The following is a 46104-nucleotide window of genomic DNA, read 5'->3' as shown; positions in this document are numbered from 1 at the left end:
TACCCGACTGGTGCGTTGCGGGCTGTGGCGGGGACGGCTGGAGCGATCGTCCATAGCCTGCTCGCCGCCGTGGCGGTACCGGCCGGCCCAGCGGGCCGCGGTCGTGTGGGCGACCTGGAACCGTTCGGCAGCGCGGCGCACGTTCCAACCGTCCTCGACGACGCACCGGGCCAGTCGCAGCCGTCCGGTCGGAGTCAGCGGAGCGTTACGGTGGACCACCAGAGGGCCTCCTCGGATCGGCGTGTTGTTCGTGGTGATCCACACCGAACCCGGAGGCCCTCACCCATATCAAGATCATCCACCGCGTGCCGAACCGTCACCAACGTGCCCGAACAGCACAGCTAGGCGGTCTCCTGCTCCTGCTTCTCCACGTCGGCGGCGTGCGGGTCGGGGCCGCTGTGGCGCAGCGACAGCAGCCCGCCGACGATCAGCGTGACGACGATGCCCAGCGGCACGTACCAGGGGAAGGCGAGGCCCACCTCTTCGCCGTCCACGGTGAACGTGATGCCGAGGACGAACACCGCGGCCACGACCACGGCACACACGAACGCGATGATCGCGTCGGTCTGCCGCGCCTTCTTGACGAGCATGCCGAGGAAGAACGCGCCGAGCAGCGCGCCGTAGGTGTAGCTGGCGATGCTCAGGCCGAGTTCGACGACCGGGGTGTCGGTGCTGGTGAACATCGAGGCGAACACGACGAACACCACGGCCCAGATGATCGTCCAGATCCGCGCCTGCTTGAGCATCACGGCGTCGGACATCTTCTTCTTCGTGAACCGCTCGTACAGGTCGGCGATCGTCGACGTCGACAGCGAGTTCAGCGACGAGGAGATCGTCGACATGGCGGCGGCGAGGATGCCCGCGATGAGGATGCCGGACAGGCCGACGGGCAGCTCTTCGAGGATGAACCGCGGGAACAGGTCGTCGGGGTTGGTCAGCCCCAGCGCGTCGATGCTCTGTCCGCCGTAGAACGAGAACAGCATCGCGCCGACCACGAGGAACACCGCGAACTGGAAGAACACGACGACACCGCTGGCGATCACGGCCTTCTGGCTGTCGCGCACGTTCTTGCAGGCCAGGAGTCGCTGCACCATCAGCTGGTCCGCGCCGTGCGAGGCCATCGCGAACAGCGCACCGCCGACGACGGCGGTGATGAACGCGTACTGGTCGGTGACGACGTTCGAACCGAACTCGAAGAGCTGGAACTTGCCCGCGTCGGCGAGGTCGCCGAACCAGCCGCTGGGCAGCCGGCCCGCCAGCACGAAGATCGCCGCGATGGCGCCGAGCACGTAGATGGCCATCTGAATGACGTCGACCCAGATGACGGCGCGGATCCCGCCGAAGTAGGTGTAGATGACGGCCACGAGCGCGATCGCGGAGATCACGACCCAGTACGACACGTCGAGGCCCAGCCCGTCGAGCACGAGCTTGACGGGGATGGCCGTGGCGAACAGGCGCACGCCGTCGGCGAGCAGGCGCGTGACGAGGAACGTCACCGAGGCGGTGCCCTGCAGTCCGCCGCCGAAGCGTTTGCCGAGGAAGCCGTACGCGCTGACGAACCCGCCCGCGTAGTACTTCGGCAGCAGCACGAACGCGACGACGATCCGGCCGATGAGATAGCCGATCGCCAGCTGCAGGTACGTGATGTTGCCGAGGTAGGCCACGGTCGGCACGCTCAGCACGGTCAGCGTCGAGGTCTCCGTGGCGACGACCGAGAAGGTGACGGCCCACCAGGGCACCTTCCGGCTGCCGACGAAGTAGTCGTTCGACGATCGCTGCTTCCCGCTGAGCAGGATGCCCACGATGGGCGTTCCCACCAGGAAGATCGCGATGATCGCGAGGTCCAGTGCGCGCATTGGTCTCTCCTACCGTGTCTCGCGCGAGTTGGCCACCCTCAGCCGCGAAATCGGCGACGTTGGTGGGGTCGGGAGGGCGAGCGGTCGCTCACCAGGGGTGATGCTGCCGAGGACGCGTGGTCCGCGGGCACCGGTGGCGCTGGGGACGTTGCCCGCGACGCCGTGCCACGAGAGCCAGCCGAGCACGGCCGTCAGATACGCCTCCTTCGCGTCGGCGGGAAGGCCCAGCTCGTCGCTCGTGCGCACGGTGAGACGTTCGCCGAGCGCGCGCATCAGGGCCGGGTTGTGCACCCCGCCGCCCGATGCGTACACGGCCGTGGCGCCGTGGCGGGTGCAGGCGTCGGCGATGGTGACGGCCGTGAGTTCCGTCAGCGTCGCCAGCAGGTCGGTGTCGCCGACCGGTGGCAGGCCGCCGAGCGCGGCGGCGAGGTACGTGCTGTGGAAGTGTTCCTTGCCCGTGGACTTCGGCGGCTCGGCCGCGTAGTACGGGTCGGCCAGCAACCGTTCGAGCAGGTCGGTGCGGACGGTGCCCGCTTCGGCGAGCGCACCGTCGACGTCGCTGCGGAGCCTGCCGCCGGTGACCTGTGCGGCAGCGAGGTCGAGCAGCGCGTTCCCGGGGCCGGTGTCGTAGGCGAGCACGTCGCCTGTGCCACCGCCTGTGTCGCCGCCGGTCCGGTCGTCCCCGCGGCCGGGCGGCACGACGGTGATGTTGCCGATCCCGCCGATGTTCAGTGCGACGGCGGGCGTGCCCTCCCGGTCGGCGACGGCGCGCAGCAACAGTGCGTCGAGCGTGCTGGCGAGCGGTGCACCGTGGCCGCCCGCGGCGACGTCACGCACCCGCAGGTCGGAGACGACGGGACGGCCGGTGTGCTCGGCGATCCAGGCGGGCCTGCCGATCTGCAACGTGCCGAGGGCCGCGCCGTCGGAGACCCAGTGGAAGACCGTCTGCCCCAGGCATGCGACCAGATCGACGTCGCCCGCCTGCCGTTCGGCATGACGCACGGCCTCGGCGAACGCCTGGCCGACCTGCGTGTCGAGTTTCGTGAGCTCCTCGGCACTGCACGGCGCCGGAGGCAGCGCGGCGAGCAGGCGCGTCCGCAGCTCGTCGGGGTAGGGCAGCTCCCACTGCCCGCGCGGGGTGAGGACGAGCTCACCGTCGGATTCCGCCAGTTCGGCGATGGCGACGTCGATGCCGTCCACGGAAGTGCCGGACAACAACCCGGCGATACGGAGCGAAGGGGACACGAGGGTGGTCTAGTCCAATCAGCCGGTGTGCGCAACACGTTCGGTGGGCTTCTGTCCGAGATCTATGCCGTACCGTTAACTTCCCACGCCGCGGGCAGGGGTGAACCCGCAGGGGAACGGGCAGGTGGGAGGATGGCGGCGTGTCGAGCACAGCCGTGATCTGGATCGTTGTCATTGTGGCCGCCCTGCTGGCGGTCGCCGTCGTGGTGGGACTGACCCTGTCCCGCAGGCGCAGGATCAGCCTGGAGCGGGACCGGGAGAAGCAGGTTCCGAAGGGCGGCGGCTACCAGGCCGGAGGCGGCATCTCGCTCGCGCCCGGAGGCGACACCGCGACGTCGGGAACGGCCGCGCCGGACACGCCCGCGCACCCGGTGGAGGAGCGCACCGAGGTCGACGGCCAGCCGGGCGTCGGCGACGACGCCTCGGTACCGCGCGACGCACCGCGCCGCGACATCGTCGACGTCTCCCTCCCCGACACGGACGCCGAGCCGGAGGCCGCCGGGAAGGCGCCGGACACGACGGGACCGGACACCCCGGCCCCGAGTGCTGAGTCCACCGGCGCCGCGGCACCGGATGGCGCGGCCCCGGAAGCAACGGCCCCGGACACAGCAACGGCCCCGGACACAGCGACGGCTCCGGACACCGCGCCCGCGGGCGCCGAGGAGACCGAAAGGCCGACGCCGGCCGCCGGTGCCGAGGCTCCCGAGGCCGTTCCCGAGGCCGAGCCCCCGAAGACCGAGACTCCGAAGAGCGAAGCGCCTGCGCCCGCGGCCCCGGCGACGGCTCGGCCGGAGCCCGAGACCGAGGTCGAGGAGCCCGAGCCCGCGTCCGGCCGGATCGAACGGCTGCGGGGGCGGCTGTCGAAGTCGCGGTCGGCGCTGGGACAGGGCCTGCTGGGCCTGCTCGGCGCGGGTGACCTCGACGAGGACTCGTGGGAGGAGATCGAGGACACGCTGCTGGTCGCCGACCTCGGCGCGTCGACCACGACGGAGATCGTCGAGCGACTGCGCGAGGAGCTGTCGGTCCGCGGGGTGCGCACGCCGGAGGACGCGCGAACGGCGTTGCGGGACGTGCTCATCCAGACGCTGACGCCGGACGCGGACCGTTCGGTGCGGGCGCTGCCGCACGACGTCGACGGTGCGAAGCAGCCCGCCGTCGTGCTGGTGGCGGGTGTCAACGGCACGGGTAAGACGACCACCACCGGCAAGCTCGCGAGGGTGCTCGTCGCGCAGGGCAGGCAGGTGCTGCTCGGTGCCGCGGACACGTTCCGTGCGGCCGCGGCCGACCAGTTGGAGACCTGGTCCCAGCGCGTGGGTGCCGAGGTCGTGCGCGGCAAGGAGGGTGCCGACCCGGCGTCGGTCGCGTTCGACGCCGTCAAGCGCGGTGTCGACGCCGGTGTCGACGCGGTGCTGATCGACACGGCAGGCAGGCTGCACACCAAGACCGGCCTGATGGACGAGCTCGGCAAGGTCAAGCGCGTCGTCGAGAAGCAGGCGAAGGTCGACGAGGTGCTGCTCGTGCTCGACGCCACGACGGGGCAGAACGGCCTCGCGCAGGCGCGGGTGTTCTCCGAGGTCGTCGACGTCACCGGTGTGGTGCTGACGAAGCTCGACGGCACAGCCAAGGGCGGCATCGTGTTCCAGGTGCAGCGCGAGCTGGGCGTTCCCGTCAAGCTCGTCGGCCTCGGTGAGGGTCCCGACGACCTGGCGCCGTTCGAACCGTCGGCGTTCGTCGACGCGCTGCTGAGCTGACCGTGGCTCGTCGAGGAGTGCGCGCGGTGCCGCGCGTCGCCCGCGCGGCCCTCGTTCCCGTGGCCTGCGCGATGTTGGCCGTGACGGGGTGTTCGTTCGAGTTCTCCGTCGGGTCGACGGTCGACAAGGCCGAGCTCGAGAAACAGGTCATGGGCGCGTTGTCCGAACAGGACCGGCGGCCCGAGGACGTGACGTGTCCCGACGACCTCGACTCGGAGGTCGGCGCGACGACGACGTGCACCGTGACCACCCGCGGCGGCGAACGCGATGCGAAGGTCACCGTCACCGAGGTCGGCGAGAACGACCGGGTGCAGTTCGACGTGGTGCTCTCCGGGGACGGTGACGGCTCCGGCGGCTCCGGCGACGACTCCGGCGAGAGCGGGTCGTCGGCGGCATCCGACAGCGCCGACGGCAGCGGGGGTGACGGCGCCGGGAGTGACGGCGACGGCGGTGACGGTGGCCGGGCGTCGGATCCGCCCGCCGACGACGAGATCGACAGGGCGGCGCTCGCCCGGCAGGCGGCGCAGTCGCTGAGCCGGGAGGTCGGGCAGCACCTGGGAGACGTCCACTGTCCCGAGCACGTCAAGGCCGAGGTCGGTGCGACCACCCGCTGCGTGCTCACCAATCCTGAAGGGACGCGGTTCGGCGTCACGGTCGAGGTGACCGGCCTCGACGCCGACTCGCAGAACGCGAACTTCCGTGTCCAGGTGGACGAGCAGCCGCTGCAGGGCGGCCGCTGACCGTTCGCGCGGCGTCCCGCCGGTGCGGGACGAGACGTGTGGGACGGGACGTGTGGGACGCGACACCGACGGAACCGGCCGGGCGATCGCGGGGTCGGAGTGGGGTATGCGGATTCCGGCATCGCGACCGGAATCCGGAAATACGGCCCTTCCCGTCGTTTCCCCAGGAGATGCTCATGTCCCGCGTGTCCCGTTTCGTCGCCCTGTCGGTCCTCGGTGTCGCCGCCGTCGGACTCGCGGGATGTTCGCAGTACGTCGAGCACGAGGAGCTCGAGAAGCAGGTGTCGTCGTCGATCTCGCAGCAGGGTATGCCCGTCGACAGCGTGGACTGCCCCGACGATCTGGACGCCGAGGTCGACGCCACCACGACGTGCACGGTCACGATCCAGGGTGGTGCCGAGATCAAGGCCGACATCACCGCGACCAGCGTCGACGGTGACCAGGTGCGCTTCAACATCGAGCCGCAGCAGTCGTCGGGGGAGTGAGGGCGACAGCCGTTCATGGTCGGGGACGGCGGGCACCCGGGGTTCCGGCGCCCGCCGTCGCCGTAGGTGCACCGGGGCGCCGGTCCCGGATTCGTCAGTCGGGCAGCTGTTTCGCCAGTTCCTCGGCGGTGCGCCGGACCATCGGGGCGATGCGGCCGACGGCCTCCTTCGTGAGCCTGCCCTCCGGGCCGGACACCGACACGGCCGTCGGCGTCGGCGTGCCCGGAACCGGTACCGCGATGCAGCGCACGCCCAGTTCCTGCTCGCTCTCGTCGAGCGCGTAGCCCTGCTCGGCGATCTCGGCCAGGTGCGCCAGGAACGTCTCGACGTCGGTGTGGGTGTGTTCGGTGTAGGCGGGCATGCCGGTGCGGCCGAGCAGGTCCCGCACCTCGTCGGCGGGCAGCTGCGCCAGGATCGCTTTGCCGACGCCCGTGCCGTGCGGCAGCAGTCGCCTGCCCACCTCGGTGAACATGCGCATCGAGTGTTTCGACGGCGCCTGTGAGACGTAGACGACCTCGTCGCGTTCGAGGACCGCCAGGTTGGCCGTCTCGCCGACCTCGTCGACCAGTTCCGCCAACAGTGGGCGTGCCCACGTGCCGAACTGCAGGCTCGCCTGTTCGCCCAGTCGGATCAACCGTGCCCCCAGGGCGTAGCGCCGGTTCGCGTTCTGCCGCACGTAGCCGGACGCTACGAGGGTGCGAATCAACCGGTGGATCGTCGGCATGGGCAGCCCCGACGACGTCGACAGCTCCGACAGGCTCGCTTCGCCGCCCGCGTCCGCGAGCCGTTCCAGCAGCTCGAAAGCCCGATCGAGGGACTGCACTCCACCGCTCGCCGCCACCACGGCTCCTTCCGCCGTCACTGCAGGGTCGCCCACGTTGAGCTTCCGTAATGTAGAAACTATAGTCCGACATGTAAAAGATCGATGCTCAACGACGACGTTTCCCGAGGTGTTCCATGTCTGATGTTCGTGTGCTCGGCGACACGATCGAGCGCGGCGACGAAGTGCTGACGCAGGAGGCGCTCGACTTCGTGGCCGGCTTGCACGAGAACTTCGCGGCCACCCGTGACCAGCTGCTCGAAGCCCGCAAGCAGCGCCGCGAGGAGGCCAAGCGCACCGGACGGCTGGACTTCCTGGCCGAGACCAAGGAGGTTCGCGAGTCGGACTGGCAGGTCGCCGAGGCCCCGCCCGCGCTGCGCGACCGCCGCGTGGAGATCACCGGGCCGACCGAGCGCAAGATGACGATCAACGCGCTCAACTCCGGCGCCAAGGTGTGGCTCGCCGACCTCGAGGACGCCAACACGCCGCACTGGAGCAACGTGGTGAACGGGCAGATCAACCTGTCCGACGCCATCCGCGGCACCATCGAGCTCGAGTCGAACGGCAAGCACTACGCGCTGCGCGACGACGTCGAGCACGCCACGATCGTCGTCCGCCCGCGCGGCTGGCACCTCGACGAGCACAATCTCGAGTTCAACGGCCGCAAGGCCGTCGGCGCGCTCGTCGACTTCGGCCTGCACTTCTTCCACAACGCGAAGGAACTGCTCTCCCGCGGCAAGGGCCCGTACTACTACCTGCCGAAGATGGAGAGCCACCTCGAAGCTCGGCTGTGGAACGACGTGTTCACCTACGCCGAGAAGACCCTCGGCGTGCAGCACGGCACCGTCCGCGCCACCGTGCTGATCGAGACCATCCCGGCGGCGTTCGAGATGGAGGAGATCCTCTACGAACTGCGCGAGCACGCCTCGGGCCTGAACGCGGGCCGCTGGGACTACCTGTTCAGCGTCATCAAGTACTTCCGCGACGCGGGCTCGGCGTTCGTCCTGCCGGACCGCAACGCCGTGACCATGACCGCGCCGTTCATGCGCGCCTACACCGAGCTGCTGGTGCGCACCTGTCACAAGCGCGGCGCCTTCGCCATCGGCGGCATGGCCGCGCAGATCCCGAGCAAGGACCCCGAGGTCGCCGAGAACGCCACCAAGAAGGTGCACGCCGACAAGTCGCGTGAGGCCGGCGACGGCTTCGACGGCTCCTGGGTCGCCCACCCGGGCATGGTCGGGCTGTGCCAGGAGGAATTCGACAAGGTCCTCGGCGACAAGCCGAACCAGCTCGACCGTCTCCGCGAGGACGTGTCCGTCACGGCCGACCAGCTCCTCGACGTCGCCGCGACCGACGCGCAGTGCACCTCGGCCGGCCTGCGGGGCGCCGTGGACGTCGGCGTCCGCTACATCGCCTCCTGGCTGGGCGGCAACGGCGCGGCCGGTATCCACAACCTCATGGAGGACGCCGCGACCGCCGAGATCTCCCGGTCGCAGGTGTGGCAGTGGGTGCAGAACGGCGTCGTGCTCGACGACTCCGGTCAGACCGTGACCCGCGAGCTCGTGCGCTCCGTGCTCGACGAGATCAAGGGCGAGCTGGACGGTGAGATCCCGGCCGACCTGCTACAGCCCGCGGTCGAGCTGTTCGAGGAGGTCGCGCTCGCCGAGGAGTTCGCCGACTTCCTGACCCTGCCCGCCTACGAGCGGATCAAGTAGATGACCGCCGGCCGGCTCACCGAGGGCGTCTACGCGCGCATCGACGCCTCACTCGCCGCGTCCGACGCGCGCGTGGCAGCCGCCTATCCCGGTGAGCCGGCCGGGCGGCAACCCGTCCACACGGTGTACGTCCCCGCCGGCCGCTTCCACGCCGGCCTCGCCGAGGACTGGGGCGCCCGCGCCCTCGCCGTGCTGGACGAGCACGACCTCGACACCTCCGACGACGTGCTCTCGCGGGTGCGCGCCAAGCTCGCGGCCGAACCGATCGAGGACCTGCGCGTCGATTTCGAGGACGGCTACGGCAACCCCGGCGACGACGTCGAGGACGCCGAGGTGCTGCGGTGCGCCGCGGAACTCGCGTCGCAGCTGTCCTCCGGCGGGGCCGCCCCGCCGTTCTGCGGTATCCGGTTCAAGAGCTTCGAGGTGGGCACCCGGCGCCGAGGGATACGCACGCTGGACCTGTTCCTCGACGCGCTCGGCGGACCACCGCCCGGATTCGTCGTCACGCTGCCGAAGGTCACCGACGTCGAGCAGGTCGCCGCCGCCGCGGACGTGATGGGCGAGTTGGAGAAGGCCCACGGGCTGGCCGTCGGCACGCTGCGCTTCGAGGTGCAGGTCGAAACCACGCAGTCCGTGCTGCGGCCCGACGGAACCGTCGCGCTGCCCGCCGTCGTGCAGGCCGCCGACGGCCGGTGCAGCGGGCTGCACTTCGGCACCTACGACTACAGCGCGGGCCTCGGCATCGCGGGCGCGTACCAGAGCATGGACCATCCGGCCGCGGACTTCGCCAAGCAGTTCATGCAGGTCGCCGCCGCCGGTCGGGGCGTGAGGCTCTCCGACGGCTCGACCAACCGGCTGCCCGTCGGCGACGCGGTCGCCGACGGGTGGGCCGAGCACCTGCGGCTGGTGCGCCGGTCCCTCGAGCGCGGCTTCTACCAGGGCTGGGACCTGCACCCGCACCAGTTGCCCAGTCGCTTCGCCGCGACGTACGCGTTCTTCCGCGAGAACCTCGCGTCGGCCGTCGACCGGCTCGACGCCTACGTGGGCGCCGTCGACGGTGCGATCCTCGACGAACCCGCCACCGCCCAGGCGCTCGCGACCTACGTGCTGCGTGGCCTCGACTGCGGCGCCGTCGACGAGGCGGAACTCGCCGGCGAGCTGGCCGGTGGTCTGGACCGCCGAGCCCTGTCCCGCCTGGCAGCCCGCGCAGGCTGACTGTGTTGCGCATTCGGGAGCCCGTGTTGCGTTCTCGGGGGTCCGTGTTGCGGATTCCAGGGGTCGTGTTGCGTTCTCGGGAGTTCGTGTTGCGCATTCCGGAGTGAGGGTGCCTGCGGTATGCGCCCTCTCGCCGGGCGGCAGGTCTCCGGATGGGCGGGGGCGGCGCCCGGCGTAGCGGTGCCCGAGGCCGCTGCGCAGGTGTACGTCCACCTGCCCGTCGACGCCGCGTTGTCGATCAGCGACACCGGCTGCGAACTCGACGACCACCCGCTACGACCCCGGCCACGGCATCACCACGATCACCACCTCGACTCGCCGTGGGCGTACTCGCCGTTCCCCGGCGAACCACCGGTCGTCCCGCCACCGTGACCCACGAACCGCCGTTCTGACGGTTCTGCGGCCCACCCACGCATCCGCCCGCGTGGGTGGGCTCCGTCTACCCTGACGGCATGGTGCTCGACCTCAACAGCGACCTCGGCGAAGGTTTCGGGATCTGGCCGCTGACCGACGACGACGCGCTGCTCGACATCGTGACCAGCGCCAATGTCGCATGTGGATTCCACGCCGGGGATCCCACGGTGCTGCGCCGGGTCACCGAGCGGGCCGCGCAGCGTGGCGTTGCCGTCGGTGCCCAGGTCGGGTACCGCGACCTCGCCGGGTTCGGCCGCCGGTTCATCGATGTCGACCCCGCAGAACTCGGCAACGACGTCATCTACCAGATCGGCGCCCTCGACGGCTTCGCGCGTGTCGCGGGTACGCGGGTGCGCTACGTCAAACCGCACGGCGCGCTGTACAACGCCGTCGCCCACCACACGGCGCAGGCCGAAGCCGTCGTGGAGGCGGTGCGCACCTACGACCCGGACCTGCCGATCCTCGGCCTGCCCGGATCCGAACTGCTGCGGCTGGCCGACGAGGCCGGGCTGCCGACCGTCGCCGAGGCGTTCGCCGACCGTGCCTACACCCCGGAAGGCCGGCTGGTGTCCCGCCGCGAACCGGGCGCCGTCGTCCACGACGCGGACGCGGTCGTCGCGCGCAGCGTGCGCATGGCGACCGAAGGCACGGTCACCGCGATCGACGGCACCGAGGTCGAGACACGACCGCGGTCACTGTGCCTGCACGGCGACACCGCAGGAGCGGTCGACCTCGCGCGGCGGATCCGGGCAGGGCTGCTCGACGCGGGCGTCGAACTCGCCCCCTTCGCATAACGCGACGTCGCCCGTCGGTGGCGGCGCTGTGGGCGTCACCGGTGCGTTCGGGGCCGACGCCGGTGCCGCACCACGGCCACCACCGCCATCGCGGCTCCCACGACGACCTGTGCCACGGAAAGCCAGATCGGATTGTCCGAACCGATCGCCAGGTACAGCCCGACCACGGCGACGAGGACGCCGCAGGCGAACCGCAGCACGGTGCGTCCCGTGGACGGGCCTGCCGTCACCGGGCGTTCCTCGTCCCGCCGAGCCTTCTCCGATGCTTCCCGCGGATCGATCATCGTCACCGACGCTATCCCGCCGGTTCCGCGGCCGCGAAGGGCTCGCCACCGGAACCGGCCGCCCGCCTACCCCGTCGACCGTCAGGCGTCGCGGAGGCGGGACACGCGCAGGGAACGCAGCCTCGACAGTGCGGCGGCGACCTCGAACCGGCGCGGCACGACGTAGTCGCCGAGAAAGCCGTGGCGGATCGCGTCGGCCCCGTCGGCGAGGTCGTCGCCGAGGAGGTCGAGGAACTCGGCGACGGTGCGACGACCGTCGATCAGCCCGGACTCGACGCCGTGGGACAGCGCCAGGCCGATGCCCATCACCTGGCCCGGGTCGACGATCTGTTCCACGGCGCGCAGGTCGATGTCGGTGTCGCCGTAGGTGAGTGTGTCGATGCCGCGCTGTTTGACCTTGCGCTTGCCCTTGTGTTCGGGCGAGAGCGACGACGGGTCGCACACGCGGTGCGCGGCGGCGGGGAAGCCGCTGGCCTCGACGGTCCGGTCGGTGCCGCTGCGCAGTTGCCGGGCCCGTTCGGTCGCGTCCTCGGCGTGGTACGAGGACATCATGATCACGCGGTCGGCGGTGTCGAGGTAGTCGCCGGAACCGCCCATGACCAGCACCGTCGACACGCCGTGCTCGGTGTAGAGCGGCCGCACGAGGTCGACGAACGGGGTGAGCGGCTCGTTGCCCTTGGCGACGAGCTCCTGCATCCGGGCGTCGCGGATCATCAGGTTGGTGGCGGCGGTGTCCTCGTCGATCAGCAGCACCTCGGCGCCCGCTTCGAGGGCCTCCACGGTGGTCGCGGCCTGCGAGGTCGATCCGGAGGCGTTGGACGTCGAGAAGTCGCGGGTGTCGGCGCCGGTGGGCAGCTGCCCGACGAACGCGCTGACGTCCACCCGTTCGACGCTGCGGCCGTCCTCGGCGCGGATCTTCGCGGTGGCGGAGCGGCTGACGACGAGTTCCCTGCCGTCGCCGGGAACGTGGTCGTACACGCCGCGTTCGAGCGCGCGCAGCAACGTCGACTTGCCGTGGAACCCGCCGCCGACGACCAGCGTGATGCCCTCGGGGATGCCCATGCCGGTGACCGTGCCCCGGTTCGGCAGTTCCACCGTGGTGCGCAGCGATTCGGGGGATTCGAACGGGACGCCGTCGGTCAGCGGCCGGTCGTCGGTGCCGCTGCGGCGCGCGAGCATCGACCCGTCGGCGACGAACGCCACGAGCCCGCGCTCCGGCAGTGTCTTCCGCAGCGCGTCGGTGTCCTCGACGGAGTCGACGAACGCCGCGAGGTCGTCGGCGTCGAGCGCGTCGTAACGCAGCGCTTCGACGGCGTGGGGGAGCTGGTCGCACAGTGCCTTCCGCGCGCCGCGGCCGTCGATCCGGCGGCGCGGCCCCGGCAGGTCGATGCCCAGCCGCACGGTCAGCGCGCCCCCGGAGACGCGCAGTGCGCTGCGGTCCAGCACCTGCTGCCCGCCGACGTCGGCCCGTAGCAGCGAACCGCGCAGCTGCTGGCCCAGGACCCGCAACAACCGGTCGGCGAGCGCGCGGGCGCGCACCGGCGTGTGCCACAGCTCCTTCGGGAATCCGGCGTAGTCGGCGGAGATCCGCACCTCGACCCGGCTCGCCGGCGCGAACGGGTCCGTCTGCGCCTTGCGGATGCCGACGGTGTAGCCACCCGCGTCCCAGTCGCCCTGGAGGCTCTTGTACCTGCCGTAGCTCTGACCGTCGAGCCGGGACAGTGTCGAGCCCAGCTCGGTGAGCGTTCGTTCGTCACTCCTGTCGCGTGCCATCGCTCCACACGGTACGGCCCGCGGCGGCCCGCCGGCGGCCGTGGTTCACCCGGTCAGGACTCCGCGGACCAGGATTCGACGGACAGTGCCAGGTAGACCTCGACCTGGGTGCGGAAGTCGGTGAGGTCGGCGCCGAGGATCTCGCCCGCCCGCGTGATGCGGTACCGCAACGTGTTCACGTGGACGTGCAGCCGCTTGGCCGCCTTCGCCGGGGACGCCGAGCACTCCAGGTAGACGCGGACCGTGCGCAGCAGTTCGGGATGGTGCGGCAACGACCCGAGCACCCGGCCTGCCAGGGCGCGGCGCAGGTCGTCGGGCGCCCCGGCGAGGAGCAGCCGGTGCATGCCCAGTTCGTCGCCCGAGGCGACGGCGACGCGTTCGGAGTGCCGCTCCGCCGCCTGCGCGGCGTGGCGGGCCTCGTCGCCCGCACCCCGCAGGCCCGGCACCTGAGCCGGACCGCCCGCGCCGACGAGGATCCGCCCGCGCCCGAGTGCCGCCAGCGCCTCCGTTCCCCGTGCCGCCCAGTCCTCGGGCCAGTTCTCGTCGGCGGGCACGATCGCCCAGGCCTCCTCGGCGTCGCCCGGTGCGCCGGGGCCGGTGAAGGCCGTGGCGTCGACCGACAGGGTTGCGAGCAGTTCGTCGAGGATCTCCGTGGCGGCACCGGAACCGGGAGTGCGTGCGAGCAGCACGCGCACCGGCGTCTCGGCGGGTAGCCCGGTGGCGGTGTAGGCGCGGGTGAGTTCCTCGGCGGTGCTCGCCGGGTCGGCCAGCGCCTGCAGCAGGGGAGCGGCCACGTGCATGCGGGTGCGGCGCACCTCGTCCTCGCGGCCGCGGGCGAGGCCGATGAGACTCGCCAGTTCCTCGGCGACCTCCGACGCGCTCGGCCCCGGGTCGGTGTCCAGGACCAGTGACCACGGCACGGCGTGCCTGCCCGCCACGGTGAGCACGCTGCGGCGCCGCGGTGGTCCGGGTGCGCTGGCGGCCACGACGCGGCCCGTCGGCGTGACGACCCAGCAGTCGGCGCCGAGTTCGGTGGCGCCGTAGGTCAGCAGCGCGGGTAGCGACGCGTCCTCCGCGGCCGCCGACAGCAGGCGTTTGCGCGCTCCGCCGGTCTCCGCGGCCAGTGCCAGCACGACCCGTTCCGTCACCACGGCGAACGACAGGTCGGCCGGTACTTCCAGCAGCGGGATCCGATGCCGCACGCATGCCTCGACGAGGTCCTCGGGGATGCCGCCGGTGTCGGCCCCCGACGCGGCGAGTCCCGCGCACCGCGCGTGGGCGAGCGCGCGCACGAACGGGTCGGCGTCGCCGGGTTCGCGCCACCACAGCAGGCCGGACAGCACGAACTCGCCCTCGGACAGGTAGCGGCTCGGGTCGGGCAGTTCGGTCACGTAGATCCGGCTGACCTCACGGTCGAGCAGGTGCTCACCCGTGTGCAGCCGCATGCGCAGACTCGGAATCTCGAGCAGAGTTTTCACCAGCGTCATCAGATTTGTAGGAAAACACAAAATCGGCCGCTCGTGGGCGTCGCCGTTTCATGCATCCGCGCCGTTGCCGGGGCGCGGGCCGGGCTGTCTACTGACAGGGACAGCCCGAGACGTGCACCAACGCAGGGGAGCGACGCCGTGGAATTCGTCCGACCGGACACCCTGGAGGAGGCGCTCGCCGCGAAGGCGGAGCGCCCCGGGGCCGTGCCCCTCGCAGGCGGCACCGACGTGATGGTCGAACTCAACTACGACCACCGCCGCCCCGAGGCGCTGCTGGATCTGACGCGGATCGCCGAACTCGCCACCTGGTCCGCGTCCGGGGGGCACGTCCGCCTGGGGGCGGGCGTGCCCTACACCCGGCTGATCGACGAGCTCGGCGACACGCTTCCCGGCCTGGCGATGGCTTCCCGCACGGTCGGCTCGCCGCAGATCCGCAACCGCGGCACGGTGGGCGGCAACCTCGGCGCAGCCTCGCCCGCGGGTGACACACATCCGGTGCTGCTCGCCGCCGGCGCGGAGATCGAGGTCGCGTCCGTACGCGGCGTGCGGCGGATCCCCGCCGAGGAGTTCTACACGGGCGTGAAGCGCAACGCCCTCGCGGCCGACGAGCTGATCACCGCGGTCCATCTGCCCACCGAGGCGGCTCCCGCGGAGCAGTTCAGCAAGGTGGGCACGCGCAACGCCATGGTGATCGCGGTGTGCTCGTTCGCCCTGGTCCTCCGCGACGGCCACGTCGGTGCGGCCATCGGTTCGGCCGCACCCACTCCCCGTCGCGTGCCGGACGCCGAGGCGTTCCTGGCCGCCGAACTGCCGTGGGGCACCGACGCGCCGCTGCTGGACTCGCTCAAGCGGCGGTTCGGCGAGCTCGTCGCCGCGGCCACCGAACCGATCGACGACGTCCGCGGCACAGCCGAGTACCGCACCCACGCCCTCGGCGTCCTCGCACGGCGGACGCTGACCTGGGCCTGGGACGACCACCGAGGGAGTGTGCGCGCATGCGCCTGAACCTGACCGTCAACGGCGAGCGGCGCAGGGCCGACGACGTGTGGGAAGGCGAGAGCCTGCTGTACGTCCTGCGGGAACGACTCGGCCTGCCCGGTTCGAAGAACGCCTGCGAGCAGGGCGAATGCGGCTCGTGCACGGTGTACCTGGACGAGGTCCCCGCGTGTGCGTGTCTCGTCGCCGCGGGGCAGGCCGAGGACCGGGAGGTGCGGACCGTCGAAGGGCTCGCCGACGGCGACACGCTCGACCCGGTGCAACAGTCCTTTGTGGATTCCGGCGCCGTCCAGTGCGGATTCTGCACCCCGGGACTGGTCGTCGCCGCGCACGACCTGCTGCGCCGTGAACCCGATCCCAGCGACGAGGAGATCCGCGAAGCGCTGGCGGGAAACCTGTGCCGCTGCACGGGGTACGAGAAGATCCTCGACGCGGTACATGCGGCGGCGGATGCGCGATGAGGATCATCGAGAACGCGGCGATCGCCACGGTCGACGCCCAGGGCACCGAGTACCGCAACGGTCACGTCGTCGTCGACGGCGACGTCCTGGTCGCCGTCGGGGAGGGGCCCGCGCCCGACCACTACACCGGCACGCGGATCGACGCCTCCGGCTGCCTCGTCACGCCAGGGCTGGTCAACACGCACCACCACCTGTACCAGTGGGCCACCCGCGGCTACGCGGCCGATTCGACGCTGTTCCAGTGGCTCGTCGAGCTCTACCCCGTGTGGGGGCGGCTCGACGCCGACATCACCCACGCCGCCGCGTCGGCGGGCCTGGCTCGGCTGGCGCTCACCGGGTGCACGACCGTCGCCGACCACCACTACGTCTTCCCGCGCGACGGCGGTGACCAGCTGGACGCACTGGTCTCCGCGGTCGGCCGTATCGGTGTGCGCGGCCACCTGGTGCGCGGGTCGATGGACCGGGGCGAGTCGCAGGGTGGCCTGCCGCCGGACCACCTCGTCGAAGACCTCGACGCCGCCCTCGCGGGCACCGAGGCGGCCGTCGACGCCCACCACGACCCGTCGCCCGGCGCGCGCGTGCGCATCGCCGTCGGCCCGTGCTCACCGTTCACCGTCACCGAGCGGCTCATGACCGAGGCCGCCGATCTCGCGCGCCGCAAGGGCGTCCGGCTGCACACCCACCTGGCCGAGACGCTCGACGAGGAGCGGCAGTGCCTCGCCGAGTTCGGGTGCACGCCCGCGGAGTACGCCGAGAAGCTCGGCTGGCTCGGCGACGACGTGTGGCTGGCCCACACCGTGCACCTCGCCGACGACGCGGTCCGCCGCATGGGGGCGACCGGCACCGGCTCGGCGCACTGCCCGACGTCCAACGGCAGGCTCGGCACGGGGATCGCCCCGGCGCGGGCGTTGCTCGACGCGGGCGCGCCGGTGGGCCTCGGCGTCGACGGGGCCGCGTCGAACGAGTCGGGCGGGCTCGGCGAGGAACTGCACCAGGCCCTGTTGCAGGCCCGGCAACAGGGCGGGCCCGAGGCGTTGACCACCCGGCAGGCGCTGTGGATGGCCACGATGGGTGGCGCGCGCTGCCTCGGCCGCGAGGGTGAGCTCGGCTCGCTCGAGCCCGGCAAGCTGGCCGACCTCGCCGTGTGGGACCTCGGAGGGCTCCGCTACGCCGGGATCGACGATCCGGTCGCCGCCCTCGTGCTGGGCGCCACCCCCGACGTGAAGCTGCTGCTGGTCGGCGGCGAGACCGTCGTCGCCGACGGCAGGCTGCACACCACCGACGAGGCCGTCGTGGCCGCCGAACTCGGTGCCGCGAGCAGGAGGATGCGATGACGTCGACAGTGGAAGGCCGCACCACGGCCGCGACCGCGAACGGGGTCGGCGCCAGCCCGGCCCGCCCGGACGGCACCAGGAAGGTGCGGGGCGAGTTCGCCTACTCGTCCGACCTGTGGCACGAGGACATGCTGTGGGGCGCCACGCTGCGCAGCCCGCACCCGCACGCGCGGATCACCGGCGTCGATGTGTCGGCGGCCGTGGTCGTGCCCGGGGTGCACGCCGTGCTCACCCACGACGACGTGCCCGGGCTCAACCGCTACGGCCTGGAACACCCCGACCAGCCCGTGCTCGCCGACGACGTCGTGCGCTACCGCGGGGAACCGGTGGCCGTCGTGGCGGCCGACCATCCGGAGACCGCGCAGCGGGCGATGAAGCTCATCGACGTCACCTACGACGAGCTCGACCCGGTGACCGACGCCGAGGACGCCGTCCACGGCGAGGTGGCGGAGCTGCACCCCGGCGGGAACGTGGTGCGGCACGCGCCGATCCGGCGCGGCGAGCAGACCCCGCAGGCCGACGTCATCGTCACCGGGCGCTACGAGGTCGGCATGCAGGACCAGGCGTTCCTCGGGCCCGAATCCGGTCTCGCCGTGCCCGACGGCCACGGTGGTGTGGACCTGTACGTGGCGACGCAGTGGCTGCACGTCGACCAGCAGCAGATCGTCGCCGCGCTCGGCCTCACGCCGGAGCAGGTGCGCCTGACACTGGCCGGGGTCGGCGGCGCGTTCGGTGGCCGCGAGGACCTGTCGATGCAGATCCACGCGAGCCTGCTCGCGTTGTACACCGGCAAACCGGTGAAGATGGTCTACAACCGCGAGGAGTCGTTCTACGGCCACGTGCACCGGCATCCCGCGACGATGTACTACGAACACGGCGCCACGCGCGACGGCAGGCTCGTCCACGTCACCGCGCGCATCTACCTCGACGGCGGCGCCTACGCCTCGTCGACCGGGGCCGTGGTGGGTAACGCGGCGACCCTCGGCGTCGGGCCGTACGACGTGCCGAACGTGAGCATCGACTGCTGGGGCACCTACACGAACAACCCGCCGTGCGGCGCGATGCGGGGGTTCGGCGCGGTGCAGGCGGCGTTCGGTTACGAGTCGCAGATGGACAAACTCGCCGACGCGTGCGGGCTCTCGCCCACCGAGGTCCGGCGCCGCAACGCGATGAGCGAGGGCACCGTCATGCCCACCGGGCAGACCGTCGACTCGGCAGCCCCGGTGGCCGAGCTGCTGGATCGGCTCGAGGCCATGCCGCTGCCCGCCGACCCTGCGCCGGCCGGCGGCACCGCGGATCTGCGCACGCTGCCCGGCGGCGTGTCCAACACGACCCACGGCGAAGGCGTCGTGCGCGGCGTCGGGTACGCCGTGGGCATCAAGAACATCTGTTTCTCCGAGGGGTTCGACGACTACTCGACCGCCCGGGTGCGGCTGGCCGCGGTCGGGGGCGAACCGGCCGTGACGGTGCAGACCGCGGCCGCCGAGGTCGGCCAGGGGCTGGTGACGATCCTGCAGCAGATCATCCGCACCGAGCTGGGCGTCGACCAGGTGACGATCCTGCCGATGGACACCTCGATCGGCAGTGCGGGCTCGACGTCGGCGTCCCGGCAGTCCTACATGACCGGCGGTGCCGTGCGCGCGGCCGCGCTGAAGGTGCGCGGCGCGTTGTTGTCGCATGCCGCGACGAGGCTGTCCCGCACCACGGCCGAACTGCACCTCGACGGCGGCAAGCTCGCCTCCGTCTCCGACGGGGTGCTCGCCGACCTCGTCGACGTTCTGGGTGAGGCGGAGTTCGACGAGACGGTCGAATGGCGGCACCGGCCGACCGAAGCGCTCGACCCGGAGACCGGCCAGGGCAACGCGCACGTCCAGTACGGGTTCGCCGCCCACCGCGCCGTCGTCGACGTCGACGTGGAGCTGGGCATCGTCAAGGTGGTGTCGCTCGACTGCGCGCAGGACGTCGGCACGGCGCTGAACCCGCAGGCCGTCGTCGGGCAGATCCAGGGTGGTTCCGCGCAGGGCCTCGGACTGGCCGTCATGGAGGAGATTCAGACCGAGGGCGGTGTGATCCGCAACCCGTCGTTCACCGACTACCTCATCCCGACGGTGCTCGACATGCCGCCGATGACCATCGACGTGCTCGAACTCGCCGACCCGCACGCCCCCTACGGTCTGCGCGGCGTCGGCGAACCGCCCACGATCTCGTCGACGCCCGCGATCGTCGCCGCCATCCGCGCGGCGACCGGCAAGGAGCTGCTCAGGGTTCCGGTGCGCCCGGACCACATCGTGTGAGGGTTCCCGCGCGGGAGGAGTGGGGTCGGCGAAATGTCGGTCCCGATGACTACTCTCAGGTGCTGTGAGCACTGAGGACCTGTCGGGCGGCCACGTGGCCGAGGACATCAAGGACGTGCCCGCCGCCGCGCGCGAGGAGCACGCGGCGCTGACCGAGGAGGTCAAGGGCCACCAGTTCCGTTACTACGTGCTGGACTCGCCGACCATCTCGGACGGTGAGTTCGACACGATGCTGCGCAGGCTCGAGGAACTGGAGACCGACTACCCGGGCCTGGCGACGCCGGACTCGCCGACGCAGAAGGTCGGCGGCACGTTCTCGACCGAGTTCGTCGCCCACGACCACCTCGAACGCATGCTCAGCCTGGACAACGCGTTCGACGTCGACGAGCTGCGCGCGTGGGTCGACCGGGTGGAGAAGGAGATCGGCGGCCGCGCTCGGTACCTGTGCGAGCTGAAGATCGACGGGCTCGCGGTGAACCTGCTCTACGAGAACGGCAGGCTCACGCGCGCGCTCACCCGCGGTGACGGGCGTACGGGCGAGGACGTCACGCTCAACGTGCGCACCATGCAGGACGTGCCCGACGAGCTGACCGGCACCGACCAGTTCCCCGTGCCCGACCTCGTCGAGGTCCGCGGTGAGATCTACTTCCGGGTCGAGGAGTTCGCCGAGCTCAACGCCGGTCTGGTCGACGCGGGCAAACCGCCGTTCGCGAACCCGCGCAACGCCGCGGCCGGCTCGCTGCGCCAGAAGGACCCGAAGGTCACCCGCACGCGCCCGCTGCGGCTCATCTGCCACGGCCTCGGCAAGCGGCAGGGGTTCGAGCCCGCCCGGCAGTCCGAGTCGTACGAGGCGCTCGCCGCGTGGGGACTGCCCGTGTCGAGCCACAGCAGGACGATCGACGACGTCGAGGAGCTCGTGGCCCACGTCGAGTACTGGGGTGGGCACCGCCACGACGCCGAGCACGAGATCGACGGCGTGGTCGTGAAGGTCGACGACGTCGCACAGCAGCGGAGGCTGGGAACCACGGCGCGGGCTCCGCGGTGGGCGATCGCCTACAAGTACCCGCCGGAGGAGGCGACGACGCGACTGACCGACATCCGCGTCAACGTCGGCCGCACCGGACGGGTGACGCCGTACGCGGTGATGGAGCCGGTGAAGGTCGCCGGGTCGACCGTCGCGATGGCGACCCTGCACAACCGCGAGGAGGTCGAGCGCAAGGGCGTGCTCATCGGCGACCGGGTGGTGATCCGCAAGGCCGGGGACGTGATCCCCGAGGTGCTCGGTCCCGTCGTCGACGTGCGCACCGGCGACGAGCGGGCGTTCGTCATGCCCGACCACTGCCCCGAGTGCGGCACCGAGCTGGCCTACCAGAAGGAGGGCGACGTCGACATCCGTTGCCCCAACGCGCGCACCTGCCCGGCACAGTTGCGGGAGCGGCTGTTCCACCTGGCGGGCCGCGGCGCGTTCGACATCGAGGTGCTGGGCTACGAGGCGGCGGCTGCGTTGCTGGAGTCGGGCGTGCTGACCGACGAGGGGGACGTGTTCTCGCTCGACGAGGACAAACTGCTCCGGGTCGATCTGTTCCGCACCAAGTCGGGTGAGCTGTCGGCGAACGGCGCGCGCCTGCTGGCGAACCTCGACGCCGCCAAGGACCGTCCACTGTGGAAGGTTCTCGTGGGGTTGTCCATCCGGCACGTCGGGCCGACCGCGGCGCAGGCGCTGGCCCGCGAGTTCGGCTCCGTCGAGGCCATCGACGCGGCGACCGAGGAGGAGATCGCCGACGTCGACGGGGTGGGCCCGACCATCGCCGCGGCCGTGCGCGAATGGTTCGCCGTCGACTGGCACCGCGAGATCGTCGACAAGTGGCGCGCCGCGGGCGTGCGCATGGAGGACGAGCGCGACACCTCGATCCCGCGCAACCTCGAAGGGCTGTCGATCGTCGTCACCGGATCGCTGGAGAACTACTCCCGCGACGAGGCGAAGGAAGCCATCATGGCCCGCGGCGGCAAGGCAGCCGGGTCGGTGTCGAAGAAGACGGCGTTCGTCGTCGTCGGCGACGCGCCCGGGTCGAAGTACGACAAGGCCCTGCAGCTCAAGGTGCCGGTGCTCGACGACAACGGCCTGACCGTGCTGCTGCAACAGGGCCCCGACGCGGCCCGCGAGGTCGCCGAGGTCACGGCCGATGAGTGAGGTTCGAGTGGCTGGTGGCGGCGCGACGAGCGGCTATTCTGTGCTCATGGGACAGGCCACGGCACGCTCACGGAGTCTCCGGGCGATGCTCCGGCTCCGCAGCGACGACGTGTTGGCGGTCGTGGGCCGGTACGGCGCGTCGAACCCCCGCGTGTTCGGCTCGGTGGCCAGGGGGGACGCGGGTCCCCACAGCGACATCGACATCATCGTCGACCTGGGGCCCGATGCCGGAAATCCGCTCCTGGCTGTCGCCGGGATCAGCGACGAACTGGGTGAACTTCTCGGTGTCCGGGTCGACGTCGTCTGCGACGAACTCCTGCGGGATCGCATCTCGGTCACCGCGCACGCGGAGGCCGTGGCGCTGTGAGCCGGACGGACGCCGAACGTCTCGAGGACAACCACGTGGAGCGACTTGTCGACGAGATTCGCCGTCGACGGAGCGGCACGGACGAAGCGGAGGTCGTCGCCGATGAGTGAGGTTCGGGTGGGGCCCGCGAAGCCCGGCGAGTACGCCGCCATCGGGGATCTGATCGTCGAGGCGTACACGGCGGGCGGTCACCTCGAGGACGAGGCCGGGTACGCCGCGTCGCTGCGGGATGTGGCGGGCCGCGCGGAGGTTGCCGAGGTGCTCGTCGCGACCGACGGTGACGACGTCGTGCTCGGGTCGGTGACCGTCGCCGAGGCCGGCACGCCGAAGGCCGAGGTGGCGCGCGCCGGCGAACTGGAGTTCCGGATGCTCGCCGTGTCGCCGCAGGCGCAGGGCAGGGGAGTGGGCGAGGAGCTCACGCGCGCCGTGGTCGACCTCGCGCGGGAACGCCGGATCGCCCGGGTGGTGCTGTCCAGCCGTGACCGCATGACCACGGCCCACCGGCTCTACGAACGTCTCGGCTTCGTCCGCGCACCGGAACTCGACTGGGCACCACACCCGAGCATCCCGCTGTGGGGCTTCGCGATGGACGTCTGAACGGCTGCGACGGCCGAGCAGCTCCGGGGCCGGGTCAGCTGCGGATGCGGGTGAGCAGGCGGCCGGCGGCGTAGACGAGCGCCGCCGCGGCGAGGCCGACCAGCACGGTGCCCGGCACGCCGATGCGCTCGACGAACCAGTCGACCACGTGGCGGCTGCGGGACTCCGGATCGGCCAGCACGATCAGCGAGAACACGCCGGCGAGGGCGATCACGCCCGCCAGTACCCACCGTGCCCGGCGCTGTCCCAGTCCGAGCCGCTCGACCACCACGCGGCCTGCGTTCACGATCCGCCGTGCCCGCAGGATGTGGAACCCACCGAGCAGCAGCACCAGCCGCAGCACCTGCAACGGGCCGATGACGAACACCACCGCGGGCACCGCCGCGGCGACCACGAGCAGTTGCCAGCGGTAGCGGCGCAGCCACCGCCGCACGCTGCCCTCCAACCACAGCAGCACCACCGACTCGCCGACCAGCACCGCCACCGACGCCCAGTTCAGCACCGTCCCGATCGCCGCGGCCGCGCCGCCCGCCCGGGTCAGGAACACCGCCGGGATCGACGCCAGCGCCGCGACGAGCACCGGGACGGTGAGCTTGCGCTCGAACTCGTCGGCCCGATCGGGTTGCCCGTCCCCGTCCGGTTGCCTCTCGGCACGCTCCGCGACCTGCGGCTCATCGGCCGGTCCTCCCGCGGCCCACGCGTCCTCGGCCCGCCCGTCCTCGGCGGCCTCCGCCGCCGCCCCGGTGCCGTCGACGTCCCCGGTGCCGTCGACGTCCCCGGTGCCGTCGACGTCCCCGGTGCCGTCGACGTCCCTGGTGCCGTCGACGCCATCGGTTCCCTCGGCGTCGTCGGGACGGGACGGGTCGGGGCGGGGTGAAACGGACACGGTGGGCTCGGCGACCTCGAAGACTCAGCGGTTTCGGCGGCTGGCCCGGTGCGGCTCAGCCGTCCAGGACCACCGCGACAATACCGGCAAGATGCGCGAGTCGGGCGACCTCGGACGGACGGAACATCGGGCCGCCCGGGCGGCCGATCAACATCACCAGGTCGGGCTTGCCCAGCGGGGTCGCCGCCAGCTCCGTGCCCAGCTCACGCCACGTGTCGGGCACCCACGGCGCCTCGCCGTCGAGCACTGTCGCGCGTTCGAGCGGCAGCCACGGCACGTCGCCGATGCGGGTCTCCGGGGCGGCTCCCGACGCCGCGAGCCGCTGCACCCCACCCGAGCTGTGCTGCACGATCACCGACCAGCCCGCGTGCATGATCCGGGGCACGCCGTCGGCGAGGATCGTCAACCCCTGGGCGGGCCGCTCGGCGATCTCCTCGACGAGTTCGAGCTCGCTGTGGGTGTCGAGCACTCCCGCGTACGGGCGGACGGCGTCCACCTCGACACCGTCGACGCTCTCGGCGGCGGTGATCAGCGCGTCCGGCAGCCGGTCCGACGGCAGGTCCACCACGAGGTCGTCGATGGCGATGCCGCCGCCGCGCTCCACGACGTCGACGCTGAGGATGTCGGCACCCACCGTGCCGAGGGCGGTGGCGATCGCGCCGAGGATGCCCGGAGTGTCCGGCAACTGCACACGGATCAGGAACGACACCGCGGTCTCCCTTCGAGCGGGTGCGAGAACCGGATGCGCACCGCCCGGTCGACGGCCGTGGCCGGCGGGACACGGGGCGCATCACGGCCGTCTCGTCACGTCATGTCACGTCGTGGCCGGGCGCCTTCCCGGCGGCCGTCGACGGCCGTGGCGGGTGTGCGCCGACCGGTGATTGTTGCAGAACACGCGTTGCGAATATAGGCACCGCCACGCCCGCCGCGGGGCCTCGACGGCAACCCCCGCCCGGCCGCACCGGCCCGGCGCGGCGGCCATAGACTTCCGGGAGAAGAGGAGACCTCCGCAGGCGCCGGGCGGCCCTGCGGTCCGAGCACATCCCACCGGAGTCAGCTGCGTGTCGAACATTTCCCGCGACGAGGTCGCGCACCTCGCGAAACTGGCCAGGATGGCCGTCACCGAGGAGGAGCTGGACACCTTCGCGGGCCAGCTCGACCAGATCCTGGACGCGGTGGCCGAGGTCGGCGAGGTGGCGGGCGACGACATCCCGCCGACGTCGCACGCCGTGCCGCTGACCAACGTCTTCCGCCCCGACGAGGTCCGTCCGGGGCTGTCCCAGGACGAGGCCCTGTCCGGGGCTCCCGCGGCCGAAGAGGGACGGTTCCGCGTCCCGCGCATCCTTGGCGAAGAACAGTGAGCGGAGGAACAGTGAGCGACCTGACCAGGCTCACCGCGGCCGAGCTCGCGGACAAGATCCACACCGGTGAGGTGTCGGCAGCCGAGACGACGCAGGCCCACCTCGACCGCATCGCCGCCGTCGACGGCGACGTGCACGCGTTCCTGCACGTCGACGCCGAGGGCGCACTCGAGGCCGCCCGCACGGTCGACGCCGCCGTCGCGGCCGGTGAGCGGCCCGCGTCGCCGTTGGCGGGCGTGCCGTTGGCGCTCAAGGACGTGCTCACCACCAAGGGCGTGCCCACGACCTGCGGTTCGAAGACCCTCGAGGGCTGGCTGCCGCCCTACGACGCGACCGTCACGCGGCGGCTGCGCGAGGCGGGTGTCCCGATCCTCGGCAAGACCAACATGGACGAGTTCGCGATGGGGTCGTCCACCGAGAACTCGGCCTACGGCCCGACCCGCAACCCGTGGGACCTCGACCGCATCCCGGGCGGCTCCGGCGGCGGTTCGTCGGCGTCCCTGGCCGCCTACGAGGCGCCCTTGGCGATCGGCACCGACACCGGCGGTTCCATCCGCCAGCCCGCCGCGGTGACGGCGACCGTCGGCGTGAAGCCCACCTACGGCGGCGTGTCCCGCTACGGCCTCGTGGCGTTCTCCTCGTCGCTCGACCAGGCGGGCCCCTGCGGCCGGACGGTGCTCGACGCGGCGCTGCTGCACGAGGTCATCGCCGGGCACGACCCGATGGACGCCACCTCGGTCGACGCGCCGGTACCCGCGGTGGTCGACGCGGCCCGCGAGGGTGCGCGCGGCGACCTGAGCGGCGTCACGGTCGGCGTCGTCCGCGAGTTCTCGGGCGAGGGTTACCAGGGCGGCGTGCTCCGCTCGTTCGAGACCGCCGTGGCGCAGCTGAAGGAACTGGGCGCCGAGGTCGTCGAGGTCTCGTGCCCCCACTTCACCTACGCGCTGCCCGCCTACTACCTGATCGCGCCGAGCGAGTGCTCGTCGAACCTCGCCCGGTTCGACGCCATGCGCTACGGCCTGCGCGTCGCCGACGACGGGTCGCACAGCGCCGAGGAGGTCATGTCGCTGACGCGCGAGGAAGGCTTCGGCGCCGAGGTCAAGCGCCGGGTCATGCTCGGCACGTACGCGCTCTCCTCCGGGTACTACGACGCCTACTACGGGTCGGCCCAGAAGGTGCGCACCCTCATCACGCGCGACTTCGCCGCCGCGTTCGAGCAGGTCGACGTGCTGGTGTCGCCCACGACGCCGGTGACGCCGTTCAAGCTCGGCGAGAAGGTCGACGACCCGCTGGCGATGTACCTCAACGACATCTGCTCGATCCCCGCCAACCTCGCCGGCAACGCCGCCATGAGCGTCCCCAGTGGACTGTCCGACGAGGATGGTCTGCCGGTCGGGCTGCAGATCATGGCGCCCGCACTCGCCGACGACCGCCTCTACCGCGTCGGCGCCGCCTACGAGGCGGCGCGCGGCCCGGTGCTCGACAAGCTGGGTGAACTGGAGGCCGCCAAGTGACCACCACCGTCGAACTCATGGACTACGCCGAGGTCGTCGAACGCTACGACCCGGTGCTCGGCCTCGAAGTGCACGTCGAGCTGTCCACCAACACGAAGATGTTCTGCGGCTGCCCCAACTCCTTCGGCGGCGACCCGAACACCCACGTGTGCCCCGTGTGCCTCGGCATGCCCGGTGCGCTGCCCGTCGTCAACGGCACCGCCGTCGAATCGGCCATCCGCATCGGCCTCGCGCTGAACTGCGACATCGCCGAATGGTGCCGGTTCGCCCGGAAGAACTACTTCTACCCGGACATGCCGAAGAACTTCCAGACCTCGCAGTACGACGAACCGATCGCCTTCGACGGGCACATCGACGTCGTGCTCGACGACGGCGAGGTCGTGCGGGTCGACATCGAGCGGGCCCACATGGAGGAGGACACCGGCAAGTCGCTGCACGTCGGCGGCGCCACCGGCCGGATCCACGGCGCAGAGCACTCGCTGCTCGACTACAACCGCGCAGGCGTGCCTCTCATCGAGATCGTCACCAAACCCATCACCGGCATGGGAGAGCGTGCCCCCGAGGTCGCCCGCGCCTACGTCACCGCGCTGCGCGACCTGCTGCGGGCCATGGACGTCTCCGACGTGCGCATGGACCAGGGCTCCCTGCGCTGCGACGCCAACGTCTCACTCATGCCCAAGGGCGCGAGCGAGTTCGGCACCCGCACCGAGACGAAGAACGTCAACTCGCTGCGCAGCGTCGAACGCGCCGTGCGCCACGAGATGACGCGCCACGCCGCGATCCTCGCCGACGGTGGATCCATCAAGCAGGAGACCCGGCACTTCCAGGAAGCCGACGGCACCACCGCCGCAGGCCGCACCAAGGAAACCGCCGAGGACTACCGGTACTTCCCCGAACCCGACCTCGTGCCCATCGCGCCGACACGCGAGTGGGTCGAACAACTGCGCGGCACCATCCCCGAGATGCCGTGGGAACGCCGCAAACGCATCCAGGACGACTGGAACCTCACCGACGAGGAACTCCGCGACCTCGTCAACACCGGCGCCATCGACCTCGTCGCCGCCACCGTCGACGCAGGCGCGAGCCAGGCCGACGCCCGCAGCTGGTGGGTCCAGTACCTCAACCAGCAGGCCACGTCGCGCGACACCGAACTCGCCGACGTCGCCATCACCCCGGCGCAGGTCGCGCGCGTCATCGAACTCGTCGGCTCCGGCGAACTCACCAACAAGCTCGCCCGCCAGGTCGTCGACGGCGTCCTCGACGGCGAAGGCGACCCGGACCAGGTGATCGAGAAGCGCGGCCTCAAGGTCGTCTCCGACGACTCCGCGCTCCTCGCCGCCGTCGACGAAGCCCTCGCCGCCCAGCCCGACGTCGCCGACAAGATCCGCGGCGGCAAGGTACAGGCCGCAGGCGCCATCGTCGGCGCCGTCATGAAGGCCACCAAGGGCCAAGCCGACGCCGCCCGCGTCCGCGAGTTGATTTTGGAGAGGGTCGGGGCTTGATGAGCCCGATGTGGCTTGATTCGCGGTGCCGGTAGGGGAACCTCAGGGGCTCCTTGGCTGCGGGATCACCTCCTCATGAATGTCCAATTCACCACGTCGGCGCTGTCCTCGCCACTAAGCCGCTGAGAACCCCCGGCGGTGCCGGTTGCTTGGGCGGTCGCAGCGGCGGCTCGCCTGGCGCTGTGGTTCTGGCGCAACGCGGCTCGCCTGGCGCGGTGATGGGGTGCGGTGGCCGGAACGGCAGGAGGTGGCAGTGAGCTGGAAGGTGTATTCGTGACTGCTCGGCCGTCGTGGCGGGAGGTCGGCGGGCTCGCGGCCGCGGTGCTCGCCGTCGTCTCCCTGTTCCTGCCGTGGACCGTGCTGTCCTCCGACGACCCCGCGGTGCGGTCGGCGCTCGCCGAACTGCCCGCCGATGATGTCACCCGGTCGGTGTGGCGGGCGACCTTCTTCGGCTGGTTCCCGCCCCTGCTCGTCGCAGCCGTCGGCGTCACCGTGGCCGCGATCGGCAGGAACAACGCCGCGCGCACGGGCGGCCTGCCCCAGCTGTGGCTCATCGGCGCAGGCCTGGCGCTGCTGTTCACCGTGCTCGGCTGGCTGTTCGCCGACTGGCAGTTCGGCAGCGAGGAACGCGCCGTCCTCGAAGCGGGCGGCGTGACCGTCGACGCCGGCGTCGGCCGGTACCTCGGCGGGATCGCCGTGGTCGCGACCGCCGTCCTCGCGGCACTCGACACCCGAGCGCTCCACACCGAAACCCGCCGCAGACGTCCCGACCGCCGCAACCGCCCAACCCGCTGACACCCGCCCAACCCGCTGACACCCGCCCAACCCGCTGACACCCGCCCACGACAACAGCACCCGTGTTGCGTTTCCGGGAGACCGTGTTGCAGGCCCGGGAGGCCGTGTTGCAGGTTCCGGGGCTCGTGTTGCGGTCTGCGGGGACCGTGTTGCGTGTCCAGGGGACCGTGTTGCGGTTCCGAGGGGCCGGTCGTCGAGCCTCGCGGGGGCCGGGAGATCGCCCTCCGAGCCGCCACCCCGGCGACGGGCTCGGCGTGGGCGCGGGCGGATCAGTCGCGGCCGGAACCGCCCGACGGCTGCCGCACGATCAGCACCACCCGGTCGTCGCTCGACCCAGGCTTGCCGCCGTCCTTGTTGACGGTGCCCGCGACGGACACGTTCTCCGACACCTGCGACAGCGAGCCCAGCCTGCCGTAACTCGGCCCGTTGTCGCCGTCCATCGTGACCTGCGGTTCTCCGCCGACGGAGCCGTCCTGGGTGAGGGGCAGGTTCTGCACGTTCTCGCCGCGTGAGGTCGCCACGGCGACCGAGTCCGTCCAATCGGCGCAGCCGGTCACGCCCGGCTTGTCCGGCCACGTCCACGCGGGCGAGCCCAGCTCGGCCACCCCGTCGGAGTCCGCGCCGTCGGGCACGGCGAACAGCGCGTCCTTGTCGGCACCGCGGTCGGTCACCCACGTGCGCGAGCCGTCGGGCGTCTGGCACAGCCCGCCCGGCACGGTCAGGCCGGACGCCAGGACGGGGGAACCGTTCGTCGGATTGTCGGCCGCGGGCTCGCCGGACGGGTCGATCCGCAGCACCTTGCCGGACAGGGTGCCCGGACGGCCGGCCTTCCCCGCGTCGCCTGCGTTGCCCGTGGCGACGAGCAACGACCCGTCCACGGTGGCCAACAGCGCGCCCGCGTTGCCGTTCGGCCCCTTCGGGATGCCGGTGAGCACGGGCTTGGGCTTCTGACCGCGCGCGAACCGCACGACCCGGTTGTCCTCCGGCGTCGTGACGTAGGCGTAGACGAGGCGGTCCTCCGCGTACGTCGGCGACAGTGCGAGGCTCGTCAGCCCGCCGTCCCCGGTCGCGGCGACGTCCAGCTTCGCGAACCGCTCCTCCGTGCCGTTGCTGTCGACGAGCATCACCCGCCCGCTACGCCGCTCACCCGCGAGTGCGCTGATCACCTGGCCGCCACCGGGGAGCGGAGTCACCGCCGACACGGTGTCCAGGCAGGTCGCGATCACGGCTTGGTCGAAGTCCTTGCAGCCTTCCGGTGGCGGGACCTTCGTGGGCTGCTGTTGGGGAGCGCTCGGCACGTCCGGTGTCTGGGCCTCCGGCAGCTGCGGCTGCGGTCCGCGCTCCGGGGACAGCTCCGGGGCCGCCGACCACCGTTCGCCGGAGGCCTCGTCCTCGAAGTCGGCGCACCCGGACAGCACGAGCAGGCCGCTGACCGCCAGGACCAGCGGCACCGACCATCGTCGCTGTCCGAGTCGTCCACCGCGCACGGTTTCCGAGAGTAGGCGCCACGTCGTGAGTCTCGAGTAAGCGGGTCGCGCGTCCCGGCACGTAATCGGCCCGAGAGGATGGGGACATGGCGATCACGGTTCTGGTTCCCGACGACGACGGCATGGCTGCGCTGACCGGCATCGACGGCGTGCAGCCGGTCAAGTACGAACCCGGCCTGCCGTTGCCCGAGGCCGCCGTCGACGCGGAGGTGCTCGTGCCCGGCTTCGGCGTCACCGCGAAGGTGCTGTCGGAGCTGCCGAAGCTGCGACTGATCCAGCTGCGCAGCGCGGGTGCCGAGGAGTGGGTCGACGTCGTCCCGCCCGGGGTGCTGCTGTCGACGTGCCGTGGTGCCCACGGCGGCAGCACCGCGGAATGGGCCGTGGCGACGCTCCTGTCGCTGTACCGCGAGCTGCCGGACTTCCAGGCCGCCCACGCCGACGGCGAGTGGCGGCCGCACGGCACCGACACGTTGCAGGGCAAGCGGGCCGTGATCGTGGGGGCGGGCGATGTCGGCAGGCAGCTCGAGCGCAGGCTCACCCCGTTCGACGTGCGCGTCACGATGGTCGGTATGACCGCCCGCGAGGGGGTGCGCGGCGTCGACGAAACGCCGTCGCTGCTGCCCGACGCGGACATCGTGGTGCTGCTCGTACCGCTGACGTCGCGGACCCGCGGCATGGTCGACGCCGGATTCCTTGCCGCGATGCCCGACGGCGGCGTGCTCGTCAACGCCGCGAGGGGGCCGGTCGTCGACACCGACGCGCTCCTCGGAGAACTGGCCACGCGGCGGCTGCGGGCGATCCTCGACGTCACCGACCCCGAACCACTGCCGGAGGGGCACCCGCTGTGGACCGCGCCGAACGTGACGATCACCCCGCACACGGGCGGGTTCGTCAACGGCAGGCTCGCGCGGTCGTACACCGTCGTCGCGAAGGAGCTGGAACGCTACGCCGGTGGCGAACTGCCGGAGAACCTCGTCCACGGCGAGTACTGAGTCCGCTCGCTACTTGGCCGCGGTGACGCGTTCCACGATGCCGCCGCGGGTGCGCCGGCGATACAGCACGGTGAACCCGGCCGCGTCGAGGAGCGGGACGACCTGCCGGGTTTGCCGGTCGGCGGGTCGTCGTACGCCGACGACGGCGGGAAACCGTTCGAGGAGACGTTGCCACGTCCGGAGCGGGCGGTACGGGCTCGCCACGTGTCCGAGCAGTACGACGTGACCCCCGCGGCGCAGCACGCGGTGCATCTCGACGACGGCGGCCCGGTCGTCGGGAATGCTGCTCAGTCCCAACGTGCACACCACGGTGTCGAACGCGGCGTCGCGGAAGGGCAGCGCTTGCGCGTCGCCCTCGACCAACTGGACGTCACGGCCGAGGTCGCCCGCCCGCGCACGCGCCCGCGCGAGCATGGCCGGACTGAGCTCGATCCCGGACAGCCGCGCGCTCCGTGGGTAGAAGGGGAGATTTCGGCCTGTGCCGATCGCGACTTCCAGGACGTCGCCACGGGCCTGTGAGCAGGCCCAACCGCGACCGTCGCCGAGCATCGTCCGTTCGTAGACGCTCGTCTCCCGGTCGTACCGCGCGGCGTAGGCGTCGTAGTCCTGGCGTATACGAGCAGTGGAATCGCCGGTGCTGCCCGCGTGGTGTCGGTCGCGCATGGCTCCCTGAAACGTCGACGGTGCCCCCGCCCCGGGCGGGGCGGAGGCTGGTTCCCGTGAACAGCATGGCGGATGTGTGCGTTCCCGGCGTCGCCTCGCAGCGGTCCTGCGAGCCCCGAATCGCCCCTCGACCTGGTCGGATGTGCCGGGTTGGCCTTGCCCGAAGTCCCGTGTTACCTTGAGTAACAGTAAATCCCGGTAACACCTAATCTCGTCAGGAGCGCCCTCATGACCAGCATCGACGACCGCACCGACGCGGCCCCGTCCGACGCTCAGCCGGTTGCGCAGCGGCTGCTGGACTCCTCGGAGATGTTGTCCTACGACCCCGCCACCGAGGTCGACTGGGAGACGCCGCTGGACACCTCGTACTGGGGGACGTCGCCGGAGTGGAGCACGCTCTACGGCACGCCCTACTGGGACGAGATGACCGAGGATCAGAAGCGCGAGTTGACGCGGCAGGAAGCGGCGTCCGTGGCCAGTACCGGCATCTGGTTCGAGATGATCCTCCAGCAGATGGTGTTGCGGGACTTCTACGCCAAGGACCCGACGTCGCCGGAGTTCCAGTGGGCCCTGACGGAGATCGCCGACGAGTGCCGGCACTCGATCATGTTCGCCCGCGGTGCGGAGAAGCTGAACGCGCCCGCGTACCGGCCGAAGTGGTACGCGGTGCACGGCGGCAGGTTCTACGCGGCCACCGCGCGCGGTGAGGCCGCCTACGCCGCGATCCTCGTGGCCGAAGAGGTCCTCGACGTGATGCAGCGCGACTGGATGCGCGACGAGCGCGTCGTGCCCTTCGTGCGCACCATCAACAACATCCACGTGGTCGAGGAATCGCGGCACATGAAGTTCGCGCGCGAGGAGACCAAGGAGCGGATGAAGGGCGCGGGCAAGCTGCGCCGCCACATCAATGCGATCAACATCGCCGTCGTGGCGTACTTCATCGTCGACGCCATGTGGAACCCGAAGGTCTACGAGAACGCGGGCCTGGACCCGAAGCGGGCCATCCGGGAGGCGCGCAGCAACGAGAATCACAAGGCGATGCTGCGGTCGAGCTGTGCCGGCCTCATGGAGTTCCTCAACTCGGCCGGCCTGCTGACGAAGGCGTCGAAGCGCATCTACAAGCGCGCCAACCTCCTCTGATTCCGGCTCGGACATCACATGGCCTACGCGATCACGCAGACCTGCTGCAACGACGCCTCGTGCGTCGCCGTGTGCCCGGTCAACTGCATCCACCCGACGCCGGACGAGCCGGACTTCGGCACCACCGACATGCTCTACATCGACCCGCGCAGCTGCATCGACTGCGGCGCGTGCGCCGATGCGTGCCCGGTGGACGCCATCTTCCCGGTCGACATGCTGAGCGAGTCCCTCAAGCCGTACGCCGACGTGAACGCCCGGTTCTACGACGGCAAGCCGGTGTCGGCGGACGTGCTCGGCTCCTCGCCGGTGTTCCACAACTGGGGTGCGCCCACGTTCGACCGGACGATCTCGAGCGACTTTCCCGCGCCGGACGTCGCCGTCGTCGGCAGTGGTCCGGCGGGAATGTACGCCGTCGAGGACCTGTTGCTGCACACCAGTGCGCGGGTCACGCTGATCGACCGGCTCGACGTCGCGGGCGGGCTGATCCGCTTCGGTGTGGCGCCGGACCATCCGTCGACGAAACGGATCGACGAGACGTTCGCGCGCTACCGCGAGCACCCTCGGCTGACACTGCGGCTCGGCGTCGAGGTCGGCAGGGACGTCACGGTCGACGACCTGGCCGCCCGGCACGACGCGGTGATCTACGCCGTGGGCGCGTCGTCGGCGCGGTCGCTGGGCATCGAAGGGGAGCAGCTGCCGGGCAGTGTCGCGGCGACCGACGTCGTGTCCTGGTACAACGGCCACCCCGACGCCGGCCACCCCGACGCGAGCGCCGAGGTCGACCTGTCGTCGGAGCGTGCCGTGCTGATCGGCAACGGCAACGTGGCACTCGACGTCGCCCGCATCCTGTCCAGCGAGCCGGACGGGTTGGAGGGCACCTCCATCTCCCGGGACGCACTGGCGCGGCTGCGGTCCAGTTCGGTGCGGGAGGTCGTGCTGCTCGCCCGGCGGGGACCGGAACACGCCGCGTACACCGAGCCGGAACTGCTGGCCCTGACGCGGCATCCGGACTTCGACGTCGTCGTGGACATCCACGACGACCGGGTGGCGAAGGCGATCGACGCCGCCGAGCCGGGGGAGAAGGCGTACCTGCTGCAGGGAGTCGCGCAGGAACGCATCGACTGGTCGTCGCCGGCCGAGGGGGGTCGGCGACGGATCGTGCTGAGGTTCCACTCCTCGCCGCGTGAGATCCGCGGCGAGGATCGGGTGTCCGGGCTGCGGACCGGCGGACCGGAGTCCGATGTGGACATCGAAGCCGCGTTGGTGGTGCGCGCCGTCGGGTACCGCGGGATCGGGGTGCGGGGCCTGCCGTTCGACGAGACGACGGGAACGATCCCCAATACGGCAGGCCGGGTCGAGGGCCGCGACGGCACGTACGTCGTGGGGTGGATCAAGCGCGGCCCGTCCGGCGGGATCGGTGCCAACAAGACGTGTGCGCAGGAGACCGTCGCGTCGCTGCTGGACGACGTCCGCAGCGGCACCGTCCGGACGTCACGGGACAGGTCGGCGAAACCGAAACGGACAGGCCTGCTCCGCCGGTCCTGAACCTGCTGGTCACGGGGTCGACCGGAACGCCCCCGGCGAGGCGTGCGGAGGTGTCACCGCTCGCCCGGGGCACCCCTCGCCGTCACACCTCGTCGGCGGGCAGCGCCGGTTCGGTGTGGTAGTCGGCGAGGTCTGCGTGGCGGGTCATGGCCCAGTAGTCGACGATCCGCCACGGCATGGTCGACACGACGCGGCCGTCGGCGTTGCGGTACCAGTTGGTCATGCCGGGATGGGTCCACAGCATCTTCTCGTGGGCCTCGTCGTGCCGCCGGGTGTAGTCGGCCTCGACCTCGGGGCGGACCTCCACGGCGCGCAGGCCGTGGCGGGCCATGGTCACCAGGGTGTCGACGATGTAGCGGACCTGGCATTCGGCCACGGTGATGAAACTGCCGCCGTGCCCCAGCGCGGTCCCCGGTCCGCAGGTGATGAACAGGTTCGGGAAGTCGGGGACGGTGATGCCGAGGTAGGCGTGCGCGTTCTCGGGGCCCCAGGCGTCGGCCAGCGTCGTGCCGGAGCGGCCCGTCACCCGCATCGGATACAGGAAGCGGTGGGTGTGGAAGCCGGTGGCCAGGATGACGACGTCGACGTCGGTCTCGGTGCCGCCGCTGCCGCGGACGCCGGTCGGCGTGATCTCCTCGACGCCTTCGGTGACGAGCTCGACGTTGTCGCGCCGCAGCGCCGCGAACCAGCCGTTGTCGAGCAGCATGCGTTTGCCGAACGGTGGATAGTCCGGCAGTGTCTTCGCGATCAGGTCCGGTCTGCCGTCCAATTGCGACTCCAGGTACCGGGTGAAGGCGCGGCGGTGGCTGTCGTTGATGACGTTGACCGACCGCTCGGGGTGCGGCCACTCGGGATCGATCTGCAGCGCGGGGTGCACGCGGTCGTTGAAGTTCCACGCGAGCCGGGTGCGGTACCAGGCGCGGTAGAAGGGGATCCGCTCCATCAGCAGGGCGACGGCGTCGTCGATCTCGCTGAAGTAGACGTCGTTGGGTGCGATCCACTGGGGTGAGCGCTGGAAGACGGTCAGCTGCGACACCGTCGGGGCGATGGCGGGCACGACCTGCATGGCGCTGGCCCCACTGCCGACGACGGCGACGCGTTTGCCGGTCAGGTCGAGTCCTTCCGGCCAGGCTGCGGTGTGGAAGATCGGGCCCCGGAAGTCGTCGAGCCCGGAGATCGCGGGAATCTTGGGCCGGTTCAGGGCGCCGGTCGCGCTGATCAGGATCCGTGCGCTCAGCCGCTCGCCGTGTTCGGTGTGGACGGTCCAGGTGGCGGTGTCGGCGTCGTAGTCGGCGGAGGCGACCTCGGTGCCGAAGCGGATCACCTTGCGGAGCTCGTGCTCGTCGGCGACGCCGCGCAGGTACTGCTCCACCTCGTCGCGCTTGCCGAAGTGGGTCCGCCAGGCGCGCGGTGCGAACGAGTACGAGTAGAGGTGACTCGGGGTGTCGACGCCCGCCCCCGGGTAGACGTTCTCCAGCCAGCAACCGCCGACGTCGTCGTTCTTCTCCAGCACGACGTGGTCGATGCCCGCCTCGCGGAGTTTGATCGCGGCGAGCATGCCCGAGATGCCGGCGCCGATCACGATGGCGTCGATCCCGCCGTCCGGGGCGACGGGCGTCGGTGACGGTGTGAACCCCATGTCCTCGGCGGCCATGTCGGCGTACTCGGCGGGAACGGCCTCGCCGTTGGCGACTTCCAGCAGTTCGCGGAGCTCGTCGCCGACCGGTGCGGGCACGGCGGGTGGGGTGCCCGTCTCGTGCGTCAGCACGGCGTCGAGCACGGCCTCCTTGATCCGGGCCGCGACCTCGGGCGGGAAGCCGCCGGAGTCGTTGTTGTCCATACCGCGGCTGCGGCTCGGTCGGTACGGGTCCTGGAGCCAGGCGCGATCACCGGTGAGTTGGTACAGCACCGGCACGAGGGCGGGCAGGTTGGCGTGCTCGAGGGCTGCGGCGAGGTCGGCCGCATCCGTGTCACTCGTCTCCGGGGGTGTCTCGGTCACAGCAGTCGGTCCTCCGCTTCCGCCGCGCAGTGGGACTCATCAGAAAGTGGTACTCACCGAGAAGTCTAACGGCAGTTAGGTTCTGGTGGTTCCGATGAGCCGTGGGAACAGTGTCAACACGCCGCGACACGCTGCGTCAAGTTGGCTGATCATTTCGCATCGCGTCTTGACATGTGCCTCCGGTCACAGGAGTATCGCTGCTTATAACCTAACAATGGATAGGTAATACCGAGGGTGAAGGGTTGAGCAATGGAGCTGACCGACGCGATGCGCACGGTGGGTACGTGCCGGTACTACCGGCAGGACCCGGTGCCCGACGAGACGCTGTACCGGGCGTTCGAGGTGGCGCGGTTCGGGCCGCAGGGCGGCAACCGGCAGCCGGTGCGCTGGATCGTGGTCCGCGACCGGGCGCGCAAACAGGCGTTGCAGGACCTGTACCTGCCGATGTGGAAGGCCTACCTCGGCGGCATCGGCGACGGCAGCGTCAACATCGGCGCCATGCCGAAGGCCGTGCGCGACGCGGACCACTTCGCCGAGCACCTCGCCGACGTTCCCGCGATCGTCGTGGTCTGCGCCGAGATCGACGGGCTGCACCCGACGGATCTGGAGCTGGACCGCGTGTCGGTCGTCGGTGGCGGGTCGATCTACCCGACGGTGCAGAACTTCTGCCTCGCGCTGCGCGACCAGGGTGTCGCCTCGGCCGTCACCACGCTGCTGTGCCACGCCGAGCCGCAGGTGCGCGAGCTGCTCGAGATCCCCGACGACTTCCTGACGGCCGCGCACGTCACCGTCGGCTACCCGGAGAAGGGCTTCCCGACGACGCTGTCGCGCAGCCCGGTGGCCGACATCGTCGCCGCAGAGACCTTCACCCGGCCGTACTTCGCCGACGCCGCCGTCTGAGCCGGCCGCAGGCGACCCGATCCCCGCAGGAGGCACCCGTGCCCGACCTCGCCCCGCACCACCGGACCCCGCTGGGCCGCGCGACCATCGGTGACCAGCTGCGCAGGCACGCCAGGACGCAGCCGGACAAGGTCGCGTTCATCGCCTACGGCGCAGACGGCACCCGCACCGAGACGACCTACGGCGCGCTCGACGAGCGGGCCAACCGGTTCGCGCACCTGTTCACCGCGCGCGGACTCGGCCACGGCAGCAGGGTCGCGTCGATGGCGCGCAACAGCGTCGACGTCGTCGCGGCCTACTACGGCGCCCTCAAGATCGGCGCCGCGTTCACCGGGGTCAACCCGCTGTACCGCGAACCGGAGGTGGCGCACCAGCTGAGCCACAGCAGGGCGACGCTGGTGCTCACCGATCCCGACTTCCAGGCCGTCGTCGACGCGGCGCGACCCCCGGACGCGGCGCGGCTGACCTACGGCGCCGACCTGGACCGGCTGCTGGCCGAACAGCCGACCGACGAACCGGACGTCGCCGTCGACGAGAACGATGTGGCGCTGATCGTCTACACCTCCGGAACGGAGGCCAGCCCCAAGGGCGTGCTGATCCCGCACCGCAACTACCTCGCCTCCACGGCCCCGGCGTGGGGCTGGGGACTGGACACCGGCCCACGGGACACGTGGCTGTTCGTCATGCCGTTCCACACGATCGCCGGGCTCGGCTCCATGACGAGCCTGACGCTGATGGGCGCGACGCTGGTGCTGCCCGCGACGGTCGAACCGGCCGCGGCCCTGCGGATCATCGAAAGCGAGCGGATCACCGTCATCGCGCAGACGCCGACGTTCTACACGGCGTTGGCGCAGGAACCGGCGTTCGGGCCGGACGCGGTCGGCCAGGTGCGCCGGTGCATGACCTACGGCGGGCTGATTCCGCCCCACGTCGTCGAGGCGTGGGCCGCGGCGGCATCCGACGTGCTGTGGGGCACGTACTGGGGGCAGTCGGAACTCTCGCAGCTCGGCACGGTCGGGTTCTTCCGCACGCTCGACGACGTCCCCGGCGGCGACGCGGCGTGGATCGGCAAGCCGGTCACGCACCTGGAGATCCGCGTCGTCGACGCCGACGGCAACGACGCCGAGGTGGGCGAGCTGCTGTGCCGTACCCCGTCGGCCATGCTCGGCTACCTCGACGATCCCGAGCGCACCGCCGAGGTGTTCCGCGACGGCTGGGTCCACACCGGCGACATGGTGCGCATCGACGCCGACGGCAACCTGTTCTTCCACGACCGCCTCAAGGACATGATCAAGACCGGCGGGATGAACGTGTCGTCGCAGGAGGTCGAGCGGGTCGTGTACGGCCATCCGGGCGTGCTCAGGGCCGCGGTCGTCGGGCTGCCGGACGCGTACTGGTCGGAGGCGGTCACGGCGTTCGTCGTCCCGGACGGCGAGCACGAGGTCACCGCCGAGGACGTCATCGCGGTGTGCCGGGAGCGGCTCGCCTCGTACAAGGTGCCCAAGGCCGTGCACGTCGTCTCGGAGCTGCCCGTCGACCCGCAGGGCAAGATCCTGAAACGGCAGCTGCGCGGGCAGGTCGCGAACACGCCTGCCTAGCTCTGCGCGGCGCCGGATCGGCGGGGTTGCCGGAGCGGTGCCTGCGCGGTGCGCGATAGTGGTCGCGCCCGCGCGGGCACGACCGCGGACATACGGGCAGCCGGTGGACACGGTGTCACCGGGCGGTGGCGCGAGAGGAGACGTGGAACGGGTGGCCGAGCCGACCGACGGGGCCGAACCGGCGAACCGCACGGCGCCGCGCACGGGGCGGAGTCGTGGCCGGCGTGCGGAGATCGTCACGGCGGCAGCGCGGACGTTCGCGACGCGCGGGTACGGCAACGTCGGCATGCGTGACATCGCCGAGGCCGTCGGTATCCGCGGGGCGAGCCTGTACCACCACTTCTCGTCGAAGGAGGAGATCCTCTACGAGATCTGCCTGGCGGTGACGCGTGAGCCGGTGGAGGAGAATCTGCCGCTGCTCGACGCGGCGGGAACGCCGGCGGAACGCCTGGCGGACCTGCTGCGGGCGCACATCCGGCAGTTGCGCAGGCGGCGGGTGGAGCATCTGGTGGCGTTGCACGAGCGCACGTCGCTGACGGAGGAGCACCTGGCCGAGGTCGACCGGTACCGGCAGTACTACCACCGGCGGGTGCGGGACGTGCTCGCCGCGGGCATGCGTGCGGGCGAGTTCCGCGAGCTCGATCCGAAGCTGGTGGCACTGGGCATGCTCGACATGCTCAACGGCGTCAGCGGCTGGATCCGGGGCGCGTCGGACGACGACGTCGAGGACGTCGCCGACACCTATCTGCGGATGCTGTTCGACGGCCTGCGTCCCTGAGATCGGTGGCCTGCGGTGTCGAGGCGGCCCGACTGCGTGCTGAGGCGCGCGGGTTGCGCCCTGACGTGGGCGGCAGGAGCCCTGACGTGGACAGCATGCACCCCGCGACCGGGCTGCGGTGCTGAGGCTGGTGGCCTGGGCCCGTGAGGTACCGGTGAAGTCGGCCGCTCACTGACGTCAACGGGCCGGCGAGGCGTCTTCGACGTGCTGGTCAAGGAGCACTTCGTCAGGTCGATGGCGCCCCGCGTGCGGGCGGCGTGCGGGTGGCTGCCTACCCTGCCCGGTGACGCCGAGTACGTGTCCGCTGCCAGCGGAAGAGGGGAGACCCGCGCCCATGCCTCGTGTCCAGGCCAATGCGTTCGTGGACTGGTTCAATGAGAACTCCACGGAGATGGTGTCCGGTCTGATCAACATCGCGATCATCGTGGTGCTCGCGCTGGTGCTGCGTGCGATCGTCGGCCGGGTCATCGACCAGCTGGCCAAGCGGATGGTCAACTCGCGCGAGCGGATCGACAAGGCGAAGGCCAAGGCGGCGAGCCGGGTCATCAAGCAGAACAACGAGAGTCGTGGCGAACGGCAGCGCCAGCGGGCGGGCACGATCGCTTCGGTGCTCAAGAGCGTTGCCTCGTTCGTGATCTTCGGCATCGCGTTCGTGACGATCCTCGGCCAGTTCGGAATCAACATCGGCCCGATCATCGCGAGCGCCGGTGTGATCGGCCTTGCGATCGGTTTCGGTGCGCAGAGCCTGGTGCAGGACTTCCTGTCCGGCATCTTCATGATGGTCGAGGACCAGTACGGCGTGGGTGACGTCGTCGACGTGGGCGACGCGGTCGGCACGGTCGAGGCGGTCACGCTGCGGGTGACGAAGATCCGCGACCTCAACGGCGGGTTGTGGCACGTGCGCAACGGCGAGATCATGCGTGTCTGCAACATGAACCAGGACTGGGCCAACGCGGTCGTGGAGCTGCCGCTGGACTACTCGGTGAACCTCGACGAGGCGAAGGCCGTCATCCAGCGCAGCATCGACGAATTCGCCGACAACCCGGAGTTCGCGCCGAAGATCATCGAGCGGCCGGACATCAGCGGTGTGGTCGGCATCGGCAACGGTGCCGTCACGGTGCGGGTCATGGTCATGACCCAGCCCGGCGACCAGTGGTCGATCGGCCGCGACCTGCGGGCCCACCTGAAGGCCGGCCTCGACGCCGCGGGCGTCCGCGTCGCCTACCCGATCCTGCCGTTGGCGAACGCCGGCGCTTCCCAGTCCGGCTGACCCCGGCCGCGCCGGCACGCTGCCGTGTTGCGGATCCAGGGGCGCGTGTTGCGTCCCTGGGGGCTCGTGTTGCAGGTTCCGGGGACCGTGTTGCGTTCCCAGGGGCCCGTGTTGCGGATCCCGGGGACCGTGTTGCGCCCGCCCGTCACCCGACCGCCGCCCCTCATCGACGTGCTGCCGCGCGACCGCGCTCCCGGGAGCGCGTGTTCCGTACTCAGGCCGCCGTTGTTCTGCGTTCGTGCACGGCGCTGAGGCCCCTGCGCGGACGAGGTGCGTAGACAGAGCCGCTCGCCGGTTTCGTACCGACGGGCGGCTCTTCGTATCGATACGCCGGAGTGCGCCGACGACCCGCCGGACATCGACGTTGCGGACGAGATCGCCTGGCCCCCGTAGTCGATGGTCAACATTTTCCACTGATTCCGATATGGCGTGGACCATTCCTGCCCCGTGACCGCCTGTGTTGTCGGTGGGCCGTCGTGAAGCACCGAGCGTGATCGTTTGTCACGCCGCGATCACATTCCACCGAAGCGGGAAACACTGCCGGTCGCGCCACCGAAGGGCTTCGGTGTGTGGGCACGAGAAGCGGGGTGTGGCTTGCGTGTCCACGCTGTTCCGGCGCGTCATCCGACGTTGTGACGCCAACAGTCCACTGTGGAATTCGACGTTCCCGCATCGCCCGAGAATCGGAAGGTTCACGACCCCACGGGCTGTGCGGTTGCAACAAGAAAGAGAGACGATGAGGAAACTGTTGACCATTCCTGCTGCGGTGGCGGGTGTATTCCTGTGCGTGTCCCCCGCGGCGGCTGACGAGGGAACCTCGGTCACCATCGGCAGCGAGGAGTGCGGCATCGCTACCGTGACCTTCAGCAACCCCACCGACTTCAAGTTCTTCGGCGATTTCCAGATCGGCTCCGAGAGCGGCACGGCCGACGACGTCACCGGCGACACCATCGAAGAGGGTCCGCTCGAGAATGAGACGTGGGGCAACGTCTTCCACCTGACCCCCATCGCTGCGGGCAGCGAGGAGACGGTCACCGTCGAGGTGCCCGTCGACACGCCGGACGTCAACGGCGACGGTGTGATTACGGTGCGGGCCTGGATCGACCGTGGCCCCGAGCAGCACTTCTTCGCACCTGCGCAGTCCGTCGACGTCGACCTGTGCGAGCCCGAGTCGACCACGCCGCCGAACCCGGAGGAGCCCGGCGACGATCCCGAGAACCCCGGTGAGGAGCCCGGTGAGCAGCCCGGTGGCGAGAACCCGGGCGACGAGCCCGGGAATCCGGAGAAGCCGGGCGACGACGGCGACGACGGCGACGACAAGCGTGACGAGGGAGGCGACAACGGCAAGGGTGGTCAGCCGTCCGAGACCGACGACGGAGTGGCTCCCGTGACCACGCCCGGCCCCACCTCGTCGGCGCCGGTGACGGTCGACGCGGTCTCCGCGAACGACGACCTGGCCGACACCGGGGTCAGCGGCACGCTGACGTGGCTTGTGCCTGCCGGCGTGGCGCTGCTCGCTGTCGGCGGCGGCACGGTGTGGCTGTCCCGCCGCAGGGGAGAGCACGGCGCCTGACCGGCCCGACTTTCCGTTCCCGGCGGGCATCCGCCCTGTTCGAGGAGCCCGGGTGCGTGGGAACGACAGTCCCGCGCACCCGGGCTCCGTCTGGTGAGGGCGACCGGTAACGCTCGCGTATCGCCTCGGCACACCCCGTAACAGCGGCCTGCCTCCCCGACGAAGGCCACAGCGACAAGGGAGGCAGGTTCCGATGAATGACAACGGTGGTTCCACCCGGACGTTGTTGACGGACGAGATCACCGAGCTGCTCGAGGCCGACGATGCGTCCGAGACGGATGCCCAGTATGTCGTGCTGGCAGCGCTCGAAGGCGCCGACGCGCTCGCCGACATGCTCGACAATCCGGCACCGGCGCCGACGACGGAGACAGAGGCACCGGCGGAAACCGACACCGACGAGAGTCGCGAGCCGTCCGGTGCGTTCCTCGAATCGGTGACGGTGAGCGGGTTCCGCGGGATCGGACCGCAGGCGAAGCTTCCGCTGCATCCGGCGCCGGGGTTGACGATCGTGGCGGGCCGCAACGGTTCCGGCAAGTCGAGTTTCTCCGAGGCGATCGAGGTTGCACTGACGGGGCACACGTACCGCTGGAACAAGCAGAACGGCAGGAAGGCCGCGGTGTGGCAGCAGCATTGGCGCAATCTGCACCGGGCCGAGCCGTGTGAGGTGCGTGTCGGGCTGGCCGTGGAAGGGCAGGGCAAGGCCGCCGTCGGCGTCAGCTGGGCCGAGGGAACCGGCGACCTCGCCGACCGCGAGCAGTGGTTCCAGCGGGCGGGTGGGCGCCGCGAGGAGGGACTCGGTTCGCTCGGGTGGGATCGCGACATCGAGCGGTACCAGCCGATCCTGTCCTACGACGAGCTCGGCGGTCTGCTGGAGTCGGAGCCGAGCAAGCTGCACGACAAGGTCAACGAGGTCCTCGGGCTCGAACAGGCCGCTGACACTGAACAGTTGCTGACCGACGCCGTAAAACAGCTGGGAGAAGCCGAAGAAGCCCGCAAAGCCCGTACGAAAGAGCTGAAGAAACAGCTGGCCGACGTCGACGACGAGCGCGCCCGCGCGGCGTTGGCGCAGTTGCGCAAGCACCGGCCGGACGTCGACGAGGTGGAACGCATCGCGACGGGCGCCGCTCCCCAGCGTGGGATCGACGAGCTGCGCGCCCTGGCCGAGGTGACGGTCCCGGCCGCCGACGTCGTCGCCGAGGCGGCACGGGAACTGCGTGACGCCGCCGGGGCGTGGACGCAGCTCGCCGACAATGCGGCGGCGCTCGCGGATCGCCGCACCGCGCTCCTGCGCAGTGCACTCGACTTCCACGTGCACGAAGGCGACATCGAGTGCCCGGTGTGCGGCGAGGGAACGTTGGACGAGGCCTGGCGACAGCGGGTCGAAAACGCGCTCGAGGAGGAGCACGCCGAGTCGGCGCAGCGGCGTGCCGCGGGCGACAGGCTCGATCGGGCTCGGCGACGACTCGGTGAGGTCGTGGACGCTGTTCGCACCCCGGCCGCCCCGGAGGCGTTCCCGCTGAGTACGCGGGCGGAGGCCGTCGAGGTGGTGCGTCACTGGCAGGAGCTGCCGGAGGGCGACGGCGAACGAGCGTCCCATGTGGAGCGTGTTCACGCGGAGCTGGCCGAGGCGGTGGCGAACCTCAGGACCGAGGCCGGGGAGTTGCTGGCCGAGCACGAGGACGTCTGGACGGCGCACGCGCTCGACCTGGGCGAGTGGGTGAAGCTCGCCAGGGAGGCTGCCGCGCGGCAGCCGCAGCTGGACCGTGCCAAGGCCGCACGGGACGCCATGAAGCGGGTTCGGGAACAGTTGCGGGCCAACCGGCTCGCCGCTCTCGAGGAGCGTGCCCGGGAGATCTGGGCTGCGCTGAAGCAGGAGAGCAACGTCGACCTCGGTGGTATCCGGTTCAAGGGACGCAACACGTCGCGCAAGCTGGAGCTGTACGCCGATGTGGACGGTGCGGACGCCGAGGCGCTGGGTGTGATGAGCCAGGGCGAGCTGCACGGTCTGGCGTTGGCGTTGTTCCTGCCGCGGGCGACCGCGCCGGGGAGTCCGTTCCGGTTCGTGGTGCTGGACGATCCGATCCAGGCGATGGATCCGGCGAAGGTGGACAGTTTCGTCAAGGTGCTGGCCGGGTTCGCGCGGGACCGCCAGGTGGTCGTGTTCTCGCACGACGATCGGCTGCCGCAGGCGGTCCGGCAGCTCGGGGTCGATGCGCGGATCGTGGAGGTGAATCGGGACAGCGAGTCGGTGGTGACGGTCGCGGATTGCGAGGACCCTACGCGCCGGTTGCTCGACGACGCGTTCGCGATCTGCAAGGACGAGCAGGTTCCGGACGAGGTGCGCCGCCGCGTGTTGCCGGGGTTGTGCCGGCAGGCGGTGGAGGCGGCGTGTCACGAGGTGTATCTGACGCGCAGGTTGACCCGCGGAGATGCGAGATCCGATGTGGAGGAGGCCTGGCGAGCCGCGCAGCGCACGAAGAATCGCATCGCGTTGGCACTCGAGGGCGATCCGGAGGCCGACGTCAGTGGCTGGAAACGGCGAGGGCCGGGACGCAGCGAGGCGTTCGGCCTGGTGACCGGTGGGGCCCACGGGCAGCTGGACAGGGACCCGCTCGATGCGGTCAGGTCGGTGGAGAACTTCGTCAGGGACCTGCGGAGCACGCGGTGACGGCCGTGGGAGACGGTGGCGGCGTTGCGGGGCGGTTGCTCGCGGAGGCGGGGGCGATCCTGGACGGCGCGCGGGGGATCCCGCCGTCGCAGGTGACGCGCGCGGCGGCGTTCGTGGCACGGCAGGCCGTGGAGGACGCGGTGAAGAGGTTGTGTCTCGATGTGGGTGCTGACCTACCGCGGGCGAACGAACGTTCGCGGCTCATCGTCCTGCGGTGCGTCGTGGACGCCGACGTGGCGGAGGCGGCCCACACGGCGTGGTCGGGGCTGAGAGCCCCTAACAGGTTGATGATCTTGGTTTGAGATGATCTTGGTGTGGCTGCGCCGTGGGTCGTGTCGGACGAGTTGTGGGCCCGGATAGGGCCGTTGTTGCCGGTGCGTCCGGCGAGTCGGACGGGGCCGAAGCCGTTGCCGGATCGGCAGGTGTTGCAGGGGATCCTGTTCGTGTTGTTCACCGGGATCGGGTGGGAGGACCTGCCTCAGGAGCTGGGGTTCGGTTCCGGGATGACGTGCTGGCGACGGCTTCGGGACTGGCAGGAGCTCGGGGTCTTCGACCGGTTGCATCAGGAGCTACTCGCCGAGTTGAACGCCGCCGGGGAGATCGACTGGTCACGC

The 46104-nt window shown here is 71.0% G+C and carries 41 protein-coding genes; 29 read left to right on the top strand and 12 right to left on the bottom strand.

Annotated features, from left to right (window positions below):
• From LY13_RS23215 to LY13_RS23205, 3 genes are all read right to left on the bottom strand, one after another.
• Positions 1–219 (bottom strand): leucine zipper domain-containing protein (locus LY13_RS23215; RefSeq protein WP_253830217.1); only part of this gene is annotated, 219 nt, incomplete at its 3' end.
• A gap of 122 nt (positions 220–341) precedes the next feature.
• Positions 342–1856, bottom strand: a complete 1515-nt coding sequence (locus tag LY13_RS23210; RefSeq protein WP_253830687.1) for a sodium:solute symporter — start codon at positions 1854–1856, stop codon at positions 342–344.
• A gap of 9 nt (positions 1857–1865) precedes the next feature.
• A complete protein-coding gene (locus LY13_RS23205) occupies positions 1866–3101 on the bottom strand; it encodes an anhydro-N-acetylmuramic acid kinase (RefSeq protein ID WP_253830686.1) in 1236 nt (411 codons plus the stop codon).
• Between the two features lie 140 nt (positions 3102–3241).
• On the opposite strand from LY13_RS23205, the gene ftsY reads away from it, so the two are divergent.
• The 3 genes from ftsY to LY13_RS23190 all read left to right on the top strand — a co-directional run bounded on the left by ftsY (position 3242) and on the right by LY13_RS23190 (position 6077).
• Positions 3242–4852 (top strand): signal recognition particle-docking protein FtsY, encoded by a 1611-nt coding sequence (gene ftsY / locus LY13_RS23200; RefSeq protein WP_253830685.1) that lies wholly within the window; start codon positions 3242–3244, stop codon positions 4850–4852.
• A gap of 26 nt (positions 4853–4878) precedes the next feature.
• A complete protein-coding gene (locus tag LY13_RS23195) occupies positions 4879–5592 on the top strand; it encodes a DUF4333 domain-containing protein (protein WP_253830684.1) in 714 nt (237 codons plus the stop codon).
• A gap of 176 nt (positions 5593–5768) precedes the next feature.
• Positions 5769–6077 (top strand): DUF4333 domain-containing protein, encoded by a 309-nt coding sequence (locus tag LY13_RS23190; RefSeq protein WP_253830683.1) that lies wholly within the window; start codon positions 5769–5771, stop codon positions 6075–6077.
• Between the two features lie 94 nt (positions 6078–6171).
• Here LY13_RS23190 and LY13_RS23185 read toward each other — a convergent pair whose 3' ends face one another.
• Positions 6172–6954 (bottom strand): IclR family transcriptional regulator, encoded by a 783-nt coding sequence (locus LY13_RS23185; protein ID WP_253830682.1) that lies wholly within the window; start codon positions 6952–6954, stop codon positions 6172–6174.
• 80 nt (positions 6955–7034) lie between these two features.
• On the opposite strand from LY13_RS23185, the gene aceB reads away from it, so the two are divergent.
• The 4 genes from aceB (at position 7035) to LY13_RS23165 (ending at position 11035) form a co-directional block, all read left to right on the top strand.
• Positions 7035–8612, top strand: a complete 1578-nt coding sequence (gene aceB, locus LY13_RS23180; protein WP_253830681.1) for a malate synthase A — start codon at positions 7035–7037, stop codon at positions 8610–8612.
• A complete protein-coding gene (locus LY13_RS23175; RefSeq protein ID WP_253830680.1) occupies positions 8613–9827 on the top strand; it encodes a DUF6986 family protein in 1215 nt (404 codons plus the stop codon).
• Positions 9828–9947: 120 nt separating this feature from the next.
• The gene (locus tag LY13_RS23170; protein WP_253830679.1) at positions 9948–10199 is read left to right on the top strand and encodes a hypothetical protein; all 252 of its coding nucleotides are present in this window, start codon (positions 9948–9950) and stop codon (positions 10197–10199) included.
• An 80-nt stretch (positions 10200–10279) separates the two neighbouring features.
• Positions 10280–11035, top strand: a complete 756-nt coding sequence (locus tag LY13_RS23165) for a LamB/YcsF family protein (protein WP_253830678.1) — start codon at positions 10280–10282, stop codon at positions 11033–11035.
• 35 nt (positions 11036–11070) lie between these two features.
• Here the strand turns inward: LY13_RS23165 and LY13_RS23160 are convergent, their stop codons facing one another.
• The 3 genes from LY13_RS23160 to LY13_RS23150 all read right to left on the bottom strand — a co-directional run bounded on the left by LY13_RS23160 (position 11071) and on the right by LY13_RS23150 (position 14579).
• On the bottom strand, positions 11071–11319 hold the full coding sequence (locus LY13_RS23160; protein ID WP_253830677.1) for a hypothetical protein: 249 nt from the start codon (positions 11317–11319) through the stop codon (positions 11071–11073).
• Positions 11320–11400: 81 nt separating this feature from the next.
• Positions 11401–13092 (bottom strand): ABC-ATPase domain-containing protein, encoded by a 1692-nt coding sequence (locus tag LY13_RS23155; protein WP_253830676.1) that lies wholly within the window; start codon positions 13090–13092, stop codon positions 11401–11403.
• A gap of 53 nt (positions 13093–13145) precedes the next feature.
• A complete protein-coding gene (locus LY13_RS23150) occupies positions 13146–14579 on the bottom strand; it encodes a PucR family transcriptional regulator (RefSeq protein WP_253830675.1) in 1434 nt (477 codons plus the stop codon).
• 138 nt (positions 14580–14717) lie between these two features.
• Here LY13_RS23150 and LY13_RS23145 point away from each other — a divergent pair, with 138 nt between their 5' ends.
• The 7 genes from LY13_RS23145 to LY13_RS23115 all read left to right on the top strand — a co-directional run bounded on the left by LY13_RS23145 (position 14718) and on the right by LY13_RS23115 (position 22819).
• Complete coding sequence (locus LY13_RS23145) at positions 14718–15584, top strand: FAD binding domain-containing protein (protein WP_253830674.1); 867 nt, start codon at positions 14718–14720, stop codon at positions 15582–15584.
• The gene (locus LY13_RS23140; protein ID WP_253830673.1) at positions 15575–16036 is read left to right on the top strand and encodes a (2Fe-2S)-binding protein; all 462 of its coding nucleotides are present in this window, start codon (positions 15575–15577) and stop codon (positions 16034–16036) included. The genes LY13_RS23145 and LY13_RS23140 overlap by 10 nt, the downstream gene beginning before the upstream one ends.
• Entirely contained in the window at positions 16033–17370 is a 1338-nt protein-coding gene (locus LY13_RS23135; protein WP_253830672.1) for an 8-oxoguanine deaminase, read from the top strand. The genes LY13_RS23140 and LY13_RS23135 overlap by 4 nt, the downstream gene beginning before the upstream one ends.
• Complete coding sequence (gene pucD / locus LY13_RS23130; RefSeq protein WP_253830671.1) at positions 17367–19664, top strand: xanthine dehydrogenase subunit D; 2298 nt, start codon at positions 17367–17369, stop codon at positions 19662–19664. The genes LY13_RS23135 and pucD overlap by 4 nt, the downstream gene beginning before the upstream one ends.
• 64 nt (positions 19665–19728) lie before the next feature.
• The gene (gene ligA, locus LY13_RS23125) at positions 19729–21855 is read left to right on the top strand and encodes an NAD-dependent DNA ligase LigA (RefSeq protein WP_253830670.1); all 2127 of its coding nucleotides are present in this window, start codon (positions 19729–19731) and stop codon (positions 21853–21855) included.
• Positions 21856–21901: 46 nt separating this feature from the next.
• A complete protein-coding gene (locus LY13_RS23120) occupies positions 21902–22222 on the top strand; it encodes a nucleotidyltransferase family protein (protein WP_253830669.1) in 321 nt (106 codons plus the stop codon).
• Positions 22223–22324: 102 nt separating this feature from the next.
• Positions 22325–22819, top strand: coding sequence for a GNAT family N-acetyltransferase (locus LY13_RS23115; protein ID WP_253830668.1), 495 nt, complete (start codon positions 22325–22327; stop codon positions 22817–22819).
• A gap of 34 nt (positions 22820–22853) precedes the next feature.
• Here the strand turns inward: LY13_RS23115 and LY13_RS23110 are convergent, their stop codons facing one another.
• Together LY13_RS23110 and LY13_RS23105 are read right to left on the bottom strand one after the other, a co-directional pair.
• On the bottom strand, positions 22854–23705 hold the full coding sequence (locus LY13_RS23110; protein WP_253830667.1) for a hypothetical protein: 852 nt from the start codon (positions 23703–23705) through the stop codon (positions 22854–22856).
• A gap of 55 nt (positions 23706–23760) precedes the next feature.
• Positions 23761–24414 (bottom strand): ACT domain-containing protein, encoded by a 654-nt coding sequence (locus tag LY13_RS23105; protein WP_253830666.1) that lies wholly within the window; start codon positions 24412–24414, stop codon positions 23761–23763.
• A 352-nt stretch (positions 24415–24766) separates the two neighbouring features.
• Between LY13_RS23105 and gatC the strand changes: the two genes are divergently transcribed.
• The 4 genes from gatC to LY13_RS23085 all read left to right on the top strand — a co-directional run bounded on the left by gatC (position 24767) and on the right by LY13_RS23085 (position 28877).
• The gene (gatC, locus tag LY13_RS23100; RefSeq protein WP_253830665.1) at positions 24767–25066 is read left to right on the top strand and encodes an Asp-tRNA(Asn)/Glu-tRNA(Gln) amidotransferase subunit GatC; all 300 of its coding nucleotides are present in this window, start codon (positions 24767–24769) and stop codon (positions 25064–25066) included.
• Between the two features lie 11 nt (positions 25067–25077).
• Positions 25078–26580 (top strand): Asp-tRNA(Asn)/Glu-tRNA(Gln) amidotransferase subunit GatA, encoded by a 1503-nt coding sequence (gene gatA / locus LY13_RS23095; protein WP_253830664.1) that lies wholly within the window; start codon positions 25078–25080, stop codon positions 26578–26580.
• The gene (gene gatB / locus LY13_RS23090) at positions 26577–28082 is read left to right on the top strand and encodes an Asp-tRNA(Asn)/Glu-tRNA(Gln) amidotransferase subunit GatB (protein ID WP_253830663.1); all 1506 of its coding nucleotides are present in this window, start codon (positions 26577–26579) and stop codon (positions 28080–28082) included. Before gatA ends, gatB begins: the two co-directional genes overlap by 4 nt.
• A 273-nt stretch (positions 28083–28355) precedes the next feature.
• Positions 28356–28877, top strand: coding sequence for a hypothetical protein (locus LY13_RS23085; protein WP_253830662.1), 522 nt, complete (start codon positions 28356–28358; stop codon positions 28875–28877).
• 269 nt (positions 28878–29146) lie between these two features.
• Here the strand turns inward: LY13_RS23085 and LY13_RS23080 are convergent, their stop codons facing one another.
• Entirely contained in the window at positions 29147–30364 is a 1218-nt protein-coding gene (locus LY13_RS23080) for a PQQ-dependent sugar dehydrogenase (protein ID WP_253830661.1), read from the bottom strand.
• Positions 30365–30450: 86 nt separating this feature from the next.
• On the opposite strand from LY13_RS23080, the gene LY13_RS23075 reads away from it, so the two are divergent.
• A complete protein-coding gene (locus LY13_RS23075; protein ID WP_253830660.1) occupies positions 30451–31356 on the top strand; it encodes a 2-hydroxyacid dehydrogenase in 906 nt (301 codons plus the stop codon).
• A 9-nt stretch (positions 31357–31365) separates the two neighbouring features.
• Here the strand turns inward: LY13_RS23075 and LY13_RS23070 are convergent, their stop codons facing one another.
• Positions 31366–32019, bottom strand: a complete 654-nt coding sequence (locus tag LY13_RS23070; protein WP_253830659.1) for a class I SAM-dependent methyltransferase — start codon at positions 32017–32019, stop codon at positions 31366–31368.
• Positions 32020–32247: 228 nt separating this feature from the next.
• Between LY13_RS23070 and LY13_RS23065 the strand changes: the two genes are divergently transcribed.
• Both LY13_RS23065 and LY13_RS23060 read left to right on the top strand, forming a co-directional pair.
• On the top strand, positions 32248–33159 hold the full coding sequence (locus LY13_RS23065; protein WP_253830658.1) for an AurF N-oxygenase family protein: 912 nt from the start codon (positions 32248–32250) through the stop codon (positions 33157–33159).
• Between the two features lie 18 nt (positions 33160–33177).
• Positions 33178–34704 carry an FAD-dependent oxidoreductase gene (locus LY13_RS23060; protein ID WP_253830657.1) on the top strand — a complete coding sequence of 509 codons (1527 nt, stop codon included), beginning with the start codon at positions 33178–33180 and terminating at the stop codon, positions 34702–34704.
• Positions 34705–34786: 82 nt separating this feature from the next.
• Here LY13_RS23060 and LY13_RS23055 read toward each other — a convergent pair whose 3' ends face one another.
• Complete coding sequence (locus LY13_RS23055) at positions 34787–36703, bottom strand: flavin-containing monooxygenase (RefSeq protein WP_253830656.1); 1917 nt, start codon at positions 36701–36703, stop codon at positions 34787–34789.
• Positions 36704–36952: 249 nt separating this feature from the next.
• Here LY13_RS23055 and LY13_RS23050 point away from each other — a divergent pair, with 249 nt between their 5' ends.
• The 8 genes from LY13_RS23050 to LY13_RS23015 form a co-directional block, all read left to right on the top strand.
• Positions 36953–37603 carry a nitroreductase family protein gene (locus LY13_RS23050; RefSeq protein WP_253830655.1) on the top strand — a complete coding sequence of 217 codons (651 nt, stop codon included), beginning with the start codon at positions 36953–36955 and terminating at the stop codon, positions 37601–37603.
• 38 nt (positions 37604–37641) lie between these two features.
• Positions 37642–39201 carry a class I adenylate-forming enzyme family protein gene (locus LY13_RS23045; RefSeq protein ID WP_253830654.1) on the top strand — a complete coding sequence of 520 codons (1560 nt, stop codon included), beginning with the start codon at positions 37642–37644 and terminating at the stop codon, positions 39199–39201.
• Between the two features lie 151 nt (positions 39202–39352).
• Positions 39353–39979 carry a TetR/AcrR family transcriptional regulator gene (locus tag LY13_RS23040; protein WP_253830653.1) on the top strand — a complete coding sequence of 209 codons (627 nt, stop codon included), beginning with the start codon at positions 39353–39355 and terminating at the stop codon, positions 39977–39979.
• 334 nt (positions 39980–40313) lie between these two features.
• On the top strand, positions 40314–41249 hold the full coding sequence (locus tag LY13_RS23035) for a mechanosensitive ion channel family protein (RefSeq protein WP_253830652.1): 936 nt from the start codon (positions 40314–40316) through the stop codon (positions 41247–41249).
• A 736-nt stretch (positions 41250–41985) separates the two neighbouring features.
• On the top strand, positions 41986–42822 hold the full coding sequence (locus LY13_RS23030) for a hypothetical protein (RefSeq protein ID WP_253830651.1): 837 nt from the start codon (positions 41986–41988) through the stop codon (positions 42820–42822).
• Positions 42823–43015: 193 nt separating this feature from the next.
• Positions 43016–45490, top strand: a complete 2475-nt coding sequence (locus LY13_RS23025) for an AAA family ATPase (RefSeq protein WP_253830650.1) — start codon at positions 43016–43018, stop codon at positions 45488–45490.
• Positions 45487–45792, top strand: a complete 306-nt coding sequence (locus LY13_RS23020) for a hypothetical protein (protein WP_253830649.1) — start codon at positions 45487–45489, stop codon at positions 45790–45792. The genes LY13_RS23025 and LY13_RS23020 overlap by 4 nt, the downstream gene beginning before the upstream one ends.
• 12 nt (positions 45793–45804) lie before the next feature.
• The coding region (locus LY13_RS23015) for a transposase (protein WP_253830648.1) at positions 45805–46104 on the top strand (300 nt) is incomplete at its 3' end.

Origin of the sequence: Prauserella aidingensis (genome assembly GCF_024171865.1) — a bacterium.
GTDB lineage: Bacteria > Actinomycetota > Actinomycetes > Mycobacteriales > Pseudonocardiaceae > Prauserella > Prauserella aidingensis.
The sequence above is the reverse complement of the archived record's forward strand: the minus strand, read 5'-3'. Positions and strand labels throughout refer to the sequence as shown.

Bases quoted from the DNA above. Each gene is read 5' to 3' on its own strand.
- LY13_RS23155 (WP_253830676.1), bottom strand. From the start codon at position 13,092: ATGGCACGCGACAGGAGTGACGAACGAACGCTCACCGAGCTGGGCTCG.
- LY13_RS23175 (WP_253830680.1), top strand. From the start codon at position 8,613: ATGACCGCCGGCCGGCTCACCGAGGGCGTCTACGCGCGCATCGACGCC.
- LY13_RS23120 (WP_253830669.1), top strand. From the start codon at position 21,902: ATGGGACAGGCCACGGCACGCTCACGGAGTCTCCGGGCGATGCTCCGG.
- LY13_RS23025 (WP_253830650.1), top strand. From the start codon at position 43,016: ATGAATGACAACGGTGGTTCCACCCGGACGTTGTTGACGGACGAGATC.
- LY13_RS23115 (WP_253830668.1), top strand. From the start codon at position 22,325: ATGAGTGAGGTTCGGGTGGGGCCCGCGAAGCCCGGCGAGTACGCCGCC.
- LY13_RS23030 (WP_253830651.1), top strand. From the start codon at position 41,986: ATGAGGAAACTGTTGACCATTCCTGCTGCGGTGGCGGGTGTATTCCTG.
- LY13_RS23050 (WP_253830655.1), top strand. From the start codon at position 36,953: ATGGAGCTGACCGACGCGATGCGCACGGTGGGTACGTGCCGGTACTAC.
- LY13_RS23140 (WP_253830673.1), top strand. From the start codon at position 15,575: ATGCGCCTGAACCTGACCGTCAACGGCGAGCGGCGCAGGGCCGACGAC.
- LY13_RS23190 (WP_253830683.1), top strand. From the start codon at position 5,769: ATGTCCCGCGTGTCCCGTTTCGTCGCCCTGTCGGTCCTCGGTGTCGCC.
- LY13_RS23160 (WP_253830677.1), bottom strand. From the start codon at position 11,319: ATGATCGATCCGCGGGAAGCATCGGAGAAGGCTCGGCGGGACGAGGAA.
- LY13_RS23035 (WP_253830652.1), top strand. From the start codon at position 40,314: ATGCCTCGTGTCCAGGCCAATGCGTTCGTGGACTGGTTCAATGAGAAC.
- LY13_RS23065 (WP_253830658.1), top strand. From the start codon at position 32,248: ATGACCAGCATCGACGACCGCACCGACGCGGCCCCGTCCGACGCTCAG.
- LY13_RS23150 (WP_253830675.1), bottom strand. From the start codon at position 14,579: ATGACGCTGGTGAAAACTCTGCTCGAGATTCCGAGTCTGCGCATGCGG.
- LY13_RS23060 (WP_253830657.1), top strand. From the start codon at position 33,178: ATGGCCTACGCGATCACGCAGACCTGCTGCAACGACGCCTCGTGCGTC.
- LY13_RS23070 (WP_253830659.1), bottom strand. From the start codon at position 32,019: ATGCGCGACCGACACCACGCGGGCAGCACCGGCGATTCCACTGCTCGT.
- LY13_RS23075 (WP_253830660.1), top strand. From the start codon at position 30,451: ATGGCGATCACGGTTCTGGTTCCCGACGACGACGGCATGGCTGCGCTG.
- aceB (WP_253830681.1), top strand. From the start codon at position 7,035: ATGTCTGATGTTCGTGTGCTCGGCGACACGATCGAGCGCGGCGACGAA.
- pucD (WP_253830671.1), top strand. From the start codon at position 17,367: ATGACGTCGACAGTGGAAGGCCGCACCACGGCCGCGACCGCGAACGGG.
- LY13_RS23165 (WP_253830678.1), top strand. From the start codon at position 10,280: ATGGTGCTCGACCTCAACAGCGACCTCGGCGAAGGTTTCGGGATCTGG.
- LY13_RS23170 (WP_253830679.1), top strand. From the start codon at position 9,948: ATGCGCCCTCTCGCCGGGCGGCAGGTCTCCGGATGGGCGGGGGCGGCG.
- LY13_RS23210 (WP_253830687.1), bottom strand. From the start codon at position 1,856: ATGCGCGCACTGGACCTCGCGATCATCGCGATCTTCCTGGTGGGAACG.
- LY13_RS23135 (WP_253830672.1), top strand. From the start codon at position 16,033: ATGAGGATCATCGAGAACGCGGCGATCGCCACGGTCGACGCCCAGGGC.